Origin of the sequence: Bifidobacterium choerinum (assembly GCF_000741135.1) — a bacterium.
Lineage (GTDB): Bacteria > Actinomycetota > Actinomycetes > Actinomycetales > Bifidobacteriaceae > Bifidobacterium > Bifidobacterium choerinum.
On sequence record NZ_JGYU01000008.1, the window covers coordinates 1 to 57,671 of the forward strand.

Annotated in this window: 43 protein-coding genes, 2 tRNA genes and 1 pseudogene (1 of these 46 running past the window's edge); 15 read left to right on the forward strand and 31 right to left on the reverse strand. The window is 67.8% G+C overall.

Translation table 11 applies throughout. The features are described 5' to 3' along the window. Together BCHO_RS06310 and BCHO_RS06315 are read right to left on the reverse strand one after the other, a co-directional pair. Positions 1-1,259, reverse strand: a 1,259-nt coding sequence (locus tag BCHO_RS06310; RefSeq protein ID WP_237743055.1) for an ABC transporter ATP-binding protein, incomplete at its 3' end; no start/stop codon positions are given. A 208-nt stretch (positions 1,260-1,467) separates the two neighbouring features. Next, positions 1,468-2,784 (reverse strand): O-acetylhomoserine aminocarboxypropyltransferase/cysteine synthase family protein, encoded by a 1,317-nt coding sequence (locus tag BCHO_RS06315; RefSeq protein WP_024541198.1) that lies wholly within the window; start codon positions 2,782-2,784, stop codon positions 1,468-1,470. 348 nt (positions 2,785-3,132) lie between these two features. On the opposite strand from BCHO_RS06315, the gene BCHO_RS06320 reads away from it, so the two are divergent. From BCHO_RS06320 to BCHO_RS06350, 7 genes are all read left to right on the forward strand, one after another. Next, a complete protein-coding gene (locus BCHO_RS06320; protein WP_024541197.1) occupies positions 3,133-4,005 on the forward strand; it encodes a pyridoxamine kinase in 873 nt (290 codons plus the stop codon). 304 nt (positions 4,006-4,309) lie between these two features. After that, complete coding sequence (locus tag BCHO_RS06325; protein WP_081707985.1) at positions 4,310-4,909, forward strand: YraN family protein; 600 nt, start codon at positions 4,310-4,312, stop codon at positions 4,907-4,909. Continuing rightward, on the forward strand, positions 4,909-6,435 hold the full coding sequence (locus BCHO_RS06330) for a YifB family Mg chelatase-like AAA ATPase (RefSeq protein WP_024541195.1): 1,527 nt from the start codon (positions 4,909-4,911) through the stop codon (positions 6,433-6,435). Before BCHO_RS06325 ends, BCHO_RS06330 begins: the two co-directional genes overlap by 1 nt. Further along, positions 6,432-7,529, forward strand: a complete 1,098-nt coding sequence (gene dprA / locus BCHO_RS06335; protein WP_024541194.1) for a DNA-processing protein DprA — start codon at positions 6,432-6,434, stop codon at positions 7,527-7,529. Before BCHO_RS06330 ends, dprA begins: the two co-directional genes overlap by 4 nt. A 48-nt stretch (positions 7,530-7,577) precedes the next feature. Next, positions 7,578-9,422: an FAD-binding protein gene (locus tag BCHO_RS06340; protein ID WP_024541193.1), complete on the forward strand. Its 1,845-nt coding sequence runs from the start codon at positions 7,578-7,580 to the stop codon at positions 9,420-9,422. A gap of 44 nt (positions 9,423-9,466) precedes the next feature. Continuing rightward, positions 9,467-10,420, forward strand: coding sequence for a succinate dehydrogenase/fumarate reductase iron-sulfur subunit (locus tag BCHO_RS06345; RefSeq protein ID WP_024541192.1), 954 nt, complete (start codon positions 9,467-9,469; stop codon positions 10,418-10,420). A gap of 10 nt (positions 10,421-10,430) precedes the next feature. Further along, positions 10,431-11,102 carry an O-methyltransferase gene (locus BCHO_RS06350; RefSeq protein ID WP_024541191.1) on the forward strand — a complete coding sequence of 224 codons (672 nt, stop codon included), beginning with the start codon at positions 10,431-10,433 and terminating at the stop codon, positions 11,100-11,102. Positions 11,103-11,188: 86 nt separating this feature from the next. On the opposite strand, the pseudogene BCHO_RS06355 reads toward BCHO_RS06350, so the two are convergent. From BCHO_RS06355 to BCHO_RS06445, 19 genes and pseudogenes are all read right to left on the reverse strand, one after another. Beyond that, positions 11,189-11,916 (reverse strand): annotated as a pseudogene (locus BCHO_RS06355) (LOG family protein); the annotation flags it as partial. Positions 11,917-11,944: 28 nt separating this feature from the next. After that, positions 11,945-13,375, reverse strand: coding sequence for a Na+/H+ antiporter NhaA (gene nhaA / locus BCHO_RS06360; RefSeq protein ID WP_024541189.1), 1,431 nt, complete (start codon positions 13,373-13,375; stop codon positions 11,945-11,947). A gap of 163 nt (positions 13,376-13,538) precedes the next feature. Beyond that, positions 13,539-14,726 carry a MalY/PatB family protein gene (locus BCHO_RS06365; RefSeq protein WP_024541188.1) on the reverse strand — a complete coding sequence of 396 codons (1,188 nt, stop codon included), beginning with the start codon at positions 14,724-14,726 and terminating at the stop codon, positions 13,539-13,541. Positions 14,727-14,929: 203 nt separating this feature from the next. Continuing rightward, positions 14,930-15,006, reverse strand: a tRNA-Arg gene (locus BCHO_RS06370). A 56-nt stretch (positions 15,007-15,062) separates the two neighbouring features. Then, positions 15,063-15,136, reverse strand: a tRNA-Arg gene (locus BCHO_RS06375). A 112-nt stretch (positions 15,137-15,248) separates the two neighbouring features. Further along, a complete protein-coding gene (clpX, locus tag BCHO_RS06380; RefSeq protein ID WP_024540494.1) occupies positions 15,249-16,589 on the reverse strand; it encodes an ATP-dependent Clp protease ATP-binding subunit ClpX in 1,341 nt (446 codons plus the stop codon). Between the two features lie 221 nt (positions 16,590-16,810). After that, a complete protein-coding gene (locus tag BCHO_RS06385) occupies positions 16,811-17,497 on the reverse strand; it encodes an ATP-dependent Clp protease proteolytic subunit (protein WP_024540495.1) in 687 nt (228 codons plus the stop codon). A gap of 2 nt (positions 17,498-17,499) precedes the next feature. Continuing rightward, positions 17,500-18,087 (reverse strand): ATP-dependent Clp protease proteolytic subunit, encoded by a 588-nt coding sequence (locus BCHO_RS06390; protein WP_029675334.1) that lies wholly within the window; start codon positions 18,085-18,087, stop codon positions 17,500-17,502. A gap of 90 nt (positions 18,088-18,177) precedes the next feature. After that, entirely contained in the window at positions 18,178-19,524 is a 1,347-nt protein-coding gene (locus BCHO_RS06395) for a chloride channel protein (RefSeq protein ID WP_029675335.1), read from the reverse strand. A 131-nt stretch (positions 19,525-19,655) separates the two neighbouring features. Further along, complete coding sequence (tig, locus tag BCHO_RS06400) at positions 19,656-21,038, reverse strand: trigger factor (protein ID WP_024540498.1); 1,383 nt, start codon at positions 21,036-21,038, stop codon at positions 19,656-19,658. A 49-nt stretch (positions 21,039-21,087) separates the two neighbouring features. Beyond that, positions 21,088-22,374 (reverse strand): HRDC domain-containing protein, encoded by a 1,287-nt coding sequence (locus BCHO_RS06405; protein WP_024540499.1) that lies wholly within the window; start codon positions 22,372-22,374, stop codon positions 21,088-21,090. A gap of 89 nt (positions 22,375-22,463) precedes the next feature. Continuing rightward, positions 22,464-23,345: a pyruvate formate-lyase-activating protein gene (gene pflA / locus BCHO_RS06410; RefSeq protein WP_024540500.1), complete on the reverse strand. Its 882-nt coding sequence runs from the start codon at positions 23,343-23,345 to the stop codon at positions 22,464-22,466. Between the two features lie 159 nt (positions 23,346-23,504). Further along, a complete protein-coding gene (pflB, locus tag BCHO_RS06415; protein ID WP_024540501.1) occupies positions 23,505-25,880 on the reverse strand; it encodes a formate C-acetyltransferase in 2,376 nt (791 codons plus the stop codon). A 248-nt stretch (positions 25,881-26,128) separates the two neighbouring features. Next, a complete protein-coding gene (locus tag BCHO_RS06420; RefSeq protein ID WP_024540502.1) occupies positions 26,129-26,326 on the reverse strand; it encodes a hypothetical protein in 198 nt (65 codons plus the stop codon). A gap of 82 nt (positions 26,327-26,408) precedes the next feature. Continuing rightward, on the reverse strand, positions 26,409-28,106 hold the full coding sequence (locus BCHO_RS06425; RefSeq protein ID WP_024540503.1) for an NAD+ synthase: 1,698 nt from the start codon (positions 28,104-28,106) through the stop codon (positions 26,409-26,411). Between the two features lie 29 nt (positions 28,107-28,135). After that, on the reverse strand, positions 28,136-29,290 hold the full coding sequence (locus BCHO_RS06430; RefSeq protein ID WP_024540504.1) for a M20 metallopeptidase family protein: 1,155 nt from the start codon (positions 29,288-29,290) through the stop codon (positions 28,136-28,138). Between the two features lie 41 nt (positions 29,291-29,331). Next, on the reverse strand, positions 29,332-30,057 hold the full coding sequence (locus tag BCHO_RS06435) for a methionine ABC transporter permease (protein WP_024540505.1): 726 nt from the start codon (positions 30,055-30,057) through the stop codon (positions 29,332-29,334). A 2-nt stretch (positions 30,058-30,059) separates the two neighbouring features. Next, positions 30,060-31,325: a methionine ABC transporter ATP-binding protein gene (locus BCHO_RS06440; protein ID WP_024540506.1), complete on the reverse strand. Its 1,266-nt coding sequence runs from the start codon at positions 31,323-31,325 to the stop codon at positions 30,060-30,062. Positions 31,326-31,480: 155 nt separating this feature from the next. After that, entirely contained in the window at positions 31,481-32,500 is a 1,020-nt protein-coding gene (locus BCHO_RS06445; RefSeq protein ID WP_024540507.1) for a MetQ/NlpA family ABC transporter substrate-binding protein, read from the reverse strand. A gap of 256 nt (positions 32,501-32,756) precedes the next feature. Between BCHO_RS06445 and BCHO_RS06450 the strand changes: the two genes are divergently transcribed. Then, on the forward strand, positions 32,757-33,599 hold the full coding sequence (locus tag BCHO_RS06450; protein ID WP_024540508.1) for a Cof-type HAD-IIB family hydrolase: 843 nt from the start codon (positions 32,757-32,759) through the stop codon (positions 33,597-33,599). Between the two features lie 71 nt (positions 33,600-33,670). Further along, the gene (locus BCHO_RS06455) at positions 33,671-34,210 is read left to right on the forward strand and encodes a peptidylprolyl isomerase (RefSeq protein ID WP_024540509.1); all 540 of its coding nucleotides are present in this window, start codon (positions 33,671-33,673) and stop codon (positions 34,208-34,210) included. A 100-nt stretch (positions 34,211-34,310) separates the two neighbouring features. Here BCHO_RS06455 and BCHO_RS06460 read toward each other — a convergent pair whose 3' ends face one another. The 3 genes from BCHO_RS06460 to BCHO_RS06470 all read right to left on the reverse strand — a co-directional run bounded on the left by BCHO_RS06460 (position 34,311) and on the right by BCHO_RS06470 (position 37,500). Beyond that, positions 34,311-36,650, reverse strand: coding sequence for a RelA/SpoT family protein (locus BCHO_RS06460; RefSeq protein WP_024540510.1), 2,340 nt, complete (start codon positions 36,648-36,650; stop codon positions 34,311-34,313). An 86-nt stretch (positions 36,651-36,736) separates the two neighbouring features. Then, positions 36,737-37,207, reverse strand: a complete 471-nt coding sequence (dut, locus tag BCHO_RS06465; RefSeq protein WP_024540511.1) for a dUTP diphosphatase — start codon at positions 37,205-37,207, stop codon at positions 36,737-36,739. After that, positions 37,207-37,500, reverse strand: coding sequence for a DUF4193 domain-containing protein (locus tag BCHO_RS06470; protein ID WP_024540512.1), 294 nt, complete (start codon positions 37,498-37,500; stop codon positions 37,207-37,209). Before BCHO_RS06470 ends, dut begins: the two co-directional genes overlap by 1 nt. A gap of 159 nt (positions 37,501-37,659) precedes the next feature. Here BCHO_RS06470 and sepH point away from each other — a divergent pair, with 159 nt between their 5' ends. Continuing rightward, positions 37,660-38,670: a septation protein SepH gene (gene sepH / locus BCHO_RS06475; RefSeq protein WP_024540513.1), complete on the forward strand. Its 1,011-nt coding sequence runs from the start codon at positions 37,660-37,662 to the stop codon at positions 38,668-38,670. 71 nt (positions 38,671-38,741) lie between these two features. On the opposite strand, the gene BCHO_RS06480 is transcribed toward sepH, so the two are convergent. After that, positions 38,742-40,010 (reverse strand): alkaline phosphatase family protein, encoded by a 1,269-nt coding sequence (locus BCHO_RS06480; protein WP_024540514.1) that lies wholly within the window; start codon positions 40,008-40,010, stop codon positions 38,742-38,744. 299 nt (positions 40,011-40,309) lie between these two features. Between BCHO_RS06480 and BCHO_RS06485 the strand changes: the two genes are divergently transcribed. Continuing rightward, positions 40,310-41,008, forward strand: a complete 699-nt coding sequence (locus BCHO_RS06485) for a LytR/AlgR family response regulator transcription factor (protein WP_024540515.1) — start codon at positions 40,310-40,312, stop codon at positions 41,006-41,008. A gap of 298 nt (positions 41,009-41,306) precedes the next feature. Further along, the gene (locus BCHO_RS09275; protein ID WP_024540516.1) at positions 41,307-41,498 is read left to right on the forward strand and encodes a hypothetical protein; all 192 of its coding nucleotides are present in this window, start codon (positions 41,307-41,309) and stop codon (positions 41,496-41,498) included. A gap of 44 nt (positions 41,499-41,542) precedes the next feature. Here the strand turns inward: BCHO_RS09275 and BCHO_RS06490 are convergent, their stop codons facing one another. Then, the gene (locus BCHO_RS06490; RefSeq protein WP_024540517.1) at positions 41,543-42,565 is read right to left on the reverse strand and encodes an ABC transporter permease; all 1,023 of its coding nucleotides are present in this window, start codon (positions 42,563-42,565) and stop codon (positions 41,543-41,545) included. Between the two features lie 67 nt (positions 42,566-42,632). Continuing rightward, positions 42,633-44,597 (reverse strand): ATP-binding cassette domain-containing protein, encoded by a 1,965-nt coding sequence (locus tag BCHO_RS06495; protein WP_155803914.1) that lies wholly within the window; start codon positions 44,595-44,597, stop codon positions 42,633-42,635. A 171-nt stretch (positions 44,598-44,768) separates the two neighbouring features. Here BCHO_RS06495 and BCHO_RS06500 point away from each other — a divergent pair, with 171 nt between their 5' ends. Then, complete coding sequence (locus tag BCHO_RS06500) at positions 44,769-47,438, forward strand: DNA gyrase/topoisomerase IV subunit A (protein WP_024540519.1); 2,670 nt, start codon at positions 44,769-44,771, stop codon at positions 47,436-47,438. A gap of 401 nt (positions 47,439-47,839) precedes the next feature. After that, entirely contained in the window at positions 47,840-48,319 is a 480-nt protein-coding gene (locus BCHO_RS09280) for a hypothetical protein (protein WP_152595916.1), read from the forward strand. A 499-nt stretch (positions 48,320-48,818) separates the two neighbouring features. Here the strand turns inward: BCHO_RS09280 and BCHO_RS06505 are convergent, their stop codons facing one another. From BCHO_RS06505 to BCHO_RS06515, 3 genes are all read right to left on the reverse strand, one after another. Further along, positions 48,819-49,778: a GRP family sugar transporter gene (locus tag BCHO_RS06505; protein ID WP_024540520.1), complete on the reverse strand. Its 960-nt coding sequence runs from the start codon at positions 49,776-49,778 to the stop codon at positions 48,819-48,821. Between the two features lie 209 nt (positions 49,779-49,987). Beyond that, positions 49,988-54,718 (reverse strand): DEAD/DEAH box helicase, encoded by a 4,731-nt coding sequence (locus BCHO_RS06510; protein ID WP_024540521.1) that lies wholly within the window; start codon positions 54,716-54,718, stop codon positions 49,988-49,990. A gap of 70 nt (positions 54,719-54,788) precedes the next feature. Further along, on the reverse strand, positions 54,789-55,976 hold the full coding sequence (locus BCHO_RS06515) for an MFS transporter (protein ID WP_024540522.1): 1,188 nt from the start codon (positions 55,974-55,976) through the stop codon (positions 54,789-54,791). A 129-nt stretch (positions 55,977-56,105) separates the two neighbouring features. Here BCHO_RS06515 and BCHO_RS06520 point away from each other — a divergent pair, with 129 nt between their 5' ends. Then, positions 56,106-57,245, forward strand: coding sequence for a glycosyltransferase family 4 protein (locus BCHO_RS06520; protein ID WP_024540523.1), 1,140 nt, complete (start codon positions 56,106-56,108; stop codon positions 57,243-57,245). A gap of 36 nt (positions 57,246-57,281) precedes the next feature. On the opposite strand, the gene BCHO_RS06525 is transcribed toward BCHO_RS06520, so the two are convergent. Then, positions 57,282-57,671: the final stretch of a DNA gyrase/topoisomerase IV subunit B gene (locus BCHO_RS06525; RefSeq protein ID WP_024540524.1), read on the reverse strand. The gene runs 1,941 nt beyond the window's last position; only the last 390 of its 2,331 coding nucleotides appear in the window; the start codon falls outside the window, past its right edge — the gene reads right to left on this strand; the stop codon is at positions 57,282-57,284.

Below are 57,671 nucleotides of genomic sequence, written 5' to 3' on the forward strand. Positions count from 1 at the left end.
GCGAGCGCGGCGGCGAGCGCCGTGGCGCGCCGCTGCCCGTCGGCGAGCTGCGCGACCGGCGTGTCCTCGACGCCGTAGAGGTCGAACAGGCGAATCATCTCGTTGACGCGCGCGTTCGCCTCGGCCTCGCGGATGCCGCCGGAGCGCGCGCCCTGCGCGATCTCCTCGCGCACGGTACCGCCGAGCAATGTCGCGGCCGGGTCCTGGCCGACGTAGGCGACGAGTCTGGCCATCTGCTGCGTGCGCCGGGTGGCGACGTCGACGCCGGCGACGGCGACATGTCCCCGCTGCGGGCGCAGCTGCGCGTCGAGCAGCCGCAGCAGCGTCGACTTGCCCGAGCCGTTCGCTCCGACGACGCCGACGAAGGAGCCGCGTTCGACGCGCAGCGAGACGTCCTCGAGCGCGGGCGACTCGTCGGGGGTCGAATCCGGGTAGCGCAGCCCGACGTGGTCGAGGACGAGCCCGGGCTCGCCTGCGGCGGCCGGCTCGTCGTCGGCGAGCGTGAGCGTCGGCGCCTCGCCGCGTGGCACGTCGACGCCGACCGATTCGAGCAGCGCGCCCTCGCGTTCGAAGATGTCGGCGCCGGTACGGCGGATGATCTCGCCGCCGACCATCAGGAAGACGCCGGTGGCGTGATGGGCGAGCGCGCGCGTGCGCTGCTCGACGACCAACGTCGTCATACGCGCGTCCTCGCGCATATGCTCGACGATCGCGAACAGGTCGTCGCGCCCCTGCTCGTCGAGCGTGTTCGACGGCTCGTCGAGGATGAGCACGTCCGGACCTGCGGCGATCGCCGAGCCGATCGCGACGCGTTCGAGCTCGCCGGCGGACAACGTGGCCGTCAGGCGGTGGCGCAGCGCCTCGATGTGCAGCATCGCGAGGACCTCGTCGACGCGCGCGCGGATCTCGTCGGGCGCCACGCCGCGGTTCTCGAGCGGGAACGCGATCTCCTCCTCGACCGTCTCGGCCACGATCTGGCCCCACGGGTTCTGTCCGACGTAGCCGACGCGCAGCGACAGGTTGGACACCGACGTGCTCTTGACGTTCATGTCGGCGATGCGCGCGTAGCCGTTGAGCGTGCCGGCAGTGCAGTGCGGGATGAGACCGACGAGCGCCTTCGCGAACGTCGACTTGCCCGAGCCGCTCGGCCCGACGACGCCGACGACGCCGCCGCGCGGCACATAGCAGCTCACGTCGCGCAGCGCGACGCGCGCGTCGTCCCCTTCGGACGCAGGCGCATACGCCCATCCAAGATTCATCACGGTGATAATGTCGGCCACACCATACTCCATCGGGATAGCAGGAACGGACACGTCGCCCCCGGCCGTTCGTATCCGGGGAGGCGGTCCACCACAGGTGAACGTATCCGCTGCTTCAGACAAACGGCCGGCAGGCGCCTAATCCAGCATAACAGGCCGCCGCACGGGCGTTCCGCACGCCACATGCGCCGCCGTCCGCCCCACCGGCTCAGTCGGCGCGGCCGCCCGCGCGCACCGCGCGGAAGGCGCCGTCGAAGTCGGCGATGATGTCGTCGATGTGCTCGGTGCCGACCGACAGGCGGATCGTGCCCTGCCGGATGCCCTGGTCGGCGAGCTCGGCCTCGGATTCCTGCGCGTGCGTCGTCGAGGCCGGATGGATGACGAGGCTCTTGACGTCGGCGACGTTTGCCAGCAGCGAGAACAGGTGCAGGTTGTCGATGAACGTGCGCGCCGCGTCACGCCCGCCTGCGATGTCGAAGGTGAAGATCGGGCATGCGCCGTCCGGGAAGTTCCTGACGTAGCGTTCGTGGTCGGCCCGCCCCTCGATCGACGGATGGGAGATCGAGACGACCTCGGGCACCGTCTTGAGGTAGTCGATGACCTTGAGCGCGTTCTCCACGTGGCGTTCGACGCGCAGCGAGAGCGTCTCGGCGCCTTGCAGCAGCAGGAAGGCGGACAGCGGCGAGAGCGTCGCGCCCCTGTCGCGCAGCAGGATCGCGCGGATGCGCGTGACGAAGGCGGCCGGTCCGAGCGCCCCGTAGAAGTCGAGGCCGTGGTAGGAGGGGTCGGGTTCGGTCAGCGTCGGGAACCTGCCGGGCTCCGCGGCCCAGTCGAAGGCGCCGCCCTCGACGATGACGCCACCGAGCGTCGTGCCGTGGCCGCCGATGAACTTCGTCGCCGATTCGACGACGACGTCGGCGCCGTGCTCGAGCGGGCGGAACAGGTAGGGCGTCGCGAAGGTGTTGTCGACGATGACCGGCAGCCCGTGGCGGTGCGCGACGTCGGCGATCGCCTCGACGTCGGGGAAGTCGGCGTTGGGATTGCCGAAGGTCTCGAAGTAGACGAGCTTCGTGTCCTCCTCGATCGCGTCCTCGAAGGCGCGCGGATCGAGGTCGACGAAGGTCGTGCGCACGCCGTCGCGCTCGAGCGTGTGCCGCAGCAGGTTGTAGGTGCCGCCGTAGATGTTCTTCGCGGCGACGATGTGGTCGCCGGCCTGCGTGATGTTGCGCACCGCATAGTCGACGGCCGCGGCCCCGGAGGCGACCGCGAGCGCCGCCGTGCCGCCCTCGAGCGCGGCGATGCGCTCCTCGAGGACGGCCTGCGTCGAGTTCGTCAGTCGCCCGTAGATGTTGCCCGGGTCGGCCAGGGAGAAGCGCGCGGCCGCATGGTCGAAGTCGTGGAAGACGTAGCTCGTCGTCTGGTAGATCGGCACGGCGCGCGCGTCGCTCGCCGGATCCGGCGTCTCCTGCCCCGCGTGCAGCTGCAGCGTCTCGAAATGGTATCCGTGGTTCCTCTCGTCGGTCATCGTATCCGCCCTTTCCCGCACGCCGCCGGTTGTGCCGCGTGCCCGTCCTTATCGTGCGCGGCCTGGGCGCCGCGTTGCGTCCGACTGTATGGAGCGGCGCGGCGGCGGCGCAAGCCCCGCGTTATCGCCGTTTCTTATACCCGTCTATCGGTCCGCGGCGTGCGGCGGGCTTCGCGGGGCCGGCGGACGCGTACGGCGCCCGCGCGACACGCCGGGGACACGGCCCGGCGGACGCATGCGGCATGCGAAACGCGCCACCTCGGCCTACAGTGGCGTGGTGAAGCGACGGACGCCGACCGCACGCGGCGGGCCGGGCGCGTCAGGCACAAGGGCAGAAGGAAGGACGCCATGACCGAAATCACGCTGTACAACCGCAACCGCGAATACATCCCCCGCATCGCCGCCGTGCACGACATGTGCGGGTACGGCAAATGCTCGCTGACCGCGGCGATCCCGATCCTGTCGGCCGCCGGCTGCGACGTATGCCCGGTGCCGACCGCGCTGTTCTCGGCGCACACGCGCTACAAGGTCTTCACGATGGAGGACACGACCGACATGCTCGGCGCCTACCTCGACGCCTGGGGCAAGGAGGGCGTCGAGCTCGACGGCGTCTACTCCGGCTTCCTCGGCTCGCCCGACCAGGTGGCGATCATCGAGCGCCTGTACCGCGAGTACCCGCAGGCGCTGCGCTTCGTCGACCCGGTCATGGGCGACGCCGGCGAGATGTATCCGACGTACACGGCCGAGCTGTGCGAGGCGATGGGCGCGCTCGTCGACGGCGCCGACCTGCTGATGCCGAACCTGACCGAGGCGTCGATCCTGACGGGCGCCGACTATCCCGGCCAGGACATCACCGACGCGCAGGTGCGCGCGATCATCTCCCGCCTGTTCGACCTCGGCGCGAAGAACGTCGTGCTCAAGGGCATCGACCATGACGACGGCCGCATCCGCAACTTCGTCGCGAACCGCGAGGCCGGCCTCGACTCGATGACCGAATGCGTGCACGAGAAGCTGCCGTTCATGTGCCACGGCACCGGCGACGCCTTCGCGTCGGCGATGATCGGCGGCGTCATGGCCGGCCTCGACCTGGCCGCCGCGGCGCGCCTGGCCGGCGAGTTCGTGCACAACGCGATGGAGCAGACGCGCTTGCAGCCACATTACGAGGAGCGCGGCGTGAGCTTCGAGCTGAGCCTCGGCGAGCTGACGAACCTCGTCGACTGACCTTCCCCACGCGTTTCGCCTCCGGCGATCGCCGTCGTGAAAGGGGCCGTGTCCGGCACGATCGTGCCGGACACGGCCCCTTTCATCGTCGTCCTCACGCCGGAGGAAACGCCGCCGTCGCAAGCCTTCGCGTCGCCGTTGTCCACAGCCGCGGCGCCGGATGTGGATTGCGGCCCGCCCATCCACATCCGACACACCCTGCCGGCGTGTCGTCCACATCCATGCCGCCGTCTGCTTCGATGGACGCCACCGTTCGCGGCGCCGCGCCCGAGGTGACGCGGCCCCGGCTTGCAAGGAGGATGGCATGGACGAGACATGGACCGTGTTCGAACACGACGAGGACATATGGGATGCGCCGGCCTTCGGCGCCGTGCCGGGCGCCGTCACGGCGACGGCGTGCGCCGACGGCGGCGGTGACGCCGAGACGGATGCCGGCATCGGATTCGGCGCTGACGGCGACCTCATCGGCGACGAGTTCGGCGACGAGGACGACGAGCCGCACGCCCGCCTGCGCGCGTGCCTCGAACGGCTCGCGGCGCCCGGATTGTCGGGGCGCGAGCTCGGCGCCGCCGGCGAGGCGGCCGCGCAGGCATGGCTCGAATGCCGGCGCATCCGCGTCATCGGCGCGAACTGGCGCACCCGCTACGGCGAGATCGACGTCATCGCCGTCACGCCGAACCGCACGATCCTGTTCGTCGAGGTCAAGACGCGGCGCACGCGTCGCTTCGGCACACCCGAGGAGGCCGTGCACCCGGCCAAGCAGGCCAATCTGCGCCGCGCCGCCGCGCAGTGGCTCGGCGCGCGCGGCGCGAAGGTGCCGCATGTCGGCGTGCGCTTCGATGTGCTCGCGCTGAGCGTGTCCGGCGGCGACGTCGACGTGCGCCACATCCCGGGGGCGTTCTGATGGCCATCGGCAACGCGCTGTCGATTGGGCTCATCGGGCTCAAGGCCTTCACGATCCAGCTGCAGGCCTTCATCTCCCCCGGCCTGCCGTACTTCTCGATCATCGGCCTGCCCGACGCGTCGCTGAGCGAGGCGCGCGAACGCGTCAAGTCGGGATGCGTCGCGAGCGGCTTCTCGTGGCCGCAGACGCGCGTGACCGTGAACATGTCGCCCGCCTCGCTGCCCAAGCGCGGCTCGTCGCACGACCTGGCAATCGCCGCCGCGGTGCTCAGCGCGAGCGGCGTCGTCCCGCACGAATGCATGATCGACACCGTCGTGCTCGGCGAGGTCAACCTCGACGGCAGCGTGCACGGCATCGATGGGCTGCTGCCGATCCTGCTGCACGCGCGCGACGCGCGGCTGCGCCATGTCATCGTGCCGCGCGCGAACCGCGACGAGGCCGAGCTCGTCGACGGCGTCGAGCCGCGCTATGTCTCCCACGTCGGCGAGCTGATGGAGATGTTCGGCGCACGTTCGACGTACACGCTGCGCGACGCGTCCGTGCACGTCGCCGCCGACGCCGGCCTCGCCCCAGCGCCGGCCGTCGGCGACATCGCCGAGGTCGTCGGTCAGCGGGCGGCGAAGCGCGCGCTCGAGGTGGCCGCGGCCGGCGGCCACCATGTGCTCATGGTCGGCCCTCCCGGCACCGGCAAGACGATGCTCGCCTCGCGCATGCCCGGCATCATGGCGCCGCTCGACGAACGCGAGCAGTTCGAGGTCGCGTCGATCCGTTCGCTGTGCGGCACGCTCGGCGCCCATGGCATCACCGACGTGCCGCCCTTCGAGGCGCCGCACCACACGGCCACGGTGCCGTCGCTCGTCGGCGGCGGCGGCATCGGCAAGCCCGGCGCCGTCACGCGCGCCCACCGCGGCGTCCTGTTCATGGACGAGGCGCCCGAATTCGCGCCGCGCGCGCTGCAGACGCTGCGCGAACCGCTCGAATCAGGCATCGTCGCCGTCTCCCGCGCGAAGGGCACGACCGTCTACCCCGCCTCGTTCCAGCTCGTCATGGCGGCCAATCCGTGCCCCTGCGGCTACGGGTACGGCACCGGCGAACGCTGCACGTGCCGCGAGCGAGACCGCATCCGCTACTTCGCGCGTCTGTCCGGGCCGATCCTCGACCGCATCGACATCCAGGTGCCGGTCAACCCGATCGCGCACATCGGCGCCGCGCCGGGCCGCGACGGCGAATCGAGCGAAACCGTCCGCTCGCGCGTCGTCCGGGCGCGCGAGGTCGCCCGCGGGCGCTTCGCCGACCTCGGCTGGAGCTGCAACGCGCAGGCCTCGGGCGCATGGCTGCGCGCGAACACGCCGCCGACGGCGCTCGACGTCGTCAACAAGGCGCTCGGCGCGCAGCGGCTGAGCCTGCGCGGCGCCGACCGTTCGATGCGGCTGGCGTGGACGCTCGCCGACCTCGCCGGCCACGGCCGCCCGGACGCGCGGGACATGGCCGAGGCAATCGCGCTGCGCACGAAGGAGCTGACATGAGCGACATGCTGCTGAGGGCCGCCGAAAGCTGCGACGACATGCTCGCCCGCTGCCTGCTCACACTGTGCATCGACGACGCGGACATCATGATGGCCGCGCTGCTCAAGGGCACCGCCGCGCGCGACGTGCTCGCCGCGCTCGCCATGTCGATGGAGGACATGCCGGCCGCCGTACGGGCGGAAGGCATGCGCACGCTCGAACGCGACCTCGCGCTCGGCATCGCCCGCTGGGGCTGCACGGTGCGTCCGCGCACGCGCGAACGCTTCGCGCAGGCCGTGGAACGCTGGCGCGCCCGGCTCGCCTCGTTGCCGAGCGAGGAGCCCGACGCGCTGCGCGCATGGCTGACGGCGGACGGCGCATACACGGTGCTCACGCCCGACGACGACGCATGGCCATCCGGCCTCGCCGACCTGGATGTCCGCTCCGACCACGCGCCGCCGGCGTGCCTGTGGGTGCGCGGCGACGTGCATGCGCTCACGGCATGCGCCGAACCGGTCGCGATCGTCGGCTCGCGCGGCATGAACGACTACGGCCGCGAGGTGACGTCAGCGCTCGCCGAGGCGGCGTGCCTCGACGGGCACACCGTCGTCTCGGGAGGCGCGATGGGAGTCGACGCGGCCGCCCACTGGGCCGCCGTGCGCGCGGCCGGTCCGTCGGCCGGCCGCACCGTCGCCGTCTTCGCCGGGGGTCTGGGACACCTCGGCCCCTCATGCAACGAACGGCTGTTCGCGGCGATCGAGCAGGCCGGCGGCGCGCTCGTCAGCGAACTGTGCCCGGACACGCCCCCGCTGGCCCACCGCTTCCTGCTGCGCAACCGGCTCATCGCCGCGATGGCGGCGTCGGTCGTCGTCACGCAGGCGAGGCTGCGTTCGGGCGCGCTCAACACGGCGCGCTGGGCTAACGAGCTCAACCGGCGGCTCTACGCGGTGCCCGGCGACGTGACGGTCCCGTCGAACGCCGGATGCAACATGCTCATCCGCGACCACCGGGCGATCCTGCTGGCCGACGCGCGCGCCGCCGACGAATGCTGCCATCCGAGCCACGCACCGTCGGCCGCTGGGCCCGGAGAGCCGAAGCCGGCCGGAGGCCCGTAGCCCCCGCCCCGGACTGGGTGCGGGATGCCTTGTGAGACAATACCGGATATGACCCCGAAGCACATCGAAGAACAATACGACGCCGTGATCGTGGGAGCCGGCGCGGCCGGTCTGTCCGCCGCGCTCGGCTTCCACCGCAGCGACGCCGCCCGCGCGCTGCGCGACGCCGGCGTCGAACCGAAGGTCCTCGTCATCTCGAAGCTGCAGCCGCTGCGCTCGCACACCGGTTCGGCCGAAGGTGGCATCGCCGCGAGCCTTGCGGACATGGAACCGGACGACTGGCGCTGGCACTACTACGACACGGTCAAGGGCGGCGACTGGCTCGTCGACCAGGACGCGGCGAGGCTGCTCGCCGAGGACGCCCCGATGACCGTCATCAACCTCGAACGTTCCGGCGTCGCGTTCTCGCGCACCGACGACGGCCGCATCGCGCAGCGCCGCTTCGGCGGCCACACGGCCGACTTCGGCGCGCAGCCGGTCAAGCGCGCCGCCTACTCCGCCGACCGCATCGGCCACCAGATCCTGCACACGCTGTGGCAGCAGTGCGTGCACTACGGCGTCGACTTCGCCGACGAATGGTATGTGACCGACCTCGTGCTCGACGAGACGCTCACCCGCGCCGCCGGCGTCATCGCCTTCGACACGCACGCCGGCGTCACCCACGCGATCGCGGCGCGCAACACGATCCTCGCCACAGGCGGGGCCGGACGACTGTTCCACACGACGTCGAACTCCCACGACCTGACCGGCGACGGCATGGCGCTCGCGCTCGACGCTGGCCTGCAGCTCGAGGACATCGAATTCGTGCAGTTCCATCCGACCGGGCTGGCCCACACCGGCATCCTGCTGTCCGAGGCCTCGCGCGGCGAGGGCGGCGTGCTGCGCAACGCCGACGGCGAGGCCTTCATGGCCTCCTACGCGCCCGGCCACGCCGACCTGGCGGCGCGCGACGTCGTCAGCCGCGCGATCCGCAGCGAGACCGACGCCGGCCGCGGCGTCGCCGACCCGCGCGACCCGGACGGGGCGAAGGACTGCGTCTGGCTCGACATGACCGGCATCGACCCCGAACATATGCGCCGCGCATTGCCGCAGGTCGTCGAGACGATCGAGGACTACGCCGGCCTCGACCCGACGAAGGACCTCGTGCCGGTCAAGCCGACCGCCCACTACACGATGGGCGGCATCCCGGTGACGACCGACGGCGAGGTCTACGTCTGGGACGGTGCGGACCGCAACGTCGTTGAAGGCCTGTACGCCGCCGGCGAATGCTCGTGCGTGAGCGTGCACGGCGCGAACCGCCTCGGAGGCAACTCGCTGCTCGACGCCTGCCTGTTCGGCACGCGCGCCGGCCAGGCCGTCGCCGAGCGCGTCGGACAGGACCCGGTCGCCGCCGGCACGCCTGCCGACCCGGCGCTGGGCGAGGCGCTCGACGCGGCGAAGACGGCGCGCGACGCCGACATCGACGCGCTGCTTGCCGGCGCCGCGAAGGACGCGGACGGCGACAACGCGTACCGTGTCATGGCCGACCTGTCCGAGACGATGGAGCGCGGCGTCGCCGTGCTGTGCGATGCCGGATCGATCGCGCAGGCGCAGGTCGTCGTCGACGGCCCGCTCGCCGAACGCGCACGCCGTCTGCGGCCGCATTCCGACGCGCGCACCTTCAATCAGGAGCTCACGGCGATCTGGGAGGCGCGCCATCTCGTGCGCCTCGCCGAGGCGGTGCTCGCCGCGACCGACGCGCGCCACGAATCGCGCGGATCGCTCAAGCGCACCGACTTCCCCGAGCGCGACGACGCGACGTGCCTGAACCATTCGATGACGGCCGCCGGCGCCGCGCCGCTGCGCCAGCCGGTGCACATCGTCGACATCGAACCGGGTGCGCGCTCCTACTGAAGCACCCCGGACGTCTATAGTGGAACAGGCATGAAAGGGAACGCATGGCTCAACTAGCATCATCCGGGACGACGGTCACGCTGCGCGTGCACCGCTTCTCCCCCAGGCTGGCGCGCGAACGCGACCGCGCGCGCGGCTCCAGCCCCTTCGCGCGCAAGGCATCGCCGTTCGGCGACTCGCCGGCGCGAGCCGCACGGCGTCCGCGCGGCAGGCAATGGACGCAGGACTACACGCTCGACGTGTGCGGCGACGAGACGATCCTCGACTGCCTGCTGACGATCAAGCGCACCGTCGACCCGACGCTCATGTTCCGCTATTCGTGCGGCCACGGCATGTGCGGCTCCGACGCGGCCGCCGTCAACGGCACGCCGACGCTGCTGTGCAAGGCGAAGATCGCCGACTGGGCGCGCCGGCCGCGCGCCGTCGACGCCGAAGGCTTCCGCCGCACCGTCACCGACGCCGCGACGGACGATGTCACCTCCGCGACGGACGACGTCGCCTCCGCGGACGGCAACGGGCTCGGCGTCATCGAACTGGCGCCGCTGCCCGGATTCGCCGTCGACCGCGACCTCATCGCCGACATCGAGCCGATGCTCGAACAGATCAGGCGTCTCAAGCCCTATCTGATCGCCGACGGCACGCTCGCGACGACGAAGGACGGCAAGGTCGACGTGCTCGAATACCTGCAGAGCCCCGAGCAGCTCGCCAGATACGAGACGCTGACGACCTGCATCGTCTGCGGCGCCTGCGAGGGCGCATGCCCGGTGTACGCCGGAGGCGAGGCCTTCGTCGGACCGGCCGCGCTGATCAACCAGGCCAGGTTCATCGACGATTCGCGCGACGAGGCCACATTGGAGCGACTCGAGGCGATCGACACGGCGGACGGCATCCAGGCCTGCCAGTCGGTGCGCGCCTGCTCGCGCGAATGCCCGGTCGGCATCGACGTCGGCGAGGAGATCTGGCAGCTCATCGCGCAGGTCAGGGAACGCGAGGCGTAGCGCGACGATGATGGACAAACGCACATACGACAACCACGCCAAGGCGTGGGTCTGCATCGAGGACCATGAGGCGGCGCGCGAACCGGAGCTCGTGCGCCGGGCGCGCGCACTGGCGGGACATGCCGAGCTCGCGCCGTGCCCCGCCTCGGAGGGCTTCCTGCTCGCCGCCTTCGCACGGATGACGAAGGCCACGTCGGCGATCGTCGTCGGCACCGGCTCGCTCGTCGAGACCGCGCAGCTCGTAGAAGGCCTCGACGGCGCCGGCAAGCTCACCGCCGTCGACTCGTCGGCGGCCGGCGTTGCCGCGATCCGCGCGTTCTTCTCCGACATCGACGCCGCGACGCGCACGACGCTGCGCGCCGTCAACGCCGCCCCCGCCGTCTTCCTCCAGCGGCTCAACGGCAACGACTACGACCTCATCGTCGTGTCCGGCGACCCTTCGAACTACATGCCGGTGCTCGAGCAGGCGCCGCGGCTGCTGCGCCGCGGCGGCGCCGTCGTGTTCACCGACGCGCTCGCGATGCGCGCGCCGCACGCCAGGGGCGGCCTGACGAATCCGGCCGACCGCGGCGAGAAGGCGGTGCTCATGCGAGAACTGCTCGAGCAGATCGAGGACGACGAACGATTCGTCACGGCGATGGCGCCGGCCGGCGACGGCGTGCTCATCGCCGTGGCGCGCTGAGCGCCTGCCGCAGACGGCGGAGGGCGGGTTCCCACGGCCATGTAACCGTGGGAACCCGCCCTCCGCATATCATTGCGTCGCTTCGGTCAGCCGATCTGCGACGTGGCGACGGCGACGGCCTCGTCGACGTCGTCGGTGATCGTCACGCGCGACGGGTCGAGCGGCGAGATCAGGCCGCGGTCGCGCACGGTGCCGTTGATCCAGTCGAGCAGGCCCTGCCAGTACGCCGTGTCGTACAGCGCGATCGGGATGCGCGCCACCTTGTGCGTCTGCACGAGCGTGAGCGCCTCGAAGGTCTCATCGAGCGTGCCGAAGCCGCCGGGGCATACGATGATGCCCTGCGAGTACTTCATGAACATCGTCTTGCGCACGAAGAAGTACCGGAAGGTCATGCCGAGGTTGACCCATTCGTTGATGCCCTGCTCGTGCGGCAGCTCGATGCCGAGCCCCACCGACTTGCCGCCGGCGAGCGCGGCGCCCTTGTTCGCGGCCTCCATGACGCCGGGGCCGCCGCCGGTGATGACGGCGACGTCGCGCCGGGCGACGCGTTCGCCCATCGCGAGCGCGGCGCGGTAGGTCGCTCGTCGGGCTTGATGCGCGCCGAGCCGAAGATGCTGACGGCGGGTCCCAGGTCGGCGAGCGAGCCGAAGCCGTCGACGAATTCGGCCTGGATGCGCAGGACGCGCCATGGGTCGCGGTGCAGCCAGTCGGTCGACGTGTCCGGCTTGAGCAGCCGTTCGGTCGTGCTTTCCTGCGGGATCATCTGGCCGCGCAGCAGCACGGCGCCCTGCCGGTAGGTCTGGCCGAGCGGCGAGACGCCGTCGCCCCCCGCCCACCGGGCGTCATCGACGCGTGCGACGTCCTCGTTTCGTTCGCTTGCCTGCGGTTCTTCCTTCGTCATGTGCCGGCTCCTTTCGTCTGCCGCCGATGCTCTGGCTGAGCACCACAGTACCATCGGCGAGCGTGGTCTCGGTACGTCCCGAGCCGCGGACGGCCTCCAGTTCGGCCGGCGAGGCGGCCATGCGCGCCTCGAAGCGCTTCGACTGGCGGCTCAGCAGCACGCCGGAGACGGCGGCCGCGAGCAGCGACGCGAGCAGGACGCCGAAGCGCGCCTCGGCGGACAGTTCGGCGTTGGCGTAGGCGAGCGAGGCGATCAGGAAGGAGACGGTGAAGCCGATGCCGCAGGCGACGGCCGCCGGGAACATGTCGCGCACACGCAGCCCCTTCGGCATCCTCAGCGTCCCGACATGCGTCGACAGCCATGCGACGGCCATGATGCCGAGCGGCTTGCCAACAACGAGCGCGACGATGATGCCGATGACGATCGGCGAGACGAGCAGCATCGGCGTGATCGCGTCGAAGTGCACGCCGGTGGCGAAGAACGCGAAGACCGGCAGCGCGAGCAGCGCCGAGAACGGCTGGAGCTTGTCGGCGTAGCGTTCGGCTCGGGCGTCACGCTCCCCGAACATCGCGCGCGCCGGCGTGAGCAGGCCGACGAGGACGCCGGCGAGCGTCGGATGTACGCCCGCCTCGTACATCATCACCCATGAGAGGATGCCGATGACGGCGACGCCGAACCACGGCACCTTGCGCATGCGCACGAGGAAGTACCAGGCGATTGCGCACACGGCGATGCCGACGAACCAGTACCAGGCGTTGAGCGACGAGAAGAACACGGCGATCAGGATGATCGCAAGCAGGTCGTCGACGGTCGCGAGCGTCATCAGAAACGCGCGGATCGAGCCCGGCAGCGCCTTCGCGAACAATGCGAGCACGGCGAGCGAGAACGCGATGTCGGTCGCCGTCGGGATCGCCCATCCATGCGCCGCTTCGGAGAACGGGAAGCTCGCGCCGTTCGCGATGAGCAGACTGCCGGGGTCGCCGGCGCCGTAGCGCGAGAACAGCGCGACGACGGCGATGAACAGGATCGGCGGCACGATCATGCCGCCGACGGCGCACAGCATCGGCACGGCGGCGGCGCGGATGTTCGACAGCGATCCGGTCGTCAGCTCCTGTTTGAGCTCGAGGCCGACGACGAGGAAGAAGATCGTCAGCAGGCCGTCCTGCGCCCAGTGGCCAACGCCCATGGTGATGTTCGTGCCGGGCACGCCCAGTTCGAAGTGCGACAGATGCTCGAACCACGCCGCCGTCGCCGGGATGTTCGCCAACACGAGGCCGGCGAGCGCGAAGCCGAGCATGATCAGGCCGGATATGCGGTCCGACGCCGCCACTCTCCTGATGGCCGCCCAGGGTCCCTGTGATTTCCCGCTCATCGCACCTCCCGTTCATGCGGCCGCGACGGCCGCCCTTCCACACGCAAAACCATTCCATTATGCCGCATCCGTTGCCCGCCATGTGGCCGCGGGCGCGGATGTTCACGCTTTCTCGACCTCGGGTGCCTTGCGTCGCCGTCCGGGTGTCGCGAATCGGCGCGCATCACCGTCCGAGCGTCGCGAGCGCCGCATCGAGCCGCGCGAGCACCTCCTGCAGCATCGGCGTCGGGCAGGCGAGGTTGATGCGCTCGAACCCGGCGCCCTCGGGGCCGAACATCACGCCTTCGTCGAAGTAGACGCGGGCACGCTCATGCATGAAGTCGCGCAGTGCGTCGGCGTCGAGGCCGAGGCCGCGGAAGTCGACCCATGCGAGGTAGGTGCCCTCCGGCTCGACGAGTTCGACGCCCGGATGGCTGCGCGCGAAGTCGGCGAGCAGGACGCGGTTATGTTCGAGCACGTCGAGCAGCTCGTCGAACCACGTCTCGGCGTCGTCGTAGGCGGCGATGCAGGCGACGAGGCCGAAGTGGCTGACGGTCATGCCGCCGATGTTCGCGGCGGCGACGTCGTAGCGTGCGCGCATGCGTTCGTCGCGGATGAAGGCGTTCGAGCACAGCAGTCCGGCGAGGTTGAAGGTCTTCGTCGGCGCCGTAAATTCGATCGCATGGCTCGCATAGGGTTCGCCGAGCGCGCCGAACATCGTCGTCGGGTGGCCGTCGCGCGCGAAGTCGGCGTGGATCTCGTCGACGAGCAGCAGCACATCGTGTGCGATGCACATCTCGCCGATGCGGCGCAGCTCGTCGGCGGTCCAGACGCGGCCGACCGGGTTGTGCGGGTTGCACAGCAGCATCGCCGTGCAGCGCGGGTCGGCGAGCTTGGCGTCGAGGTCGTCGAAGTCGATCGTGTAGCGGTGCGCGTCCTCGTCGTAGACGAGCGCGTTGTTCGCGATCGTCAGGCCGTTGCCGCGCGCCGCGTCGGTGAACGGGTAGTACACCGGCCGCTGGATGACGATGACGTCGCCCGGATGCGTGAACGCGCGCAGCACCGTGTTGATCGCCGGCATGACGCCGTCGGACAGCCGTATCCATGCCGGGTCGACCTCCAGCGCGTGGCGGCGGCGCATCCAGCCGACGACGGCATCGTAGTAGGCGTCGGTCGCGTAGTCGTAGCCGAAGACGTCGTGGCGCGCCGCGTCGACGATCGCGTCGACGACCTGCGGCGCCGGGACGAACTCCATGTCGGCGACCGACATCGCGACGACGTCGTCGTGGCCGGCACCGAGCTCGTCCTCGATGAGCTTCCATTTGGCCGACGTCGTGTGCCGGCGTTCGGGACGGGTGTCGAAATCGAACATGGGGCGTGCTCCTCCATCGTCTGCGTGTGCGTGCATGGGCCATGGCGGCGCGGACCGGAAGGGCGGCGCGCCGTGACGCGTCAAGCCTAGCGCCTGCGTGTTACACGGGGACGGGGCGGTGCATGCGCCGCGGTCCGTGGTCAATCGGAACAAGGCGCCGAAAATTGGTTAAGCCCTTGAACGTATGCACGCTCAAGGGCTTATGGTGCGCGAGACAGGATTCGAACCTGCGACCTGCTGATCCGTAGTCAGCTGCTCTAATCCGCTGGGCTACTCGCGCAGCACCGCTGCATCCAAAGTGACCGACGTTCACACGCCTCCACTGCAACGGCCAAGTGCGCGAGACAGGATTCGAACCTGCGACCTGCTGATCCGTAGTCAGCTGCTCTAATCCGCTGGGCTACTCGCGCATATTGCTTGTTTCCGGCAACTCGAAAAATATACAACGCTTTCACAATCACATCAAATCGTCGGCGTGTCGCGTTTGGCTCCAGCGCTTGCGCCGCCTTCGCCCCGCTCCCCTCATGCGGCGGGGCGCTCGAGCCGCAGCGCCGGCCGACGATCGTCGGCGACGATCCGGGGCCCGCGCACGCCGTTGACGGCGTCGGCGTCGACGATGACCTCGGTCACGGCGTCGTCGCCGGGCACGTCGTACATCGCGTCCTCGAGCGTGCGTTCGATGATCGAGCGCAGTCCGCGCGCGCCGGTGCCGCGTGCGAGCGCGACCTGCGCGATGCGGTCGATCGCGTCGTCGGTGAAGGTGAGCGTCACGCCGTCGACGGCGAACAGCTTGCGGTACTGGCGCGTCAGCGCGTTCGCCGGCTTCGTCAGGATCGCCTTCAGGTCGTCGGCGCCGAGCTCGTCGAGCGCCGTGACGACCGGCAGCCGCCCGATGAACTCGGGCAGCAGCCCGAAGTCCTCGAGGTCGTCGGCGCACACCTGCGCGAGCAGTTCGGCGCGCTCGGGGCGCCCCGTCCGCCATGACGCGCCGAATCCGCTCGTGCGCCGTCCGAGCCGGTCGGCGACGATCTCGTCGAGCCCGACGAAGGCGCCGCCGCAGATGAACAGGATGTCGCGCGTGTCGATCTGCACCGATTCGGCCTCGCGGTGCTTGCGCGTGCCCTCGACTGGCACGTTCGCGACGGTGCCCTCGATGATCTTGAGCAGCTCCTGCTGCACGCCTTCGCCGGACACGTCGCGCGTCACCGACGTGTTCTCGCCGCTCTTGCGCGCGATCTTGTCGATCTCGTCGATGTAGATGATGCCGTGGCTCGCGCGTCCGACGTCGCCGTCGGCGGCCTGGATGAGCCGCTGGAGCACCGTCTCGACGTCGTCGCCGACATAGCCGGCCTCGGTGAGCGTCGTCGCGTCGACGATGACGAAGGGCACCTGCATCGCCTTCGCGAGCGTCTGCGCGAGGTAGGTCTTGCCGACGCCGGTCGGCCCCAGCATCAGGATGTTCGATTTTGCGACGTCGACGTCGTCGTCCGGGTCGGCGATGCGCCGCGTGGCCGGCGTCAGCCTCGTGTCGCCGCCGTCCACGCGTCGTGCGCGGCGCGCCTTCTCGATCTCGATGCGTTTGAAATGGTTGTAGACGGCGACGCTCAATGTGCGCTTGGCTGCCTCCTGCCCGATGACGTATTCGTCGAGCACGGCGTTGATCTGCGCCGGCTTCGGCAGCTTCATGACCTCGAGCTTCGTGTCCTTGGCCTGTTCGTCGGCGATGATCTCGACGCACAGCGCGACGCATTCGTCGCAGATCGCCACGCCGGCGCCGGCGACGAGGCGGTTCACCTCGCGTTCGCTCTTGCCGCAGAACGCGCAGCGCTGCATGCCGTCGTTGTAGCTGATCACTCGTCCCATCGTCGCCGTCCCTCGCCGTGTCGCGGATCTACGCCGTTGCCGTCTCGCGGCGCCCGTGCGCCGCCCGCCGTCCATGATAGCCGCGAGGATGCACGTCGGGCCGCGGCCGGCCCATGGAAGCGGTGAGATATGGCATGGCGGCGCGGACCGCCCCGATGGGTGGTCCGCGCCGCCATGCCATATGCCGCTTTCGGCTATGCGCCGGGCGTCATCGCCGGCCCTCAGGCCGTCGTCGCGCCGCGAGGCGCGAGCACCTCGTCGACGATGCCGTACTCCTTGGCCTCCTCGGCCGTCAGGAACGTGTCGACCTCGATGTCCTTGCGGATGCGTTCGATCGGCTGGCCGGTGTGCTTCGCGAACGTGTCCTCGAGCCACTGGCGCATGCGCAGCATCTCCTTGGCCTGGATCTCGATCTCGGTCGCCTTGCCGAAGCCCTGGTCGATCGCCGGCTGGTGGATGAGCACGCGCGCGTTCGGCAGGATCAGGCGCTTGCCCTTCGTGCCGGCCGCGAGCAGGATCGCCGCGGCCGAGGCCGCCTGGCCGAGGCACACGGTCTGCACGTCCGGCTGGATGTAGTTCATCGTGTCGTAGATCGCCGTCATCGCGGTCATCGAACCGCCCGGCGAGTTGATGTACATCATCACGTCGCGGTTCGGGTCCATGCTTTCGAGCACGAGCAGCTGCGCCATGATGTCGTCGGCCGTCGTGTCGTCCACCTGGACGCCCATGAAGATGATGCGGTCGTCGAAGAGCCTCGTGTACGGGTTCTGCCGCTTGTAGCCGTACGGCGTCTTCTCCTCGAACTCCGGCACGATGTAGCGCGCGCTCGGCGACTGGAAGCCGGCCACGCCACGCGGTCCGGCGAGTCGTTCGGCGCGTGCGACGAATTTCGCTTCCTCGGATGCCATGCTCACTCCTTGTCCGTGTTCATCGTGTCGTGCGTCGAGACGAGCTTGTCGACGAAGCCGTACTCGAGCGCCTCCTGCGCGGTGAACCAGTGGTCGTATTCGTTGTCGCGGTAGATCTCCTCGACGGTGTGGCCCGTCTGCTGCGCCGTGAGCTCCGCGAGCGTCTTCTTCATGTTCATGATGAGCTCGGCGCTGATGCGCACGTCGGTAGTCGTGCCTCCGATGCCGCCCGAGGGCTGGTGCATGAGCACGCGGGCGTGCGAGGTGAGGAAACGCTTGCCCTTCGTGCCCGAGCTCAGCAGGAACTGGCCCATCGACGCGCACATGCCGATGCCGACTGTCGCGACGTCCGGCTCGATGAGCTGCATCGTGTCGTAGATCGCCATGCCGGCCGTGATCGAGCCGCCCGGCGAGTTGATGTAGAGCCAGATGTCGCTCTTGGGGTCCTCGGCGGCGAGCATGAGCATCTGCGCGCAGATGCGGTTCGCCATATCGTCCTTGACCTCCTCGCCCATCCAGATGATGCGGTCCTTGAGGAGTCGGTTGAAGATCGGATCGGCGGGGCCCGCCGGCATCGCGCCGTCGTCCATCGTCGGCGTAAGTAGCTTACTCACGTTGTCTCCTTCATTGGTGTGTCCTGAACAGTCACATTACTTGGTTCAAACGACGGCGGCCCGTTTCTATTCCCGCGCCGCGCCGACCCCGCGCCTGTCGTGCATCCGCGCGACGAACAGCCCGGCGCCGACCGAGACGGCGCATGCGCAGGCGACCGGCACATACAGGTTCGACGGCGCCTCGGTGAGCTCCATGACGAGCGTCATCGCCATCAGCGGCGCGTTCTGCGAGGCGGCGAGCAGCGCGCACGCGCCGAGCAGCGCGTAGACGCCGATCGAGTTCGTGCTGAACATGAGCAGCCAGACCACGCCGAGCATGCTGCCGAGCGACGAGCCGAGCGCGATGCCCGGCGTGAGCACGCCGCCCGAGGCGCCGGCGCGGATCGTCATCAGCGTGACGACGGCCTTCGCGGCGAAGGAGACGAGCAGCAGCGGGATGAACGCGAGCTCGGGACGGCCGGAGAAGCCCATCTGCGCCGTCGCGCGGCCGTTGCCCATGACCTGCGGGATCCAGACGGCGACGAGCGCGGTGAGCGCGCCAGCGAGCGGCAGCTGCCACAGGATCGCCGCGCCGGAGGCCTTGTGCGACTCCGCCCACTGCGCGCCGCGGCGGAACCACGCCCCGCACACGCCGGCGAGCAGACCGACGACGACGGCGAACGCGAACAGGTCGGGCGTGAAGTGCGCGTCGACCGGGCCGATGACGTAGAAGGCATGCGTCCCCTTGATGAGCGTGGCGACCCATGCGGCGAGGCTCGAGCACAGCATCGACAGCGCGACGGTGGACGCCGTCACGTCCTTGAGCAGGATCTCGATCGAGAAGAACGCGCCGGCGAGCGGCGCGTTGTAGACGCCGGCGAGGCCCGCGCCCGCCGAGATCGCGACGACCTGCATCAGGTCGCGCCGGTGCAGTCCGGTCCAGCGGCACAGACGCTGCGCGAGCATCGAGCCGAGTTCGCGCGGCGCGACCTCGCGGCCGACCGACAGCCCGCAGCCGACGATGCCGATCTGCAGCAGCACATGGCATACCGTCTGCCATGCCGGCATCAGGCTGCCGCGCACGGCCTGACGCACCGACGGCACGGCGGCCGTGCGCGTGCGCAGCAGCCACCAGCACACGGCGGCGACCGTCGCGCCGCCGACCAGCGAGACGGCGCGCCTGAGCGGATGGGTCAGGAAGGGTCCGGGCATCGACGGCGACTCGACGAAGCCGAGCATCAGATGCTCTATCGCGTACAGCAGCAGCGTGAGCAGTCCCGAACAGACGCCGACGACGACGCCGAGCAGCACGACGGTGACGACGAGCGCCGTCAGGCGCGAGCCGAGCGGAGGACGCCCCGGGTCGAGGTCGTCGTCGCGCAGCTCGGAGACCACGGCCTCGTCGTTGTCGAAATGCCCTGCGGTGATGTGCATGCCCATGCCCTCCATGATGCCAGCCGCGGCGACGCGGTTACGCCGAAGGCCCAAAGGGGATGCCCCGCATCCGCGCGCTGCGGATGCGGGGCATCTCTCGATCGAATCGGTGGTACCGGTCGTCTGACGGATCAGGCTTCGGTCTCGTCGCCGGCGTTGAGCGAATCGGCGACGGCGGCCGCGGCGGCCGCGGCGGCGACAGACTCGTCCTCGTCGACCTCGGCGGCGATGTCATCGGAGCCGAGGAACGCGCTCAGGTCGAGCGGTTCGCCGTCGACGGTGAAGGTGACGGCGCGCATGCCGGCGAGCAGGCCCTTGGAGCGGGCGACCTCCTCGACGGCGGAGCCGATCTGGCCGTTGCGCATGATGGCCTGGATGAACTGGTTCGGGTCCATGCCGTACTGCTGGGCGATCGAGGCGAGGAAGTTGAAGACGTCGGACTGGGAGACCTGGACGTCGAGCTTCTCGGCGAGCGCGTCGAGGACCATCTGGTCCTTGAGCAGCTTGTCGACCTCCTCCTCGGCCTGCTTCTTCTGCTCGGCGGTCGCCTTGTCCTTGTCGGCGCCCATGCTCTGCAGCTGCTGCTCGACCATGTGCTCCTTGACGCCCTTCGGCGCCGGGATGTCGAGGTCCTTCTCGATCGTCTCGATGAACGCGTCGCGCGCCTTCGTGGCCTGGCGACCCTCGGCGTCGGCCTCGACGTTCTTGCGGATCTCGTCCTTGAGCTCGTCGAGCGTGTCGAACTCGGAGGCCTCCTGGGCGAAGTCGTCGTCGAGCTCCGGGAGCTCCTCGGTCTTGACGGAGTTGACCTTGACCTTGACCTGGGCGGTCTCGCCCTCGCGCTCGCCGCCTTCGAGCTTCGACTCGAAGGTCGTCTCCTCGCCGGCCGACAGGCCATCGAGCGCCTCGTCGAGGCCCTCGAGCATCGTGCCGGAGCCGATCTCGTAGCTGACGCCCTCCTGAGAGTCGACGGTCTCGCCGTCGATCGTCGCGGTGAGGTCGATGTTCGCGTAGTCGCCCTTCTGGGCCGGGCGGTCGACGCCGACGAGCGTCGCGAAGCGCTGGCGCAGCATATCGAGGCGCTCGTTGACGTCGTCGTCCGAGACCTCGTCCTTCTCGACGGCGATCGTCATGCCGTCGAGCTCGGGCAGCTCGAAGTCGGGACGGCGCTCGACGGTCGCGGTGAACTTGAGCTTCGTGTCGTCGTCCGCGCTCTCCGGCAGGTCGACGACTTCGATCTCCGGCTGCGCCATCGGACGGATGTCCTTCTCCTGCAGCGCCTGCGAATAGAAGTCCGGCAGCGCCTTGTTCACGGCCTCGCCGGCGACGGCGCCGAAGCCGACGCGCTTGTCGACGAGCTTGCCGGGCACGTGGCCCTTGCGGAAGCCGGGGACGGTGATCTGCTCGGCGATCTCCTTGCGGGCCCCGTCGAGGTACGGTTCGAATTCGTCCTTGTCGACGGTGATGGTGAGCTTGGCCTTGGTGGGCTCGAGGTTCCTGACGCTGATTTTCACGCTTAGCTCCTGAAAAGATATGGTCGTATGGTCTGCCCGAAGGCAACTTTTACATGATAACGCGAGTCAGCGACGCGTTCAACAGCCCGATCTGCCATTCGCGGGCGCCCTCGTCGCGCAGGAAAGCGGCCACATCGCGCCGCTTCGGATCGTCGGTCCAGCACAGGTTGCGCAGGATCTGCGGCTTGAGCAGCATGTCCGGGGGGATGCGCACGTCCTCGGCGATCTGGTTGACGGCGGCGCGGCATGCCTGCAGCCGCCTGTAGCGCTCCGGATGGTGCTGGCGCCACACGCGCATCGACTTCGGCGCGTTGCCGCCCTCGCCGCCGCCGTGCTGGCGCACGACCTGCGGCAGCTGCGCGTCGGGCAGGTCGAGCGCCTGCTGGATCGTCTCCTTCCACACGCGCGGCTTGATCTGGCGCTGGATCGGCGCATAGCGTTCGAACATCTTGCCCTGCTCGGTGCCCAGCTGGATGCGCACGCGTTCGTTGAGCGAACGGATCGCGCGGAACTGCGCGGCGTTGTGCGGCTTGCGCTTGGCCGCTTCGATGATCGCCGCGTCGGACAGCAGCAGCGTCGGCGCGATGTCATGGTGCCTCGCGAGCTCGTCACGCCGCTGCCACAGCGCCTTCGCAACGGCGAGCGCGCGGGCGTCGCCGCCGAGGTCGGTGATATGCGAGACGCGCATCCACGGCGTCGGATGCGGCCGGCGCGGCGCGAGGCCGGTCATCAGCGCATGGGAGAACTCCTCCTGCGCCCACTCGAGCTTGCCCTGACGTTTGAGGTCGCGCGTCATCGCCTCGTCGAGCTCGATGAGCAGCTCGACGTCGAGCGCCGCGTAGTCGCGCAGGTCACGCGACAGCGGCCTGTACGACCAGTCGGCGGCCGAATGCTCCTTGGCGAGCGCGATGCCGAGGTAGTGCTCGGTGACGTGGGCGAGCCCGTAGCGGTGCAGGCCGAGCATGCGCGCGGCGATCTCGGTGTCGAACAGGCGCTCGGGGCGCAGCCCCAGGTCCGCGAACCCGGGCAGGTCCTGCCTCGAGTCGTGCAGGATCCAGACGGCGTCGCCGACGGCCTCGTTGAACAGGTCCCAGTCCGCCCCCTGTTCGCCGAGCGCGATCGGGTCGAGCAGGATGATGCCGGCGCCCTCGCGCTTGAACTGGATGAGGCGGTCCTCATGGCCGTAGCGGTAGCCGGAGGCGCGTTCGGCGTCGGCGGCGAGCGGCCCCGAGGCCGCGGCGAGGCGCTCGCAGGCGCGTTCGTAGCCGGCGAGCGTGTCGGTGACCTCCGGCACGCCTCCACGTGGTTGTGTCAGCAGGACCGGCTCAGCGTCCACGGGTGCTCTCCTTCAGATCCTTGCGATGTCACATAACGCATGATGCAGCCAATCGAGGACAGCGACGGCGCGCACCGCGAGACGCGCGCTCAGTAGACGCGGAACCCGTAGGATTCGAACTGCTCGCGCACGCGGTCCTTGCAGACCTTCGACGGCCCCTTCTGGTCCTCGAGCGGGTACGGGATGCGCAGCTCGTGCCATTTGGGCCGTCCGAGCTGGTGGAACGGCAGCACGTCGATGTGCTCGACGGCGTCGCCGAAGGTCAGGCAGATCCTGGCGACCTTGTCGACGTTCTCCTCGTCGTCGGTCAGCCCCGGCACGAGCACGAAGCGTATCCAGATCTTCTTGCCGCGCGCCGCGAGGCGCTGGCCGAAGTCGATCGTCGGCTGCAGGATGCCTCCGGTGACGCGCTCGTAGGTGTCCGGGTCGCCGGACTTGACGTCGAGCAGGCACAGGTCGATGTCGTCGATCATCTCGTCGGTGTAGTTGCGGTTGAGGAACCCGGAGGTGTCGAGGCAGGTGTGCACGCCCATGGCCTTGGCCTCATGGAACACGCGCGAGACGAAGGCCGGCTGCATCATCGACTCGCCGCCGGAGAAGGTGATGCCTCCGCCGGTCGCCTTGAACAGGTCGGCGTAGCGTTCGACCTTCTTCACCATCGCCTCGAGGTAGACGGGCTTGCCGTCGCGCATCTTCCAGGTGTCCGGGTTCTGGCAGTACTGGCAGCGCAGCGGGCAGCCGCTCATGAACACCGTCATGCGTGTGCCGGGGCCGTCGACCGACGTGTTGATGTCCCATGAATGCACGAAGCCGATGTCGCCGGTCCTGAGCGCGCGGATGCGGTCGCGCCGGTCGAGGCCGATCGGCGATTCGAAGCCGGACAGGCCGCCCATGAGCGTCTGGCTCGCGTAGGTCTTCGATTCCTTGAGCATGTGCTGCGTCGTCGAGCGGAACGCCGTGCGTTCGTCCATCGGATCCTCCTCCGTTCATGTCATGTCGTGTCCGCCCCGTGCGCCGTCGCCGGCAAGCCGGGCGGATACGATGAAGGGCAGGGTGCATGACCCCGCCCTTCATCTCAGGTGTTCCCCCGCCCTATCGGGGGGGGAACACCGGTGTGCGTCCGTGGACGCTCAGTCCTCCACGGCTCCCTGATGGAAGGTGCGGGAGATGACGTCGAGCTGCTGCTCCTTCGTCAGCTTGACGAAGTTGACGGCGTAGCCGGAGACGCGCACGGTCAGGTGCGGGTACTTCTCCGGATGCTCGACGGCGTCCTCGAGCTGCTCCTTGCGCAGCACGTTGATGTTCGCATGGTACAGGCCGTGGCCGTTGCCGGCGTCGAGGATGCCGACGAGGTTGGCGATGCGCTCGTCCTCGTCGCGGCCCAGGCCGTCGGGCGTGATCGTGTTCGTCAGCGAGATGCCGTCGAGCGCGTCGTTGTAGTCGATCTTGCCGACCGAGAACATCGACGGCAGCATGCCGTGCGAGTCCATGCCGTTCTCCGGGTTCGCACCCGGCGCGTACGGCGTGCCCTTGACGTGGCCGGACGGGAACGAGCCGGTGTTCTTGCCGTATTCGACGTTCGACGTGATCGTCAGGATCGACTGCGTCGGAACGGCGCCGCGGTACACCGGCAGGCGCTTGACCTGGCCCATGACCGTCGAGACGACCCACTTGGCGAGGTCGTCGGCGCGGTCGTCGTCGTTGCCGTAGATCGGGAACTCGCCCTCGGTGCGGTAGCCGACGACGAGGTCGTCGTCGGCGCCCTCGACGTACTCGAACTCGTGGCCCGGCATGTCCTTGGCGTCCTTGTTGTAGATCGGGTAGACCTTGGCGTACTTGCACGCGGACAACGAGTCGGCCGCGATCGACAGGCCGGACATGCCGCAGCCAAGCGTGCGGTAGACCTCGCGGTCGTGCAGCGCCATCTCGATCGATTCGTAGGCGTACTTATCGTGCATGTAGTGGATGATGTTGAGCGCCTCGACGTAGGTCTCCGACAGCCATTCGAGTGCCTTCTCGTAGTTCGCCTTGACCTTCTCGAAGTCGAGCGAGCCGTCGGCCTCCGGGCGGATCGGGTCGATGACGCCCTTGTCGATCACCTGCGCGCCGGTCATCTCGTCGCGGCCGCCGTTGATCGCGTACAGCAGCGCCTTCGCCGAGTTGACTCGCGCGGCGAAGAACTGCATCTGCTTGCCGACGCGCATCGGCGAGACGCAGCATGCGATCGCGGCGTCGTCGCCCCAGTGCGAACGGATCTCCTTGTCGGACTCGTACTGGATCGCCGAGGTGTCGATCGAGATCCTCGCGCAGAAGTCCTTGTAGCCCTCCGGCAGCTTCGGATCCCAGAAGATCGTGATGTTCGGCTCAGGGCCGGGTCCGAGGTGCTCGAGCGTGAGCGTGTTGAGCAGGCGGAACGAGGTCTTCGTGACCATCGTGCGGCCGTCGTCGCCGAAGCCGCCGTCCGACCAGGTCGCCCAGTACGGGTCGCCGGAGAAGATCGCGTCGTAGTCCTTCGTACGCAGGAAGCGCACGATGCGCAGCTTCATGACGAGGTTGTCGATGATCTCCTGCGCGTCGGTCTCGGTGATCGTGCCGTTCCTGAGGTCGCGCTCGAAGTAGCAGTCGAAGAACGTGGAGACGCGGCCGAAGCTCATCGCGGCGCCGTCCTGGCTCTTGACCGAGGCGAGGTAGCCCATGTAGGTCCACTGGACGGCCTCCTTCGCGTTCATCGCCGGACGCGCGAGGTCGAGGCCGTACTCCTTGCCCAGGTTGATGAGCTTCTTGAGCGCCTTGATCTGCTCGTCGTGCTCCTCGCGGTAGCGAATCCAGTGCTCGATCTCGGTCTCGGAGAAGTCGTTGCGGTACGGGATCGCGTCCTTGTCGCGCTGCTTGAACTTGATCAGCGTGTCGACGCCGTACAGCGCGACGCGGCGGTAGTCGCCGATGATGCGGCCGCGGCCGTACGCGTCAGGCAGGCCAGTGAGGATCTTGTTGTGGCGCGCGACCTTGATGTTCTTCGTGTAGACGCCGAAGACGCCGTCGTTGTGGGTCTTGCGGTACTTCGTGAAGATCTTCTTGATCTCCGGATCCGGCTCCTTGCCGGCCTCCTTGATCGCCTGCTCGACCATGCGCCAGCCGCCGTTCGGCATCATCGCGCGCTTGCACGGGACGTCGGTCTGCAGGCCGACGATGACGTCGTCGACTTCCGGGGAATCGATGTAGCCGGCCGGGAACGCGTCGATGTCGGCCGGGGTGTGCGTGTCGACGTCATAGACGCGCTGCTTGCGCTCGACGGACAGGTAGTTGTCGTCGAGGTACTGCCACAGGTGCTTCGTCTTGTCGGTGGCGTCCGCGAGGAAGGACTCGTCGCCCTCGTACGGCGTGTAGTTCTTCTGGATGAAGTCACGGACGTCGATGTCCTTTTCCCAGTTTCCGGGGACGAAGCCCTTCCAGGCCTGCTCCTTGATTTCCTCCGGGGAGACCGCGGTTGTCTCGACTGCTGCCATATTCACTCCTTTTGGGGTCTGTTGCGACGCCTCTTTGTGCCGTTGCGTGTCCCATGATAGCCGTTCATCATCGGCGAACGGCCGCGCGGATGCGTGACCTTGGTCACATTCGCCCGTTTTCCCTGTGATACGCGTCACTTCCGAATGATGTGAACGTGCACATCCCGTCGACGACGAAGGCCGCGCCGATCGGGACATCGATCGGCGCGGCCTTCGTCGTCATGCCAGCGGCCCGACGGGCCGCTCACTCACTTCGTGTCGTTCCAGCTGTTCCAGGCATGGTCCTCGTCGTCCCAGCGCTTGTTGCGTTCGGCGGCGGTCTTCAGCGCGTCCATCGCCGCCTGCTTCGTCGGATACGGTCCGATGCGGTACTCCATCGGGGACTTCGGACCGAGTTCGACCTGCCCGGTCGCCGTGTTGTAGTACCACTGCTGCGCTTCGCTCATGCTTTCGCTCCTTCGTGCTGTTCCTGCAAACGCCCGTTTCGGGCACCACTGTACGCCTGTGGGCCGCGCCGGCCCGGGTCCGCTATTCGCGGAACCGGTCGGTGACCGGCAGGCGCCGGTCGCGCCCGAACGCGAGCGCGCTCACCTTCGGGCCCAGCGGGTACTGGCGACGCTTCCATTCGGCGCGGTCGACGAGGCGCATGACCGTGTCGACGGTCCTCTCGTCGAAGCCGTCGGCGAGCAGGTCGGCGCGGCCATGCGCATGCTCGATGTAGGCCTCGAGCACACGGTCGAGCAACGCGTACTCCGGCAGCGAGTCCGAATCCTTCTGCCCGGGGCGCAGTTCGGCGCTCGGCGCCTTCTCGATCGAGCTCACCGGGATGATGACGCCGCCGGCCGGCATGACGCCGCCGTCGAATCCCTCGTTGCCGACGACGCGCAGGCCGCCGACGCCGACGCCTTCGGCGGCCGCGCGGTTGCGCCAGCGCGCGAGCGCCCACACCTTCGTCTTGAAGACGTCCTTGATCGGCGCGTAGCCGCCGACGGCGTCGCCGTAGATCGTCGAATAGCCGCAGGCGAGCTCGGACTTGTTGCCGGTGGCGAGCGCGAGCGCGCCCTTCGAGTTCGAGTAGGCCATGACGATGACGCCGCGGATGCGCGCCTGCAGGTTCTCGGCGGCGACGCCTTCGAGCCGCAGCTGCCGCTGGAAGGCGTCGAAGAGCGGTTCGATCGGCTGCACGTCGTAGTGGGCGCCGAGGTTCGCGGCAAGGTCGGCGGCGTCGTCTTTCGAACCGTCCGACGAGTACATGCTCGGCATCGAGATGCCGTACACCGCGTCGCCGCCGGCGGCGTCGGCGGCCATCGCGGCGACGAGCGCCGAGTCGACGCCTCCGGACAGGCCGAGCGTGACCGACGTGAAGCCGTTCTTGGCCATGTAGTCCTTGAGGCCGAGCACGCAGGCCGTGTAGACCTCCTCGTCCGCGTCGAGCGGCTCGGCGATCGCGCCCGGCCGCTGGTGGTCGGCGTCCGTGTCGAGGTCGAAGTACGAGAGGTCCTCGACGAACATCGGCGAACGCTCGAGCAATGTGCCGTCGGCGTCGACGACGAAGCTGCCGCCGTCGAAGACGAGGTCGTCCTGGCCGCCGACCTGGTTGACGTAGATCATCGGCGCGTCGACCTCGCGCGCGCGACGCGCGCCCAGGTCGAGCCGCGTGTGCGTCTTGCCCTCCTCGTACGGCGAGCCGTTGACGGTCAGCAGCAGGTCGATGCCCATGTGAGCGAGTTCGGCGACGGGGCCGCCGTCCTGCCAGATGTCCTCGCAGATAGCGACGCCGACGCGCGCGCCGTCGATGTCGAGCACGACGGTGCGCTCGCCGGACGAGAAGATGCGGAACTCGTCGAAGACGCCGTAGTTGGGCAGGAAGTGCTTGTCGTAGCCGGCCCAGACGTGTCCGCCGTGCAGCACGACGAGGCGGTTGCGCGGCTTGCCGTTGGCGTGGTCGGTGCCGATCGTGCCGACGACGACGTACAGGCCGCCCATGCCTTCGTCGCCGAGTGCGGCGGCGAGCCGGTCGGCCGTGTCCCATGCGGCCGACCGGAAGGTCGCGCGCAGCGCAAGGTCCTCGATCGGATAGCCGGTGAGCGTCATCTCCGGGAAGACGACGACGTCGGCGCCGCCCTGCATGGCGCGGCGCGTGAAATCGAGGACCTTGCGGGCGTTGCCGTCAAGGTCGCCGACGCAGGTGTCGATCTGCGCGAGTGCGAAACGTAGTGTGCTCATGGGCACCAAGTGTAGCGCCGCGCGCCTCCCTATTCGTTCGCGAGCGTGTGCAATGTCTCGAGCGCGGCGTTCGCGTAGAACTCGGCGCCGGTCTTCACGGCCTCGTCGAAGCCGACGAAGCGCGGGCTGTGCCAGTCGGCGCATCCGGGCGTGCCGTTCGAGCCGACGAAGGCGAAGACGAGGCGCGTCACCTCGCCGTATTCGGCGAAGTCCTCCCCCGCCATCGACGGCATGATCGGCGCGGCCTCGGCGTACTGCGGGATCGCGGCGGCGACCGGCGCGATCAGGTCGGGGTCGCATACGAGCGGCGCCTGGAAGTCGTCCCATTCGATGTCGGCGCGGATGCCGTGGGCGGCGGCCGTCGCCTCGACGATCTGGCGGAAGCGGCGGGCGGCGAGGTCGCCGTCCTCGCGGTGGAAGTAGCGCGCCGTGCCCTGGAATCCAGCCTCGGCCGGGATGACGTTCCACACGTCGCCGCCGTGCACTTCGGTCACCGACAGCACGAGCGGATGGAACGGCGAGACGTTGCGGCTGACGATCGTCTGCAACGCAAGGATCATCGAGCTCATCGCCTCGAAGGGTCCGGTGCCCTTGTGCGGGTAGCCGCCATGCGTGCCGTCGGCGTGCAGCGTCACATGGAAGCGCACGCAGCCGGCCATCATCGGCTGCGGTCCGGCGGCGAGGACGCCGGGCGCGTAGTTCGGGTTGTTGTGCGTGCCGATGATCGCGTCGAGGCCGTCGGCGAGCCCGGCGTCGATGACGGCGCGCGCGCCACGGCCGAGCTCCTCGGCCGGCTGGAAGATGACGCGCAGCGTGCCGCGGATGAGGTCGCGGTGCGCGTTGAGCCAGAACACGGCGCCGAGCAGACTCGTCATGTGCAGGTCGTGGCCGCAGGCGTGCATGACGCCGTCGTCGGCCGACGCGAAGTCGAGTCCGGAGTCCTCATGCACCGGCAGGCCGTCGATATCGGCGCGCAGGCCCACGACCGGACCCGGATGCGTGCCCTCGATGTGCGCGAAGACGCCGGTCGGCATCGGGTCGTCGAGCGGCTCGACGCCGTGCGAGGTGAGCACGTCCCTCAGATACGCGCTCGTCTCATGTTCCTCGAAGGAACGCTCCGGATGACGGTGCAGATGGTGGCGGATCGCCCGCAGTTCGTCGCTCAGTTCGATCGTCACGGCCATGTTGGTTCCTCTCTCCTGCTTGGTTCGTTGCCGGCGCCGTCTCAGCGGCGCAGCAGACGCTTGGCGATCGCGTTCGCGATGGCCTGCACGACCTGCACAAGCACGATCATGATGATGACGGCCGTCCAGGTGACGGTCTGGTCGAATTTCTGGTAGCCGTACGCGATCGCGAAGTTGCCCAGGCCGCCGCCGCCGATGTAGCCGGCCATCGCGGACATGTCGAGCACGCCGATGAACAGGAACGCGTAGGCGAGGATCAGCGGCGCGAGCGCCTCGGGGATGAGCACGGTGCGGATGATCGTGAACTTCGACGCGCCCATCGCGCGCGCCGCCTCGATGACGCCGTGGTCGACCGGCACGAGGTTCTGCTCGACGAGACGCGACGTCGCGAAGGTGCACATGATGCACATCGGGAAGATCGCCGCCGTCGTGCCGATCGACGTGCCGACGACCCTGACGGTCAGCGGCTGCATCGCGGCGAGGAAGATGATGAACGGGATCGGGCGCACGATGTTGACGAGGATGTCGAGCACGCGGTAGACGACGCGGTTCTCGAAGAGGTTGCCCGGGCGCGTGCCGTAGAGGATGACGCCGAGGACGAGGCCGAGGACGCCTCCGATGACGATCGTGACGAGCACCATCTGCAGCGTCTGGACGACCGACTGCGCGAGCAGTGGTTTGAGGACGCTCCAGTCGCTGCGGCTCGCGAGCGTCGCGGCGTGCGCGGCCGCGGTTGCGGTTGCGGATTCGAATGCGAGGGTGGGCATCTTCAGTCACGTTCCTTTCGTGCGTCCGTCTGCTGCGCCGGCGTCGTGGGCGCCATGTCGACGACGTCGTCGTCCTGTTCGATCATCCCGATGTCGTCGGCGAGCGTTTCTGCCGGCGCGGGCGTCGTCTCGTCGGGTCCGAGCGCGATGCGGGCGCGTTCGACGGCCGTGTCGTAGTCGACCGGATGTGCCTTCGTGCCGAAGTCGACGATGTCGCTGTGGCGGCGCAGGTCGTCGAGGAAGGCGTCGATCCGCGCCTCGTCGCCGGTGAACTCGTAGGTCATCGCGCCGATCGCGATGTCCTGCACGGTGTCGATGCCGCCGTACAGCAGGCCGCTGCTGATGCCGTGGCGGGCGATGAGTTCGGAGATGTCCTGTCCGGAGGCGGGCACGAGCACGTTGCCGTCGGCGTCGACGATGTCGCGCTGACGCACGACGACGGTGACGAGACGTCCCGGCCACTGCTCGCGCATGACGGCGATGCGCGCCGGGTCGGGCAGGCCGTCCATCGCCGTGGCGATGAAGCGCTTCGTGACCGGCTGCTTCGGCGCGGCGAAGACGTCGTAGACATCGCCCTGTTCGACGACGCGGCCGGCGCTCATGACAGCGACGCGGTTGGCGATCTGCTGCACGACGTTCATCTGATGCGTGATGAGCACGATCGTGATGCCGAGCTGACGGTTGACGCGTTCGAGCAGCTGGAGCACCTCGGTCGTCGTCTCCGGGTCGAGCGCGCTCGTCGCCTCGTCGGCAAGCAGGATCTTCGGGTTCGTCGCCAGGGCGCGCGCGATGCCGACGCGCTGCTTCTGGCCGCCCGACAGCTGCGACGGGTACTTGTTCGCATGTTCGGACAGGCCTACGAACTCGAGCAGCTCGCGGACGCGCTTGTCCTGATAGTCCTTGCGCCAATGGTCGAGCTTCAGCGGATAGGCGATGTTCTGCGCGACCGTCTTCTGCGAGAACAGATTGAACTGCTGGAAGATCATGCCGATCTTCTGGCGCACCGGCCGCAGCCTGCCCTCGCCCATATGCGACACGTCGTGGCCCATGACGGTGACGGTGCCGCTCGTCGGCTGCTCGAGCGCGTTGATCATGCGCACAAGCGTCGACTTGCCGGCGCCCGAATAGCCGATGATGCCGAAAATGTCGCCTTCGTCGATGCTCAGCGAGACGTCGTCGACGGCGCGCATCGTCTTCTTCGCGCCGCGCTGCCTGAACTCCTTGACCACATGGTCGAAGACGATGATGGGTTCCTTGCCTTGCGTCATTGTGTCGCCTTTGTCTCCTTGATTTGCCCCGCCTCTCCCCCGTCGCCCGCGCATCGCGCCGAATGCGAGAGAAAGCCGCCGGCCGCCATTGTAGCGGCACGGGCGGCTCATCGTGCGCGTTGCCCCGTGGCGGCGCGCCGTGTGCGGCGAAGGGCTCACTTGCCGCTCGCGCGGATGTCCGATTCGATGTCGGTCAGGTACTTCGCCAGTTCGGTCTGCGAGAACTTGTCTGCGAACACGGCGGTGCCTGCCGACTCCTCCTGCAGCGCGTCGAGCACCGGCTTCGTCTGGTAGATCTCGACGCACTTGCGGTACACGGCGTTGTCCACGTCGTCGGCTCGCACGGCGAAGATGTTGATGTAGGGGCGCGACTCCTCAGATTCTGCGTCGTCATGGTAGATCGCGTCGGTCGGGTCGAGGCCGGCGTCGGCGACGTAGTCGTTGTTGATGACGCCGGCGGACAGGTCGTCGCCGCCCGACTTGAGTGTGTTTGCGATCTGCTCGGCCTTCATCGGCACGACCTTGACCTTCGACTTCGCCTCGTCGATGTCCTGCGGAATCGTGAACGCCGTCCAGTCGCCCTTGAGCGTGACGACGCCGGCGGCCTTGAGCACGCCGATCGCGCGCGCCTGGTTCGTCTCGTCGTTCGGAATCGCGACCGTCGAGCCGGCCGGCAGATCCTTGATGTCGGTGTACTTCGGCTTGCCGTCCTTGTCGAAGGAGGAGTAGACGCCGAGCGGATAGATCGCCACACCGCCGAGCGGCTGCAGGTCCTTGCCGTTCTGCACGTTGTAGTTGGCCAGATACAGCAGATGCTGGAACTCGTTCATGTCGAGGTCGCCGGCGGCGAGCGCCGGGTTCTCGCTCGTGTAGTCCTGGAAGTCCACGATCTTCACGTAGATGCCCTTCGCCTTGGCCTGCTTGGTGAATTCGACCCACTGCGGATCGGTGGCGCCGACGACGCCAATCCTCACCGGATTGTCCTTCGTGCCCTTCGCGGCTTCCGCCGCGCCGCCGTTCGCGCGGTGGAAGCCGAAGAAGGCGCCCGCCGCCACGAGCAGCACGACGACGACGGCGATGACGATGTTGCGCGCCGTGTGGTTGACGCGCACCGGCTCGTCGGTGTTCAGCTCCGGCACGTTGCCGCCCGGTTCATTGGTGTTGTTCTGGCTCATCGTTTTCGTATCCCTCTTCCTTGTGTTTCCTTGGGTTGTCCGTATCTCCGCGTGCGCCCGGACCTGCCGTCGGCGCCGCGACGTGTTCAAGAATACGACCGCGGACGACGTGACGGCGCCGTGTCGTTATCGTTTCCTCTTATAGGCGGCGTTCGCCCGCCGCAACGCCAACGGTTGCGCCGCGGAAAACCCGGATCGGCGACGTGGGCCGACGTCGCGATACGGACGCCGGTGCGCATGCCGTAGACTGGACGTCATGACGACCTCCACCGACCGCTCTCCCCTCCCCGCCGGCGCCGGCGACGACATCCGCGCCGTGTTCTTCGACATCGACGGCACATTGACGAGCTTCGCGACGCACACGGTGCCACGTTCGACGATCAACGCGCTCCATGCGCTGCGTGCGAAGGGCGTGCGCGTATACATCTGCACCGGCCGCTCGCCCGAGCAGATGAAGGTCGTGCTCGATGCGATCCCTTTCCGTTTCGACGGCGTCGCCGGCGTCAACGGGCAGTACTGCTGGAGGGCTGACGGCACCGTCGTCGCCGACCGTCCGTTCGACGGGGCGGACGTGCGGGCGGTCGTCGGCTGGCTCGACCTCCATCCAGACGTCGTCGCCGTGTTCGCCGAACGCGACACGGCGTACTTCAACCACGACTCCGAGCGGATACGCGCGATGTGGCGGTCGCTGGGCAAGACGGCGCCGAAGCTGCGCTTCATCGACCCGCACACGCGCATCGGGGACAACCGGATCTACCAGATCAGCCCCTATGTGGGCCGCGACGACGAACGGGCGATCGTCGAGGGCTGCCACGCCGTGCGCGGCGTGCGCTGGCATCCCGACTTCGTCGACCTCATCCCGGCCTCGGGAGGCAAGGACCGTGGCGTCGCGACGCTGCTGGCCGACGTGGGGCTGACGCGCGCGCAGTCGATGGCCTTCGGCGACGGCGGCAACGACGTGGACATGCTGCGCTACGCGCATATCGGCGTCGCGATGGGCAACGGCACCGCCGACGCGAGGGCCGCCGCCGACTATGTCACAAGAGATGTCGACGACGACGGCGTCGCGCACGCGCTGCGGCACTTCGGAATCCTGTGACGGGGAGCCGCGTTCGCCGTTGGACGCAGCGCCGTGTCCTCGAGTGCGGCCGTATGCTACCGTGTCGAGGTATGACCACTATTATCATGCACACCTCCGAAGGTGACATCACGATCAACCTGTTCGACGACAAGACGCCCAAGACCGTCGAGAACTTCCTCGGCCTGGCCACCGGCCAGAAGGCCTGGCGCGACCCTTTCACCGGCGAGCAGTCCAACGAACATTTCTATGACGGACTGACCTTCCACCGCGTCATCAAGGACTTCATGATCCAGGGCGGCTGCCCGCTCGGCACCGGCACCGGCGGCCCCGGCTACGACTTCGACGACGAGATCGTCCCGACGCTCAAGTTCGACCACCCCTACCTGCTCGCGATGGCGAACGCCGGCCTCGCGCGCGGCGCCGACGGCAAGCTGCACGGCACGAACGGCTCGCAGTTCTTCATCACGACGGTGCCGACGCCGTGGCTCGACGGCCACCACACGATCTTCGGCGAGGTCGCCGACGAGGCCTCGACGGCCGTCGTCGACAAGATCGACGCCGTCGCCACCGACGCGCACGACTGTCCGCTCGAGCCGGTCATGATCGAATCGATCGAGGTCAAGGACTGAAGATCGGCGCCCTGCGGCGCATCATACGGCAACGCGAAGGAGGCGGCGCCCCATGACGGGGCGGCGCCTCCTTCGCGTATCATCGTCGGCGTCGCGCCGGTCAGTGCTGCTGCGCGTCGCGGCCGCGGATGCGGCGCATGCGCGGCTGTGCGGAGTCCTTCGCTCCGGTCAGCCGGTAGACGTCGAAGACGCCGTCGATCTTGCGCACCGCCGACAGCAGCGTGTTCAGATGCTGCGGGTCGGCCATCTCGAAGCTGAACTGGCTCGTGGCGACGCGGTCCGAGCCGGTCGCGATCGAACCGGACAGGATGTTGACGCCGTGGTCGGAGAGCACGCGCGTCACGTCCGAAAGCAGATGCGGACGGTCAAGCGCCTCGACCTGGATGCGCACCATGAACAGGCCCTTGTCGTTCGTCCACGACACTTCGACGACGCGTTCGGGTTCACGGTGTTTGAGGTTGATCATGTTGAGGCAGTCGACGCGGTGCACCGAGACGCCCTCGTTGCGCGTGATGAAGCCGATGATGCTGTCGCCGGGCACCGGCATGCAACATTTGGCGAGCTTGACCCAGATGTCGGTGACTCCCTTGACGGCGATGCCCGGGCCGGAGCCGGCGTGGCGGCGCTTGGGCACGCGCAGCGGCAGCACCTCCTCCTCCGCCTCCTCGGCGACCTCGTCGCTGCCGGCGTCCTTGACCAGATGGGAGATGACGTTCTGTGTCGAGACCTGCCCCTCGCCGATCGCCGCGTAGACCGCTTCGGCGTTCGGCAGGTTGAGGTCGTCGGCCACGCCGACCATCGCCTCCGGCGTCAGCAGCGCGTTGACCGGCAGGTTGCGTTTGCGAATCGCGCGCGTCAGCTCGTCGCGGCCCTCCTCGATCGCCTCGGTGCGCCGCTCCTTGCTGAACCATTGGCGGATCTTGTTGCGGGCCTTCGGGCTTTTGACGAAGCTCAGCCAGTCGCGCGACGGGCCGGCCGTATCCGACTTGCTCGTGAGGACCTCAACGGTGTCGCCGTTCTCGAGCGTCGTGTCGAGCGGGACGAGACGCCCGTTGACGCGCGCGCCCATCGTGCGGTGACCCACCTCGGTGTGCACGGCGTACGCGAAGTCGACCGGCGTGGCGTCCGCCGGCAGCGAGACGATCTTGCCCTTCGGCGTGAACACGTACACTTCGGCCGAACCGAGGTCCTCCTTGAGTGAACCGAGGAACTCGTTCGAATCCGGCGTCTCGCTCGTCCAGTCGGCGAGCTGCTGGATCCATTTGAGGTTGTCGGCCTCCTCGAGCTCCTGCCTGCCGCGTTCGCGGTCCGCCTTGTCCGGCGTGCTCAGCGCGCGTCCGGCCTGCCCGTTCGCCTTGTACTTCCAGTGCGCGGCGATGCCGAACTCGGCGCGCCGGTGCATGTCCCACGTGCGGATCTGGATCTCGACCGGCTTGCCGCCGGGGCCGACGACCGTCGTGTGCAGGCTCTGGTACATGTTGAGCTTCGGCATCGCGATGTAGTCCTTGAACCGGCCCGGCACCGGGCTCCAGCGCGCATGCACGGCGCCGAGCACGGCATAGCAGTCCTGGATTGTGTCGACGATGATGCGCACGCCGACGAGGTCGTAGATGTCGGAGAAATCATGGCCGCGCACGATCATCTTCTGATAGATCGAGAAGTAGTCCTTCGGTCGTCCGGTGACCATCGCGTGGATGTTGAGATCCCCCAGATCCTCGTTGATCTCGGCGATGATCTGCTTGAGGTAGACCTCGCGCTGGCCGGCGCGGTGCGCGACGAGCATGACGATTTCGTTGTAGATCTTCGGGTAGAGGACCTTGAAACTCAGCTCCTCGAGCTCCGTCTTGATCGCGTTCATGCCCAGACGGTTCGCGAGCGGCGCGTAGACGTCGAGCGTCTCGCGCGCCTTGCGTTGCGCGCTCGACGGCTTGACGTAGCGCCAGGTGCGCGCGTTGTGTACGCGGTCGGCGAGCTTGACGACGAGCACGCGCACGTCGCGGCTCATCGCGACGACCATCTTGCGGATCGTCTCCGCCTGCGCCGAGTCGCCGTAGTCCATCTTCGTCAGCTTCGTGACGCCGTCGACGAGCCCGGCCACCGTGTCGCCAAACTCGGCGCGGCATTCCTCGAGCGTGTAGTCGGTGTCCTCGACCGTGTCGTGCAGGAGGCCTGCTGCGACGACGAGCGGACCCATGCCGAGGTCGGCGAGGATCTGCGCGACGGCGAGCGGGTGGATGATGTACGGCTCGCCGGATTTGCGGCGCTGCGTCGAATGCTGGCGTACGGCGCGCTGGTAGGCGCGCGAGAGGATCTCCATGTCCTCGTCCGGATGGTGCTGCCTGCAGATCGCCAGGATCGGGGCGAGCGGATCCAACGGATTGGCGCTGATTTCGCAGCCGAGCATGTTGGCCGGCTGCATCTCCTCGTCCACGTTCACCATCGTCCACTCTCCTCTCGTATCGCCGCGCCGTCTTCCCACGGGCGTCATTTCATTCTACGCGCGGCGCGCCGGACGACGGCGCGTGTTCACATCCCCGTCGAACCGAAGCCGCGTTCCGCCCGGTCCGAACCGGGCAGCGCCGCGGCCGGCACGAAGGTCGCCTCGACGTAGCGTTGGATGACGAGCTGCGCGATGCGGTCCCCCGGCTCGAAGACGGCGGTCTCATGGGCATCGAGGTTGATCAGCGGCACCATGATCTCGCCACGGTATCCGGCGTCGATCGTGCCGGGCGCGTTGAGCACCGTCACGCCCCGTTTGACGGCCAGTCCCGAGCGCGGGTGCACGAGCGCCACGTATCCGGCCGGCAGCGCGATGCGCACGCCGGTGTGCACGAGCGCGCGCTCGAAGGGGCCGAGTTCCAGATGGTCGGTCGTGCTCAGGTCGGCGCCGGCATCACCGGCGTGCGCGTAGCGCAATTCGACAGGATGCCCCGGATCGACCGGGCAGACGAGCACTTCGGTGGATTCGGGCTCGTTGTAGGCGGAATCGAAGCTCATCAGGCCACACACTCCTTGCACACCGGCTGGCCGTCGGGCGTCGTGTACGCGAGCTGGCTGCGGTGCTTGACGAGGAAGCATTCGGAGCAGATGAACTCGTCGCCCTGCATCGGGATGACGGTCACCGACGCGTCCTCGTTGCTCAGGTCGGCGCCTGGCAGCTCGTAGTCCTCGGCGATCGCGTTCTCGTCGTCGTCCATGTCGGTCGCGGAGTTCTGCGAGCTCTTGCCGAGCGCCTGCAGCGACTCCTCGTCCTCGTCCTTGTTGCGCGGGGAATCATAATCCTGTGCCATAGCGATTCCTTTCATCGATTGATGGCGGCTTATCATTGCGACGCACCATACAATACATGGTTTTCCCCGCATAGGATACACGATGAGACCGTTACGCAAAATCCGACATGTGGGGCACAATGGAAAGCGTTCACATTCTGGATGAAAGAGGTGTTGGCTATGGCAGGTGACTCCTACCCGGTTGCACGATTCGATCACGTCACGAAGACCGGCCTGCTGGTGTTCGCCGTGGACGGCGCCTCCTTCGCCGTGGACGTCGACGAGACGCTCGAGCGCGCGCTTCTCGAGGCCAAGCAGCTCAAGGCGGAGCACCACGGCGAGGAGACGCCCGCGCAGCAGCGTACATTGCCGATCTCGCAGATCCAGACGCTCATCCGCGCCGGCATGGAACCCGATCAGGTCGCCGAACGCTATGGGCTGAGCCCGATCCTCGTACGCCGCTTCTCATCGGCCGTCGAATCGGAGAAAAGCTACGCGATCGAGCAGTTCCTGCGCGTCCCCGCACCCAAGGAGTCGCGGATGCGCGCACTCGGCGACGTCATCGAACGCACCTTCGCCGCGGCGCGGGTGCGGCGCGACGAGGTCGAGTGGAAGGCGACGCGGCGCGGTCTCGAGCCGTGGCGCATCACCGCCTCCTTCACGTCCGCCGGCCACCCGATCCATGCGGAATGGTCGTGGAACATGCATGACAATTCGGTCGTATGCATCAACAACGCCGCGCGCAAGCTCATCGGCGAGACGAACCCGACGACGGCCGCCGCGAACGGAGGCGACGACGTGCCCGACGACGCGATCCCCTCATCGATCTCACTGCCCGGCGATTCGGCACGTTCCGCCCGCATCGAGCAGACGGTCGCCGCCTGGGGCCAGCCGCACAACGCCCCGGCAGATACGCCGGCAGCGCAACGGCCGGCCCCCGCCATCGACGTTCCGCTGCCGCAGCAGCCACAGGAGCCGAAGGACGCCGCGCAGCAGGCTCCGTCATCGCCGGCGCAATCCGACGACGCATCCCCCGCCGCCGCAGGAGACGTCGCACATGACGTCGCGCACGACGACGCCGCGCACGACGAGACGCATCATGACGGCCCCAAACCCGAGCGCCGCACCGACCGCCACCGTCCCCCGGTCCCCAGCTGGGACGAGATCATGTTCGGCAAGCCGAAGGCCTAGCCGAACCGAATGTCACCGCCGGCTCCCTTTTCGCAACCGCGTTCGATGCCGTCGGCGGTTTCGTTCCTGGCTCAGACCATGTCGATGATGCACGGGATGTCCATCTCGAGCATCGTCTGCGAACCGTGCACGCCCGGCATCGCCATCGCGAGTTCGTTCTGCGTGCGCGAATAGACGATCGTCACGTCGTCGGCCGCCTCGACGACGAGGTCGCCGAGCACCTGCCTGGTCTCCTCGCTGACCGGCCCGTAGAATCCCGCGTCGATCGCCTCGTTCTTCGTGCGCACCCAGGCGAGTCCGTCGAGCCGCGCACGCCAGCGCGCGGCGAGCATGTCCACGTCGGCGCCGTCGGCCGCATACACCATGACCGAGCGCGGTTCGCCGCCGATCATCCTCACGCCGTCGAGCAGCTGCGGTTCGGCGGCGACGTCGATCTGACGCTCCAGGTCGATCGCGACCATGCCGTGGTCGGCGACGACGACGATCACGGTGCCATGCGGTGCGAGCCTGCGCAACGTCTCCAGCTGTCCATCGATCTTCTCGAGCGTCGTCGTCCACTGTTCGGAGCGCCACCCTTCGGCGTGGCCTGTCTTGTCGATGTCGCGCAGGTACAGATAGGTCAGTCCCGGCTCCTTCGCGCTGTCGGCGGCCGCGCGGACGCGGCCGAGCGGATTGTCCTTGCCGATGTAGTGCGCGCCGCGCAGCGCCGCGCGCGTCAGCGGCGACGCCATGAAGCGCGTCAGACCGACGCTCGTGACGCGCACATCTTGCGCTGCGAGCTTCTCGAAGACGGTCTCGACGCGCTGCAGCTCCTCGGGATGCGGCGCGCCTCGGAACTGGATGAGCTGGCAGATCTCGTCGGTGAGCGGATTGCGCTGCGTGTATCCGGTCATCGACGTCAATCCCGGGCAGGTGCCGGTGCCGAAGGTCGCCATCGCCGCCGCCGTCGTGCTCGGCGAGCAGGTGGAGATCGGCCGGTCGTTCGCCGCGTCGTGCAGCAATGCGCGCAGATATGGCGCGTGCCCGAGGCTCATCTTGAGGTTCCAGAACCCCAGGCCGTCGACGAGCACGACGATTGCGCTGCGCGCCTCGGGGATGCCGAGCGCGGCGGCGAGCTCGGCGGGCTCTTTATGCACGGCCGTCGTCGTCGGCGCGCCGATCGCCGCGCTCAGCGCCGGCAGCACCGACGACAGGTGCAGCGCTCCCCCGCGCGGCGCCGTGTCCGCCGGCGTGAACGGCGCGGGCACGTCGCAGCCTCGCATCTGGTCGATCGTGTCGCCGTACTGCGCGGTGGGCACGAATTGCAATAGGGTCGCCATATCCGGAACGTCGATGCTCATGGCCTCCATTCAAGCGCGGTTGCCGGACGCCGGTGGCCGCGGAACGGGCCCGGAGCCACCAACGCGCCCATAGCAGACACATGCGACGACGATGGATGTACGATGTAAGAAACGTACGGGTTCACGTCATAATCGTCACGGGGAATCATGACGATACATGCGTGGGGGCCGACATTTCTGACACGTCATCGGGAGCTTATGACATCGGGGCATGTCGGACGCATCCGGCGTTGTATAACGATTTCCGCTTATCGGTGCTAGTGGAGAAGGCTGGTGGGCACGAGCAGGAAAGGGAAATCATGTACCGTATCGCGATTGTGGATGACGACGCCGGGCAATGCGCCGGCCTGCACGACATGCTCCGGGAACTCATTCCCGCGGAACTCGACTGCGGGATCGACATGTACGCCAGTCTGGGCGAACTCGACGGGCAGCAGGTGGACATCGTCTTCGCCGACATCTGCCTGGCGGACGGCGAGAACGCCATCGAGGAGGTGATGCAGCTGTTCTCCGACCGTCCGGCGGTCCAGGTGATCTACGTGACCGGGCACGTCGAATACTGCTCGGCCGTCTACGACACGCGTCATATCGGATTCCTCGTCAAGCCGGTGCGGCGTCAGGAGCTGGCCGACGCGTTCCACCGCGCGCTGAACCGGTTGTGCGACCTGCGCGAGCAGCCCTTCGCCGTGCGCTTCAACAATACCTCCTACGTCGTCAGGCCAGCGCAGGTCATGTATGTGGAGAGCAAGCTGCGCGTGGCCGTCTTCCACTGCGAGAACAACGGCACCGTGCGCACGTACATGAAGCTGTCCGACGTCGCCGAACGCCTGCCGTCGCGCTTCCACCGCTGCCATTCGAGCTATCTGGTGAACTTCGACTTCGTCAACGCGATCACGAAGAACGACTTCGTGCTGACCGACGGCACGCATGTGCCGATCAGCCATCTCCGACCTCATCGATACCACGCTCCGCTCTCTGCCGTTCGTCACAATCAGTAGGGTCCACGATTGACCCTGTCGGCATCCACATTGCCAACACGACGGTCGCACATGTCGAGAGAAGTGAGAAATGGTCGACTACTCGTAAGAAAAAACACATCTCCGCTTCTCGGCAATCATCGTCTCGATACGGCATCCTATATGCCGAAGTACGATGTGCGACAAAGCGCAGATGCACAATCGACCACAGAGCACAATCGGCCATGACGACACCGGCATCGAGGCATCTGAATAACGCATCAGATCTATGCCGCTCATATCACTGCACATGCACAATCAGCCTGCGAAGGACGACATAATGAAGATATCGGAAGAAGAACCTCAGCACCAGAGCTCGTCGGCAAGCGGCATGAACGCATACGACGAGAATGCCGAATCAACACGCATCATCCGAATCGCCGATCTTTCCTGGCTCTTCGAGAAACGGAACAAGGAATACCACGCCGACGAGGAACCATTCGGAAACGCCGTGGGCACGGAATCGTTGTAGACATCGACGCTGCTACAGGCGACACGGTACCGGCGCCCCGCCCCTCACTCCCTGCCGAGGTTGTTCGTGTTCTTGAAGCGGTGCACGAGCAGGTCGGCGATGACGAACAACGCGAGCGCTGAGCAGCCGAGGATGATCCACGCCTTCGCGATATGCCAGTCGTTGTAGAGGTAGTCGTCGCTGTATTTGAAGCCGCCGCCGTCGAGCATCTCGTCCTTCATGCCGGACGGGCAGTAGGACAGGTCGTCGGGAAGCTTCGGCTTCCCGGCCGCGAGCGCCGAAGGATCGGCGGCCGCGTCGGTCGGCGCCGCGCTCGCCTGCGCGCTGCCGCCCGTCGCCCCGCCGGACGACGAGTTCTCGTCCTGCTCGGACGGGTCCTTGAGCGGCAGGCAGTTGAGGTCGCTCGTCGTGCCGAGCGCCTCCATGCCCCAACGGCTGATCATGCCGTAGGAGATCTTGTTGAGCACGCCCTTGAGTTCGAAGAGCATGCCGCAGAACACGAGTTCGACGATGAGGATGTACGGCGTGACCGACGTAGCCGTCTCGGCGCTTTTCATCAACGTGGAGACGACCATGCCGAGCGCGTCGGAGGCGTAGAACAGCAGCAGGAACGTGATGTAGTACTCCCAGTAGACGCCGCCCGGACCGCCGATCAGCGCGCCGCCCGACGGCGGCCGCGCGTCGTAGACGAGCGCGATGCCGGGGAAGCACAGGCACAGCACGGCGCTTTGGAACGCGCACAGCAAGAACTGCACGATCGCGTTCGCGAGCGTGAACGCGACCGGGTAGAGTCCGGCGGCGAGGTCGGCCTGCAGCACGGTGCGCTGTTTGACGACGACCTGCACCGAGTTGAACAGGCCGCCCCAGATGCAGGTGCACATCAGCAGGAACGCGACCGATTTCGTGGCCGTCTGCAGATGGAACACGTTGTCGCCGGCGACGGCGATGACGATCGCGACGCCCGCGATCGGGAACATCATCATGATGACGAGGCTTTTGCCTCCGCGGAACAATAGTTTGAACGCGACGTCCAAACAGTTCGCGAACTGCCTGAGCACCATCTTCATCGTTGCACTCCCCTGCTCTCTGCTCTCATACGCTCTCGTTGTTCGTCCCGGCCGCCCACGCGCCGTCTCATGCGTCGAGCGGCGGCTGCGGCGCGAGCCCCGGCACCTCGTACGGCCTGAAGGTGATGTGGTCGGGGTCGCTGATCTGGTCGTTGAGGTTCTTGAACATCTCGCGGAAGTCCCTCGCGCCGCCGAAGTGCCGCAGAGCGTCGGCCGGTGTGCCGGCGAACGCGAGACGCCCGGGGTTGCGCGTCCCCGGGTCCTTCGCGCGCGGCGCGGCGACGACGATGACCTCGTCGAACATGTCGAGCATGTCGATCTCGTGGATGACCATGATGATCGACAGCACGCGTTCCGAACCGTCCTCGCCGGCTGTGCGCTGCATATCGCGCGGCGGGTGGACGATGTCGCGCAGCTTCGTGAACAGCTTGTCCTTGTCGATGTAGCTCAGGCCGGCGTCCGGCTCGTCGAGGCACAGCACCGGCTTGTAGCCGACGAGTTCACGCGCGACGCTCACACGGCGCTTCTGGCCGCCGGAGAGCTTCTTGATCGGCGAATCCTTCAGCGCGTAGATGTCGAGCTTGCGCAATACCGAATCGACCTGCTCCTTGATCTCGGCGCGCGACGAATCCTCGGCCATGCGCAGCTTCGCCGACGAGTAGATCTCCTCGAAGACGGTGAGCTCGGGCAGGAACACGTTGCTCTGCTGCACGTAGCCGATCATCGGCCCGAGGTTCTTGTAGTGCGCGCGCAGGTCCTCCTGGTTCTTGTAGCGCGTGTGCCCGTTGTACAGCGAGTCCTTGCCGGACAGGCAGTTGAGCAGCAGCGTCTTGCCGGCGCCCGATGTGCCGATGATCGCGACGAGGCTGTGCTGCGGGATCTGGAAATGGATGTCCTTGAGCAGCGTCTTCGGATGCCTTCCACCGACCGTCTTGTCGTCGATCTGCACGTCGAGCATGACGGGCTGCGCGATCTGCGCGGGCGCCGGCTGCACGGCCGTGCTCGGCGCCGGCGATGCCGGGCGCTTGCCGAGCGCCGTCGTGATCGGCGCGGGCATCAAAGGTCCCGTCGCGGCGGCCGGTGCGGGCACGGCGATCGACGGCGCGGGCGTCGGCTGCGCGGCCGCGCGCACGCCGGCGCCGACGCGCTGGTCGTAGACGATCGTGCCCTTCGTGAAGTAGAAGCGGCAGTCGCCGATCGCGATGACGTCCTTCTCCTGCAGCACATGCGCGCCGCGCAGCGGACGGCCGTCGATGTAGGTGCCGATGCGGCTTTTGATGTCGCGGATCACGTATTGCCCGCGCACGAAGTCGATGCGCGCGTGCCTGCGCGAGACGTAGGGCACGTTCTGCACGATCGTGTCCGGCGCCGAGGCGCGGCCGATGTACGTCGTGCGCCCCTCCTGACGCGGCAGCGGGTACGAGCGCCACAGGCCGAGGTTCTGGTCGACGGTGAAGATGATGATGACGCCCTGCACGTCGGGGTTGCCCAGGTCGCCGTCGATGCGGATGAGGTCGCCGTCGGCGAGCGGATAGCGCGCGTCCGGCTGCAGTCTGCGGCCGTTGATGTAGGTCGGGTTCGTCGTCTGGCGCGACTGGTAGTGCCAACGGCCGTCGTTGAACACGAAGGCGCCGTGGTTCGCACTGACGATGCTCGAATGCACACGCAGCGTCGGCACCCCCGGCTCCCGGCTCATCACGCGGCCGAGCGCCCAGACCTCATGGCCGGCGAGCGGGTAGACGCTCGCGTTGCCGTCCTCGATGACGACGACGGTCTCGGGACCGAAGTGGAGGCCGCCGAGGAAGGTGCGCGTCTGGTCGGCGCCCGGACGCGGCGCGGCGGCGCGCGGCGGCTGCTGCAGTGTCGGATATTGCGGGCGCGCCGCCGGCGGACGCACCTGCGGCGCACGCGCCCGGAGCCCCTGCGGCTGGCGCGGCACCGGGGCCGGACGGTTCATGCCGGACTGCGGACGTTGCGGCTGCGCGGGGTTCGGCGGCGTCGGCCGCTGCGGCGGCATGGCGGTACCTGACATCTTCGGTGTTCCTTCTGCTCTCTGCACGGACGCGTCCCTTCGCTGCACGCTCATGCATGGCGCACGCCCGCCCCGCCCAGTGTAGCGGCAGCCGCCGATGCCCCGGCGTTCCGCGCATCAGCCCGCTTGCTAGAATGGTACGGTTCTCGAGTCATATGGAGGGAAGTCAGCATGGTTTCGCGTCGCAAGCCGCCAGCAGCGGCCTATGATCCGCGCACGGTCAAGGAACACATCGTCGAGACGCCGCTCGGCGAGGAGATGAGCAAATCCTTCCTCGAATACGCCTATTCGGTCATCTACGCCCGCGCGCTGCCCGACGCGCGCGACGGACTCAAGCCGGTGCAACGGCGCATCGTCTACCAGATGGGCGAGATGAACCTGCTGCCGACGCGCCCGTACATGAAGTCGGCGCGCGTCGTCGGCGAGGTCATGGGCAAGCTGCACCCGCACGGCGACTCGGCGATCTACGAGGCGATGGTGCGCCTTGCGCAGCCCTTCGCGATGCGGCTGCCGCTCGTCGACGGCCACGGCAACTTCGGCTCGCTCGACGACGGCCCGGCGGCCTCCCGATACACCGAGGCGCGTCTGGCGCCGGCCGCGCTCGGCATGAACGCCGGACTCGACGAGGACACCGTCGACTTCACGCCGAACTACGACAACAAGCTCAAGGAACCCGAGGTGCTGCCCGCGGCGATCCCGAACCTGCTCGTCAACGGCGCCTCCGGCATCGCCGTCGGCATGGCGACGAACATGGCCACGCACAACCTCGGCGAGGTCGTCGCCGCCGCCAAGCACGTCATGCGCCACCCCGAGGCCACGCTCGACGAGCTGATGGACTACCTGCCCGGGCCGGACTGGCCGGGCGGCGGCATCGTCATCGGACGCGACGGCATCCGCGAGGCGTACGAGAGCGGACGCGGCTCGCTGACGACGCGTTCGACGACGCACGTCGAGAACGTCACGGCACGCAAGAAGGCGATCGTCATCACCGAGCTGCCGTACATGGTCGGCCCCGAACGCGTGCTCGAACGCATCTCGGAAGGCGTCAAGAGCCACAAGCTCGAAGGCATCTCGAACGCGATCGACCTGACGGACCGGCACAACGGCACGCGCATCGTCATCGAGCTCAAGACCGGCTTCGACCCGGACGCCGTGCTTTCCCAGCTGTTCAAGCACACGCCGCTGCAGGAGAACTTCACGATCAACAACGTCGCGCTCGTCGACGGCCGCCCGCACACGATGGGGCTGCGCGAGATGCTCGACGTGTGGATCGGGCACCGGCGCGGCGTCATCCGCCGTCGCAGCGAATACCGCCGCCGCAAGGCGCTCGAGCGGCTGCACCTCGTCGAAGGCCTGCTGCTCGCACTCGTCGACATCGACGAGGTCATCCAGGTCATCCGCTCATCCGAGGACGCGGACGCAGCGAAGACGAAGCTCATCGCCGTCTTCGACCTCGACGACGTGCAGGCGCAGTACATCCTCGACCTACGGCTGCGCAGGCTCACGAAGATGAGCCGCATCGAGCTCGAGGCGGAACGCGACGAGCTGCGCGGACGCATCGACGAGCTCGACGCGATCCTCGCGTCCGACGCGGCGCTCGACGAGGTCGTCGAAAAGGAGATGGACGAGACCGTCGCCGCCTACGGCACGCCGCGGCGCACCGTGCTGCTCGACATGGACGCCGACGGCAGACTCACGCCGGTCGAGGCGCGCGGCGCCGACGGCACGCTCAACGCGTTCGCGCTCGACGCGGCGCGCCACGTCGAACAGGTCTCCGAGGCCGCGGCGGACGTGGCGGCCGCGCGCAAGGGCGCCGCGACCGGCGACGCGGCGAGCGCGCTGCAGATCGAGGACGAGCCGTGCGTCGTCGCGCTGAGCGCGACCGGACGGATCGCGCGCCTCGACCCGTCGGCCGCCGGCATCTGGGCGGTACGCACGCCGAACGGGACGGCGGGCGGCGACGGCTGCATCACGTCGATGATCGAGACGAGCACGCGCGCCGACTACGGCATCGTCACTTCGGCGGGACGTTTCGTGCTCGCGCACGCCGTCGAACTGCCCCATGTCGCCGCGACCGCACCGCTCGACCTGTCCGCGGGCATCGACGCCCGCGAGCTCGTGTTGTCGACGCAGAGCACCGAACCGGTCGACGGCGAACGCGTCGTCGCCGTCGTCGCGCTGCCGAAGGACAAGGACGAGAAGGCCGCGCCGCTCGCGCTCGGCACGCGCGGCGGCGTCGTCAAGCGGTGGAACCGGGAATCGCCGACGACGATGGATTCGTGGGGCGTCATCGACCTCAAGGACGGCGACGAGCTGCTCGCGGCGCGCGAGGCGCCCGACGGCAGCCGTCTCGTGTTCGTCTCGACCGATTCGTCGCTGCTCACCTTCGATGCGAAGCAGGTGCGGCCGCAGGGGCGCACGGCGGCCGGCATGGCGGGCATCCGTCTCGCCGACGGCTGCGAGGCGCTCGCCTTCGCCGTCGTGCACGAGGACGAGCTGGCGTGGACGGACGCCGAGGAGCGGGAGGACGGCTCGACGTCGCCCGCGCACGGCGCGGTCGTGCTCACGGTGGCCGGCGACGGCGCTTCGCTGCTGGGCACCGACACCGGATCGGCGAAGGTCTCGCCGCTCGCGCTGTATCCGACGAAGGGACGCGGCACCGGCGGCGTGCGCTCGCAGCGTTTCCTCAAAGGGCAGAACACGTTGATCCGCGCGTATGTGGGCGCCTGGCCGCTCGTCGCGTGCACGGAATCGGGGCATACGGTGACGCTGCCGGCCCCAGACATGCGCCGTGACGGCTCCGGCAGCGAACTGTCCTCCGCGATCGGTTACGTCGCATAGGACACACTGGATGCAACATGAAGTTGGCTATCAGGTCAGTCAGGCGCGTCCGATAACAGCCTCGCAAATTATGTTATATAGGATTGAGAGTTATTATCGAAAAGTGTCAGTTTACGCTTGTAAAAAATAGAATTCATGCTAATTACCGATATATAAACAATAACTATACACAACAATAACAAACTAAACAATTCAATACTATGAACATCGCGAATTAATCAAACAATACCGAAATGAGTCTATATTAACTTACTACTTATTATCAATAATTAAAATATTAGATAAATGATTTAAGAAATAAATTCCATATTTCACATATCAAAACACTGCAACATCATCTACACACAATAACATAAACTCATTCAGCGGAATCAGCAAATGTGTAAAACATGGAGGAATAGATGAAGAATAGATACCACATTCCCATCATCATACTCTTAATTACAGGAGCATTCTTGAGTGGCTGTAGTCAACAAAACAGAGACACAACCTCAATCACCGGAAACTGGGCAACGACAGCAGCCCCCTGCTTCTACCTCAACCACAACGGAGACGGCTGGACCGCAGTCGACACAGGCAACGACGATACATGCTCCGGCAATATATTCGGAACCATCTCCAATGATAGGATAGAGCTCCATATCACTGGACGCACTTCCGATGACAGTCCTACCTTATTCTGGGACGGATCGCTCACTCCCAGCGGAGATAATGAATGGAAAAGCACCGTCTCTTCCAATGGGCTAGATTCTTTTGTATTCAAGCGAGACCAGAGCGATCGCAGTCGCAATATTACCTATAATCCCGACAAGAAGGAGATATCCTTCTATTTCGGCAATGGAGAGTCTACCGATGCATATATAACTCTCAAAAAAGAGTGAAGCAGGAAATTTCTCACACATCATATCTTATAATATTATTATTTCAAAAAGTCTACATCTTTGAAATGTAGACTTTTTTAATACCAAATACGATTATGAAAACTAATGAATGCAAGAATCCAAAGTAATTTATCATGAAATCAACTGCATATTTATTGTTTTATAAAATATCTTCATCCTATATTTAGTCCAATTCAAATACTATGAATATAATTTTTGATAGCAGAAATAATAATAATTATTTTAATGGTATAATCCTTGTCTCATAGTTGCCAATGAAGTTCATCGTGGCCAAAGATGGCACGTCGTTGCTCTGCACCAGCATCAAATCGACGAAAGTTTCACCGATCGGGCCGCATCTGACAAGGAACATTGCCTCGGCGCCGTACACGCGTGAACATATCGGTCGCCATATTCCACACCCGATGTGTTCACGCGCATATTGTCACGAATTATCGTTTATCGGACGATGCACATGCTGTAATTGTACACGGCGGCCTCAGGTCGTCGTGTACAGCCCCATCAATACGGCGCCGGCGACGATGAGCAGGGTGCCGAACAGGATCCCGACCATCTGGCGTTTCGTCTTGTGCTCATGCAGCACGACGATGCCGCCGTAGGTGGAGACGATGACGCCGAGCTGGGAGAACGTCGTAGCGATCGCCTGTCCGACGTGCGGGTTCGCCGCGGACACGAAGATGAGCATGTTGCCGACCGCCCACAGCAGGCCGGTGATGATGTTGAGCGCCGTCTTGCGGTGCAGGATGAGCGTGCGGTCGCGTTCGACGAAGTTGACGATCGCGAGCGCCGTGATGATCTGCCCGATCGACTGCGGCAGGATGACGGCGGTCATGTAATAGAGCCCGTTGCCGCTCGGCGCATTGTAGATGGCGTCGGAGATGAATCCGGTATGGTGCAGCAGGTTCGGGAAGATGAAGTACAGCATGAAGCCGATCGTCGAGAACAGCAGCGCGCCCAGGCCGAAGCGCATGTCCTTCGCGCTGATCCGGCGCGCGTCGGCGGCCGAGTCCTTCGCCGAGCACAGCACGGCGCCGGACGTGACGAGGATGATCGCGATGACGCCGATGACCCAGACGTTGAGCGTGCGCCACTGGCCGAGCACGATCGCGGCGAGCAGCGCGTTGCCGACGACCTGCCCGGCCGTGGAGATCGGCATCGCCATCGAGACACCCAACGGCTTGAGCGCGGAGAACTGGCCGAAGGAGCCGATCGTCCAGAAGACGCCCGAGCACAGGCCTACGAGCCAGATCCTGGGGTTGAACGCGAAGGCCAGTCCGGCGTTCGGCACCGTGTAGAACACCGAGACGAGCACCGCGAATATGACGGCGCCGATCGTCGTGCCCAATGTCCCCTGACTCGGTTTGCCGTCGATTTTCGCTGTGATGACGCTGTTCGATCCGAGGAACAGCGCCGGTAGCAGCGCGATGAGCATGTCCATGCGAAAGACGCCCTCCCTTGCCTCTCTCCGTGTGCGAGTGTCCGTTGTCGCGAATCCACGAACGCCACGGAGGCGCGCGGGGGGGCCGTCCGTCGTATATCGGGACGAACGGCGGCACGACGTCAGTCATTCTATGCCCGTCATGCGGCGGGACGTGGCCGTCTTTTGCTCATAGCGTCGATATCGCGTCCTATCCGTACGCCGCAGGCTCACCGGTAGAGCTTCATGCCCTGCGGGGACGGCGCGAATCCGGCGGCGCGCAACGCCGGTGTGACCGGCAGGCGCGCCGTGAGCGGCACGCCGTTGCAGTCGCGGAACGTGACCGACCCTCCCGGCAGGTGCCGCAGCATGTCGGCGAGCGCCGTGCATGCGCGTTCGGCGAGGCTCATCGGTTCGTCGAACATGACGAGGCGTCCCGAGCGCGGCGCCGCGTACAGCAGTGCGTCGCCGCCGCGCAGCACGACGAGCGACCCGGCGCGACGCGTCGGCTTGACGCCGCCCGTACGCGCCGCGTCGTCCGCGTCGTCCGCGTCGTCGGCGCCGTCCGCGTCCTGCGTCCCGGCCATCCGCATCGGCCCGGGCCAGCGGATCGCCGTGCCGTAGAGGACGGCCGGATCGGCGGCGTCGAGAGCGACCGTGGCCGGCGACCGCCCGATCAGGTCGCGCATCATGTCGACGGTCTCGCGCCGCGCGAACTGCGCCGCGCCGAAGCCGTCGACGAACATGCCGCGCATCAGCGCGCCCTGCTCCTCCATGCGCCGCAGCACCGGGTACAGGCCCGAGAAGCCGCCGGGGACGCCCTCATGGTCGACGACCGGCTGCGTGATCACGCCGTAGCGGTCGAGCAGCACGTCGATCAGGTCGATGACGCGTTCCTCCGGCGTGCACGGTTCGCCGCCCGCGCGCACAAGCGACCACAGGCCGCCGTTCATGGCCGGCCGTGCCATGTGCGCGCGCATGCGCCGTCGGCGCACGGGGCGTGCAGGCGCGTGCGCCGCGCCCCGCGTCGCCGCCGCGCGCGCCACCGGGAACGACGAGTTCGTGACGCGGCCGCGCCGGGCGAGCGCCCACAATGCGTCCTCGAAGCCCTGATGGCTCCATGCCGCGGCGACGACCTCGCCGGTCGTCTCGTCGACGGACGGCTCGAGGCCGCGGGCCGCCGACGCGCGCTCCCAGCATGCGTGGGCGCGTTCCTCGAGCGGCAGCGGACCATAGGCGCCGCCATCCCCGAGCGCGGCGACGATCGCGTCGCCGACGCCGAGCGGCCCCATGTCGCCGTCCGCCGGCGCCGAGCGGCCGTCCTGCGCGGCGTCGGATGCGCATCGTCCCTCAAGCTGCGCCGAATCGAAGGGGAACAGCATGACCGCCCCGAGTCCGTCCGCCGAGGATGAGGCGGACGAGGACGATGCACCGACCGCGCCGACCCAGACGACCTCGCCTGCGGCGATGAGCTCGTCGAGCATCGACGGCGCATAGTCGCGCACGCGCGCCGGGAACACGGCCCGCTCCCACACGTCGATCGGCAGCGCGACGCCCTCGAGCTGCTCGACGACCCTCATGACGCCGTCGACGCCGTCGAAACGCTGGCCGCCGGCCGAGCCGACGCCCTGCCGCTCGAGCACGAAGCGCTGGAAGTCGGCGGCGGCGACCGGCTTGACGGCCTTGCGCGCCTTGGCGAGCGAGCGTGAGCGGATGCGTTTGAGCACGTCGAGCGCCACCCATTGCGGCACGTCGGCGGGCAGACGGTCGTCGAAGCGTCCGGTGAGCGCCTCGTCGGCGGCCTGCAACGCGTTGAGCTCGTCGACGCAGGCCTCGGCCGGCAGCCGCAGGTCGGCGATCATCATGTCGGCCGTGAACGGCCCGTGCGTCGACAGATAACGGTGCACACGGCCGCGCACGTCGTCGTCGGCGAGCGCGTTCCAGAACGTCCGCTTCGCGAGCGCGGCGGCGACCTCGTCGATGACGGCGTCGTCGAGCACCGAGGCGAGGTCGTCGGAGCCGAGCAGCCGTTCGAGCACCTCCGGATCCATCAACAGCAGCCGCGCGTCGCGCTCCGCCTGCGGCACGTCGTACTGGTACATGACCGAGCCGACGAAGCCGAACAGCAGCTGCTCGGCCATCGGCGACGGCGTGGACGTGACGGTCTCGTGCATGCTGATGCGTCCTTCGGCGAGGCCGGTGAGCACCTCGCGCAGCGCCGGCACGTCGTAGACGTCCTGCAGGCATTCGCGGGCCGTTTCGAGCAGCAGCGGGAAGTTCCTGTGCGTGCGCGCGGCCGTGAGCAGCTGCGCGGCGCGTAACCGCTGCTGCCACAGCGGCACGCGTCTGGACGGGTCGGCGCGCGGCATGAACAGCGCGCGCGCCGCGCATTCGCGGAACCGCGCCGCGAACAGCACGCTGCCGGTGACCTGCGTCTCCACAAGGCGCGCGACGTCGTCGGCGTCGAAGGCGAGGAGCGAGGCGACGTCGATCGAGCCGTCGCCGTCGGGCAGACGGATGACGAGGCCGTCGTCGGCCGCGTAGATCTGTCCGTCGACGCCGTAGCGCCGCAGCAGCCGCGCGTTGACCGCGAGCGCCCACGGCTCATGTACCCTGCGTCCGAAGGGCGCATGCACGAGGATGCGCCAGTCGCCCTCCTCGTCGCGGCAGCGTTCGATGACGATGTGCGTGGCGTCGGGGATGACGCCGGTCGCGGCCCGCTGCTCGGCGAGGAAGGCGGCGGCCGCGTCGATGGCGTCGTCGTCGAGGCCGTCGCCGGCGAGCCTGGCGCGCACCTCGGGCGTGAAGCGCGGCTTCGCGACGGCCTCGGGGGCGCCGGCGCCGTCCGCCTCCGCGCGCGAGGCCTCGACGAGGCCCGCGCCCACCTCGCGCACCCACCGTCCAATCGCCAGTCCGAAGCCGTAGTCCCTGCCGTCGCCCTCGCCGTGCCAGAACGGCAGGCGCGCGCTGCGTCCCGGCGCCGGCAGCACGACGACGCGGTCGTTCGTGATCTGCTGGATCTGCCATGACGTCGTGCCCAGCGTGATGACGTCGCCGACGCGCGACTCGTAGACCATCTCCTCGTCGAGCTCGCCGACGCGTCTTGGTCCGCGGCCGGCCTCGGCCTCGGGCAGCACGACCGTGTACATGCCGCGGTCGGGGATCGTGCCGCCGCTCGTCACGGCGAGGCGCTGCGCGCCGGGGCGCGCGGCGAGCATATGCGTCTGCGCGTCGTAGGTCAGCGCCGGTCGGAACGCCGAGAACTCCTCGCCGTCGTAGGCGCCCGAGACCATGCCGACGACGGCGTCGTAGACGTCGCGTTCGAGCGTGCGCCACGGCGCGGCGCGGCGCACCACTTCGAACCAGCGGTCCGCGTCGAGCGGTTCGAGGCTCGCGGCGGCCACCGTCTGCTGCGCGAGCACGTCGAGCGGGCACTGCGGCACGTGCAGCGGCTCGATCGCGCCGGCGAGCATGTGTTCGGCGCTCGCGGCCGCCGCGACGATCTGCTGGCGCGTGCACGGGTACATGATCGCGTGGGAGACGCCGCCGACGTGGTGGTCGGCGCGGCCGACGCGCTGCAGCCCCGAGGAGATCGACAGCGGCGGCGCAATCTGGATGACGAGGTCGACCGAGCCCATGTCGATGCCCAGTTCGAGGCTGCTCGTCGCGACGACGCAGCGCAGACGCCCCTGCTTGAGCTGCGTCTCGATCTGCTTGCGGCGGTCCTTCGAGACCGATCCGTGGTGCGCCATCGCGATCGCGTCGTCGGGGTCGACGGCACCGACGAGCTTCGTCGTCGAACCGATCAGCGAATTGTAGTGCGCCGGTTCGCTCCCCTCGTCGCGCGTCCTGCCGCGGCGTGCCGCGTACAGGTCGTTGAGCCGCGCGGTGAGGCGTTCGGCTAGTCCGCGCGAGTTGACGAAGACGAGCGTCGTGCGGTGCGCGAGGACCTCGTCGAGCACGCTGGATTCGATGTACGGCCAGATGGAGGCGTTCGGCTCGCCGCCGCCGGCTGTTCCGCCGCCCGGCCGCGGCGGCGCAGCGCCATCGCCGCGCCGGCGCGCCGCGCGTTCCATCGCCGGCGTGACGCCGGTGATGCGCTCCGGTGTCGCAAGCCCCGATCCTTCCGAAGCCGATATGCCCGACGAAGCCGTACCTTGCCCCCGTGCGGCGCCGAGCGCGGCGCCCGGGTCGGCGATCCGGATGTCGAGACGCGGACGGCCCTGCGCCTGCACGATCGTCACGTCGCGTGCGCCGCCGAGGAAACGCGCCGCCTGTTCGGCCGGATTGACGGTCGCCGACAGCCCGATGCGCTGCGCGGGACGTGCGAGCCGCGCGTCGAGCCGCTCGAGGCTCAGCGCCAGATGCGCGCCGCGTTTCGTGCCGGCGAGCGCGTGCACTTCGTCGAGGATGACGGTGTCCACCGTGTCGAGCACGCTGCGCGCCTTCGACGTGAGCATCAGATACAGCGACTCCGGCGTCGTCACGAGGATGTCCGGCGGGTGCGCCGCGATCGCGCGGCGCTCCTTGGCCGTCGTGTCGCCGCTGCGCATCGCGACAGAGACCTGCGGCACGGCCAGCCCCATGTCGCGGTATTCGCCGCGGATGCCGTCGAGCGGCGCCTCGAGGTTCTTCGCCACGTCCACGCCGAGCGCTTTGAGCGGCGAGATGTACAGGATGCGCACGCCCCGCTTCGCCTTGCCCCGGCGCCCCGCCGGTTTCGCCGCCGATTCACCGTGCGGAGGCGTTCCCTCCCGTGCCACCATGCCGGCGATGATGCGGTCGATCGCCGCGAGGAAGGCCGCGAGCGTCTTGCCCGAGCCGGTCGGCGCGATGACGAGCACGTCGCCGCCGCCGGCGATCGCCGGCCATGCGAGCGTCTGCGCCTCGGTGGGCGCTCCGAAGACGCGTGTGAACCATCGCCGCGTCGGTTCGCTGAAGGATGCCATGTATTCGACCATATGTTCGATTATCGTCCCGCATATGCCCCATCGCAAGTGGACGCCGACGGCGCAACGCGCGGCGCGCGGATCAGTCGACGGCGTGCATCGAGTCGCGGCGCAGCGCGCGTAGCCATTCGTGCATGACGCCGAGCCCGACGGTGAACACGAGCAGATACCACGGCAGCAGCGTGAGCGACGTGTGCTGCGCGATCAGGCCGAACAGCGGCGGCATCAGCATCGTGCCGACATAGGCGCTCGCCATCTGCACGCCGACGATCGCCTGCGACTTGTCGGCGCCGAAGTACGCCGGCGTCGCATGGATGATGCACGGGTAGACCGGTGCGCAGCCGAGGCCGATGACGACGAAGCCGGCGACGGCGTTCCATGCGCCCGGGACCGGGAGCGCCAGCAGCACGATGCCGGCGACGATGATCGCGGCGCCGAGCCGGATCATCTGCGCGTCGCTGAGCCTCATCGTCACGAAGCCGCTGACGAAGCGTCCGACGGTGATGCCGATGAACACGAGGCTCGCATAGCTCGCGGCCGTCTGCACGTCCACATGGTCGACGCCGGCCATGTAGCTGCTTGCCCACAGGATCGTCGTCTGCTCGATCGAGCAGTAGCAGAAGAACATGATGAGGATCTGCGCGGCGCCACGGATGCGCAGCACGCCGGCCAGGCCAATCGGCCTGCGTTCGCCGGCCGTGTCGGCGTCCTTCGGGGCGGCGACGCGCTTGCGCCACAGCGGCAGGCTCGCGATGAGCACGACCGTCAGCACGACCTGCAGCACGCCGACCGAGCGGTAGCCCCACTGCCATCCGTACTGGCGCGACAGCGCGAAGCCCATCATGTACGGGCCGAGCAGGGCGCCGACGCCCCACATGCAGTGCAGCCAGCTCATGTGCCGGCTCGCGTAGTGGACCGCCACATAGTTGTTGAGCGCGGCGTCCACACCGCCGGCGCCCAGGCCGTACGGGATGCCCATCAGCAGCAGCGTCCAGTAGTTCGGCGCGAGGGAGAAGCCGAACAATGCGAGCGCCGTCAGCCCGACCGACGCGGCCGTCACACGCCCGGCGCCGAAACGCAGCGTCAGGCGGTCGCTCATCAGCGCCGAGACAATCGTGCCGGCGCTGATGACCATCGAGATGCCGCCGGCCCACGACAACGGCGCGTCCAGGTCGCCGCTCATCGTCGGCCAGGCGGCGCCGAGCAGGCCGTCGGGCAGGCCCAGCGAGATGAACGCGAGGTAGATGATCGCAAGCAGCAGATTCGTCATGGCGCCTCCTTGTGCACGGGCGGAACGGACGATGCGGACGGACACGACATTATATTCTCGAAACAAGAAATTCGTCGTCCCTCCGCGCGCCGCGTCGCCGCGTCGCTTCGCGACGATACACTGGCTCCTATGCCCCTGACCATCGGATTCGTCTTCGACGACACGCTCGACGCGCTCGACGGCGTGCAGCAGCACATCGTCACGATCGGCGAGGAGCTGCGCCGACGCGGCCACGACGTGCACTACCTCGTCGGGGAGACGCACGATTCGCCGGTGCCGAACACGCACCCGCTCTCGCGCAACGTCATGGTGCGCTTCAACGGCAACCGCATGCGCATCCCGCTGCCGGCGAGGCGTGCGGCGATCCACGGCGTCCTCGCGGCGCACGACTTCGATATCTTGCACGTGCAGGCCCCATACAGCCCGTTCCTGGCCGGTCGTGTGCTGCGGGAGGCCTCCCCCGCCACCGGCGTCGTCGCGACCTACCACATCGCCTGCGCCGATCTGGCGGCGCAGGTCGGCGGCCGCCTGCTCGGCCTGATCGATATGCAGACGCACCGGCGCGTCGACGAGGTCATCGCCGTCTCGCAGGTCGCCGCGCGATACGCCGCGGCGACCGCGCATGTGCGCGGCGTCGTCATCCCGAACCCAGTCGACGTGGACCGCTTCGCCGACGCCGCCCGCCATGCGAGGCGCGATCCGCAAGCGCCGCATGTCGTGTTCCTCGGCCGCCTCGTGGAGCGCAAAGGCCCCATGCAGCTGCTGGACGCCATCGCCTACGGCGAGCGGGCGTCGATCCTGCCCGCCGGACTGCATGTGACCATCGCCGGCGACGGTCCGCTGATGTGCGAATGCCGCGCGAAGGCCTCCCGGCTGCGCACGCCGGTGGAGTTCCTGGGCACCGTGGACGAGACCAAGGCGGCGCTGCTCGCGAGCGCCGACGTCGCCGCGTTCCCGTCGCTGCCGGGCGAGACCTTCGGCATCGTGCTTCCCGAGGCCATCGCCTCGGGCGCCGGCGTCACGCTCGCCGGCGACAATCCCGGCTACCGCTGGACGATGCGAGGCGACGAGGACGCGCTGTTCCCGATCAGCGGCCCGGACCGCGCCCGCATCCTCGCCGAGCGCATCCGCCGCGCGATCGCCGACCCCGGCTGGGCGCACGCGCTGCATAAACGCGAGCGCGCGCTGCTCGCCCGCTACGACGTGGCGGCGGTCACCGACCGGGTCGAGGAGGTCTACCGGCGCGCGATCGCCGACCGCCGCCGCTGAGCGCGGCGCGGCGGCCGCACGCCGGACGGGCGTCGGTCAGGTGTCGATCTTCGAACGATCGAAGTCGTCCGCGTTGTCGACGATGAACTGCCTGCGTGGCGGCACCTCGTCGCCCATGAGCAGGCTGAAGATGCCGGCGGCGCGTTCGGCGTCCTCCATTCGGATGCGGCGTAGCAGGCGCGTGCGCGGGTCCATCGTCGTGTCGGCGAGCTGGTTCGCGTCCATCTCGCCCAGGCCCTTGTAGCGCTGGATGTCGTCGGCGTAGCTGATGTGGTCGCGGTCGAGCTGCTCGAGTTTGCCGGCGAGCTCGTCGTCGGAGTACGTGTAGATGTATTCGCCCTTGCGCGGCCCGGTCAGCGCGATCCGGTGCAGCGGCGGCACGGCCGCGTACACGTGCCCGGCCTCGATGAGCGGGCGCATGTAGCG

Bases quoted from the DNA above. Each gene is read 5' to 3' on its own strand.
- BCHO_RS06505 (WP_024540520.1), bottom strand. From the start codon at position 49,778: ATGGACATGCTCATCGCGCTGCTACCGGCGCTGTTCCTCGGATCGAAC.
- dprA (WP_024541194.1), top strand. From the start codon at position 6,432: ATGAGCGACATGCTGCTGAGGGCCGCCGAAAGCTGCGACGACATGCTC.
- BCHO_RS06390 (WP_029675334.1), bottom strand. From the start codon at position 18,087: ATGGACGACGGCGCGATGCCGGCGGGCCCCGCCGATCCGATCTTCAAC.
- BCHO_RS06520 (WP_024540523.1), top strand. From the start codon at position 56,106: ATGCCCCTGACCATCGGATTCGTCTTCGACGACACGCTCGACGCGCTC.
- BCHO_RS09280 (WP_152595916.1), top strand. From the start codon at position 47,840: ATGAAGAATAGATACCACATTCCCATCATCATACTCTTAATTACAGGA.
- pflA (WP_024540500.1), bottom strand. From the start codon at position 23,345: ATGGACGAACGCACGGCGTTCCGCTCGACGACGCAGCACATGCTCAAG.
- BCHO_RS06480 (WP_024540514.1), bottom strand. From the start codon at position 40,010: ATGAGCATCGACGTTCCGGATATGGCGACCCTATTGCAATTCGTGCCC.
- BCHO_RS06445 (WP_024540507.1), bottom strand. From the start codon at position 32,500: ATGAGCCAGAACAACACCAATGAACCGGGCGGCAACGTGCCGGAGCTG.
- BCHO_RS06365 (WP_024541188.1), bottom strand. From the start codon at position 14,726: ATGTTCGATTTCGACACCCGTCCCGAACGCCGGCACACGACGTCGGCC.
- BCHO_RS06350 (WP_024541191.1), top strand. From the start codon at position 10,431: ATGGACAAACGCACATACGACAACCACGCCAAGGCGTGGGTCTGCATC.
- BCHO_RS06510 (WP_024540521.1), bottom strand. From the start codon at position 54,718: ATGGTCGAATACATGGCATCCTTCAGCGAACCGACGCGGCGATGGTTC.
- BCHO_RS06385 (WP_024540495.1), bottom strand. From the start codon at position 17,497: ATGGCATCCGAGGAAGCGAAATTCGTCGCACGCGCCGAACGACTCGCC.
- BCHO_RS06320 (WP_024541197.1), top strand. From the start codon at position 3,133: ATGACCGAAATCACGCTGTACAACCGCAACCGCGAATACATCCCCCGC.
- BCHO_RS06485 (WP_024540515.1), top strand. From the start codon at position 40,310: ATGTACCGTATCGCGATTGTGGATGACGACGCCGGGCAATGCGCCGGC.
- BCHO_RS09275 (WP_024540516.1), top strand. From the start codon at position 41,307: ATGAAGATATCGGAAGAAGAACCTCAGCACCAGAGCTCGTCGGCAAGC.
- BCHO_RS06430 (WP_024540504.1), bottom strand. From the start codon at position 29,290: ATGGCCGTGACGATCGAACTGAGCGACGAACTGCGGGCGATCCGCCAC.
- BCHO_RS06395 (WP_029675335.1), bottom strand. From the start codon at position 19,524: ATGCACATCACCGCAGGGCATTTCGACAACGACGAGGCCGTGGTCTCC.
- dut (WP_024540511.1), bottom strand. From the start codon at position 37,207: ATGAGCTTCGATTCCGCCTACAACGAGCCCGAATCCACCGAAGTGCTC.
- BCHO_RS06315 (WP_024541198.1), bottom strand. From the start codon at position 2,784: ATGACCGACGAGAGGAACCACGGATACCATTTCGAGACGCTGCAGCTG.
- sepH (WP_024540513.1), top strand. From the start codon at position 37,660: ATGGCAGGTGACTCCTACCCGGTTGCACGATTCGATCACGTCACGAAG.
- BCHO_RS06330 (WP_024541195.1), top strand. From the start codon at position 4,909: ATGGCCATCGGCAACGCGCTGTCGATTGGGCTCATCGGGCTCAAGGCC.
- BCHO_RS06440 (WP_024540506.1), bottom strand. From the start codon at position 31,325: ATGACGCAAGGCAAGGAACCCATCATCGTCTTCGACCATGTGGTCAAG.
- BCHO_RS06500 (WP_024540519.1), top strand. From the start codon at position 44,769: ATGGTTTCGCGTCGCAAGCCGCCAGCAGCGGCCTATGATCCGCGCACG.
- BCHO_RS06490 (WP_024540517.1), bottom strand. From the start codon at position 42,565: ATGAAGATGGTGCTCAGGCAGTTCGCGAACTGTTTGGACGTCGCGTTC.
- BCHO_RS06435 (WP_024540505.1), bottom strand. From the start codon at position 30,057: ATGCCCACCCTCGCATTCGAATCCGCAACCGCAACCGCGGCCGCGCAC.
- BCHO_RS06495 (WP_155803914.1), bottom strand. From the start codon at position 44,597: ATGTCAGGTACCGCCATGCCGCCGCAGCGGCCGACGCCGCCGAACCCC.
- clpX (WP_024540494.1), bottom strand. From the start codon at position 16,589: ATGGGACGAGTGATCAGCTACAACGACGGCATGCAGCGCTGCGCGTTC.
- BCHO_RS06460 (WP_024540510.1), bottom strand. From the start codon at position 36,650: ATGGTGAACGTGGACGAGGAGATGCAGCCGGCCAACATGCTCGGCTGC.
- BCHO_RS06515 (WP_024540522.1), bottom strand. From the start codon at position 55,976: ATGACGAATCTGCTGCTTGCGATCATCTACCTCGCGTTCATCTCGCTG.
- nhaA (WP_024541189.1), bottom strand. From the start codon at position 13,375: ATGAGCGGGAAATCACAGGGACCCTGGGCGGCCATCAGGAGAGTGGCG.
- pflB (WP_024540501.1), bottom strand. From the start codon at position 25,880: ATGGCAGCAGTCGAGACAACCGCGGTCTCCCCGGAGGAAATCAAGGAG.
- BCHO_RS06325 (WP_081707985.1), top strand. From the start codon at position 4,310: ATGGACGAGACATGGACCGTGTTCGAACACGACGAGGACATATGGGAT.
- BCHO_RS06425 (WP_024540503.1), bottom strand. From the start codon at position 28,106: ATGAGCACACTACGTTTCGCACTCGCGCAGATCGACACCTGCGTCGGC.
- BCHO_RS06450 (WP_024540508.1), top strand. From the start codon at position 32,757: ATGACGACCTCCACCGACCGCTCTCCCCTCCCCGCCGGCGCCGGCGAC.
- BCHO_RS06420 (WP_024540502.1), bottom strand. From the start codon at position 26,326: ATGAGCGAAGCGCAGCAGTGGTACTACAACACGGCGACCGGGCAGGTC.
- BCHO_RS06340 (WP_024541193.1), top strand. From the start codon at position 7,578: ATGACCCCGAAGCACATCGAAGAACAATACGACGCCGTGATCGTGGGA.
- BCHO_RS06345 (WP_024541192.1), top strand. From the start codon at position 9,467: ATGGCTCAACTAGCATCATCCGGGACGACGGTCACGCTGCGCGTGCAC.
- BCHO_RS06470 (WP_024540512.1), bottom strand. From the start codon at position 37,500: ATGGCACAGGATTATGATTCCCCGCGCAACAAGGACGAGGACGAGGAG.
- BCHO_RS06455 (WP_024540509.1), top strand. From the start codon at position 33,671: ATGACCACTATTATCATGCACACCTCCGAAGGTGACATCACGATCAAC.